The 57,671-nt window shown below is 38.0% G+C and carries 50 protein-coding genes, 2 pseudogenes, 1 riboswitch and 1 other annotated feature (2 of these 54 only partly in view); of the genes and pseudogenes, 19 read left to right on the top strand and 33 right to left on the bottom strand.

The genetic code is table 11. The features are described from left to right. Positions 1 to 13: the end of an IS4 family transposase gene (locus NST98_RS15320; protein ID WP_208650901.1), read on the top strand. Its footprint begins 1,259 nt before the window's first position; the window shows 13 of its 1,272 coding nt (coding positions 1,260-1,272); its start codon lies off the left edge, out of view; it ends in the stop codon at positions 11 to 13. A gap of 600 nt (positions 14 to 613) precedes the next feature. Here NST98_RS15320 and NST98_RS15315 read toward each other — a convergent pair. Then, positions 614 to 1,803: pseudogene (locus NST98_RS15315) on the bottom strand (IS110 family transposase). Positions 1,804 to 2,329: 526 nt separating this feature from the next. On the opposite strand from NST98_RS15315, the gene ilvA reads away from it, so the two are divergent. Continuing rightward, positions 2,330 to 3,589, top strand: coding sequence for a threonine ammonia-lyase IlvA (gene ilvA / locus NST98_RS15310; RefSeq protein ID WP_340715478.1), 1,260 nt, complete (start codon positions 2,330 to 2,332; stop codon positions 3,587 to 3,589). Positions 3,590 to 3,760: 171 nt separating this feature from the next. On the opposite strand, the gene NST98_RS15305 is transcribed toward ilvA, so the two are convergent. Genes NST98_RS15305 through NST98_RS15295 form a run of 3 tightly spaced genes read right to left on the bottom strand, consistent with a single transcriptional unit; the run spans position 3,761 to position 6,630 of the window. Then, positions 3,761 to 4,555: an ABC transporter ATP-binding protein gene (locus NST98_RS15305; RefSeq protein ID WP_340715477.1), complete on the bottom strand. Its 795-nt coding sequence runs from the start codon at positions 4,553 to 4,555 to the stop codon at positions 3,761 to 3,763. Further along, entirely contained in the window at positions 4,548 to 5,579 is a 1,032-nt protein-coding gene (locus NST98_RS15300; protein WP_340715476.1) for an ABC transporter permease, read from the bottom strand. The genes NST98_RS15305 and NST98_RS15300 overlap by 8 nt, the downstream gene beginning before the upstream one ends. A 34-nt stretch (positions 5,580 to 5,613) precedes the next feature. Next, positions 5,614 to 6,630 carry an ABC transporter substrate-binding protein gene (locus NST98_RS15295; protein ID WP_340715475.1) on the bottom strand — a complete coding sequence of 339 codons (1,017 nt, stop codon included), beginning with the start codon at positions 6,628 to 6,630 and terminating at the stop codon, positions 5,614 to 5,616. Positions 6,631 to 7,002: 372 nt separating this feature from the next. Next, positions 7,003 to 7,046: riboswitch (PreQ1 riboswitch) on the top strand. A gap of 8 nt (positions 7,047 to 7,054) precedes the next feature. Here NST98_RS15295 and NST98_RS15290 point away from each other — a divergent pair. Continuing rightward, positions 7,055 to 7,543, top strand: coding sequence for a QueT transporter family protein (locus NST98_RS15290; protein ID WP_340433940.1), 489 nt, complete (start codon positions 7,055 to 7,057; stop codon positions 7,541 to 7,543). Positions 7,544 to 7,619: 76 nt separating this feature from the next. Here NST98_RS15290 and NST98_RS15285 read toward each other — a convergent pair whose 3' ends face one another. Further along, positions 7,620 to 7,763: a hypothetical protein gene (locus tag NST98_RS15285; RefSeq protein ID WP_172597779.1), complete on the bottom strand. Its 144-nt coding sequence runs from the start codon at positions 7,761 to 7,763 to the stop codon at positions 7,620 to 7,622. Between the two features lie 738 nt (positions 7,764 to 8,501). Continuing rightward, positions 8,502 to 8,732: a binding site (T-box leader), on the top strand. A 95-nt stretch (positions 8,733 to 8,827) separates the two neighbouring features. Here NST98_RS15285 and trpD point away from each other — a divergent pair. From trpD to trpB (NST98_RS15255), 6 genes are read left to right on the top strand one after another with little or no spacing between them, the layout of a single operon-like run. Next, positions 8,828 to 9,862, top strand: coding sequence for an anthranilate phosphoribosyltransferase (gene trpD / locus NST98_RS15280; protein WP_340715474.1), 1,035 nt, complete (start codon positions 8,828 to 8,830; stop codon positions 9,860 to 9,862). Further along, on the top strand, positions 9,862 to 10,659 hold the full coding sequence (gene trpC / locus NST98_RS15275) for an indole-3-glycerol phosphate synthase TrpC (RefSeq protein WP_340715473.1): 798 nt from the start codon (positions 9,862 to 9,864) through the stop codon (positions 10,657 to 10,659). The genes trpD and trpC overlap by 1 nt, the downstream gene beginning before the upstream one ends. Further along, positions 10,656 to 11,267, top strand: a complete 612-nt coding sequence (locus NST98_RS15270; protein WP_340715472.1) for a phosphoribosylanthranilate isomerase — start codon at positions 10,656 to 10,658, stop codon at positions 11,265 to 11,267. Before trpC ends, NST98_RS15270 begins: the two co-directional genes overlap by 4 nt. Positions 11,268 to 11,289: 22 nt before the next feature. After that, positions 11,290 to 12,477, top strand: a complete 1,188-nt coding sequence (gene trpB, locus NST98_RS15265; RefSeq protein ID WP_339289274.1) for a tryptophan synthase subunit beta — start codon at positions 11,290 to 11,292, stop codon at positions 12,475 to 12,477. Then, a complete protein-coding gene (gene trpA / locus NST98_RS15260; RefSeq protein WP_340715471.1) occupies positions 12,474 to 13,253 on the top strand; it encodes a tryptophan synthase subunit alpha in 780 nt (259 codons plus the stop codon). The genes trpB (NST98_RS15265) and trpA overlap by 4 nt, the downstream gene beginning before the upstream one ends. Before the next feature lie 55 nt (positions 13,254 to 13,308). Further along, positions 13,309 to 14,472, top strand: coding sequence for a tryptophan synthase subunit beta (gene trpB, locus NST98_RS15255; protein ID WP_340715470.1), 1,164 nt, complete (start codon positions 13,309 to 13,311; stop codon positions 14,470 to 14,472). 128 nt (positions 14,473 to 14,600) lie between these two features. Here trpB (NST98_RS15255) and NST98_RS15250 read toward each other — a convergent pair whose 3' ends face one another. From NST98_RS15250 to NST98_RS15240, 3 genes are all read right to left on the bottom strand, one after another. Further along, the gene (locus tag NST98_RS15250) at positions 14,601 to 15,554 is read right to left on the bottom strand and encodes an NAD-dependent epimerase/dehydratase family protein (protein WP_339289279.1); all 954 of its coding nucleotides are present in this window, start codon (positions 15,552 to 15,554) and stop codon (positions 14,601 to 14,603) included. Positions 15,555 to 15,697: 143 nt separating this feature from the next. Next, a complete protein-coding gene (locus NST98_RS15245; protein WP_016837326.1) occupies positions 15,698 to 16,015 on the bottom strand; it encodes a YolD-like family protein in 318 nt (105 codons plus the stop codon). 197 nt (positions 16,016 to 16,212) lie between these two features. After that, the gene (locus tag NST98_RS15240) at positions 16,213 to 17,511 is read right to left on the bottom strand and encodes a Y-family DNA polymerase (RefSeq protein WP_339289281.1); all 1,299 of its coding nucleotides are present in this window, start codon (positions 17,509 to 17,511) and stop codon (positions 16,213 to 16,215) included. Positions 17,512 to 17,641: 130 nt separating this feature from the next. On the opposite strand from NST98_RS15240, the gene NST98_RS15235 reads away from it, so the two are divergent. After that, complete coding sequence (locus tag NST98_RS15235) at positions 17,642 to 18,325, top strand: hypothetical protein (RefSeq protein ID WP_340715469.1); 684 nt, start codon at positions 17,642 to 17,644, stop codon at positions 18,323 to 18,325. 560 nt (positions 18,326 to 18,885) lie between these two features. Here the strand turns inward: NST98_RS15235 and NST98_RS15230 are convergent. The 10 genes and pseudogenes from NST98_RS15230 to NST98_RS15190 all read right to left on the bottom strand — a co-directional run bounded on the left by NST98_RS15230 (position 18,886) and on the right by NST98_RS15190 (position 29,031). Continuing rightward, entirely contained in the window at positions 18,886 to 19,698 is an 813-nt protein-coding gene (locus NST98_RS15230) for a hypothetical protein (RefSeq protein WP_340715468.1), read from the bottom strand. Next, entirely contained in the window at positions 19,695 to 20,003 is a 309-nt protein-coding gene (gene cas2, locus NST98_RS15225) for a CRISPR-associated endonuclease Cas2 (RefSeq protein WP_040764400.1), read from the bottom strand. Before cas2 ends, NST98_RS15230 begins: the two co-directional genes overlap by 4 nt. A gap of 20 nt (positions 20,004 to 20,023) precedes the next feature. Beyond that, positions 20,024 to 20,446 (bottom strand): type II CRISPR-associated endonuclease Cas1, encoded by a 423-nt coding sequence (gene cas1, locus NST98_RS15220; protein WP_340715467.1) that lies wholly within the window; start codon positions 20,444 to 20,446, stop codon positions 20,024 to 20,026. Between the two features lie 119 nt (positions 20,447 to 20,565). Next, positions 20,566 to 20,880 carry a CRISPR-associated endonuclease Cas1 gene (locus tag NST98_RS15215; protein ID WP_340715466.1) on the bottom strand — a complete coding sequence of 105 codons (315 nt, stop codon included), beginning with the start codon at positions 20,878 to 20,880 and terminating at the stop codon, positions 20,566 to 20,568. Between the two features lie 174 nt (positions 20,881 to 21,054). Beyond that, a pseudogene (cas9, locus tag NST98_RS15210) lies at positions 21,055 to 24,179 on the bottom strand (type II CRISPR RNA-guided endonuclease Cas9). Between the two features lie 302 nt (positions 24,180 to 24,481). Beyond that, complete coding sequence (locus NST98_RS15205; RefSeq protein WP_340715465.1) at positions 24,482 to 25,852, bottom strand: RsmB/NOP family class I SAM-dependent RNA methyltransferase; 1,371 nt, start codon at positions 25,850 to 25,852, stop codon at positions 24,482 to 24,484. A 75-nt stretch (positions 25,853 to 25,927) separates the two neighbouring features. Then, positions 25,928 to 26,152: a helix-turn-helix domain-containing protein gene (locus tag NST98_RS17355; protein ID WP_445684061.1), complete on the bottom strand. Its 225-nt coding sequence runs from the start codon at positions 26,150 to 26,152 to the stop codon at positions 25,928 to 25,930. Between the two features lie 287 nt (positions 26,153 to 26,439). Continuing rightward, entirely contained in the window at positions 26,440 to 27,492 is a 1,053-nt protein-coding gene (locus tag NST98_RS15200) for a DUF4179 domain-containing protein (protein ID WP_340715464.1), read from the bottom strand. Further along, positions 27,476 to 28,027 (bottom strand): sigma-70 family RNA polymerase sigma factor, encoded by a 552-nt coding sequence (locus NST98_RS15195; protein WP_340715463.1) that lies wholly within the window; start codon positions 28,025 to 28,027, stop codon positions 27,476 to 27,478. The genes NST98_RS15200 and NST98_RS15195 overlap by 17 nt, the downstream gene beginning before the upstream one ends. 209 nt (positions 28,028 to 28,236) lie before the next feature. After that, complete coding sequence (locus NST98_RS15190; protein WP_340715462.1) at positions 28,237 to 29,031, bottom strand: carbon-nitrogen family hydrolase; 795 nt, start codon at positions 29,029 to 29,031, stop codon at positions 28,237 to 28,239. Between the two features lie 160 nt (positions 29,032 to 29,191). Here NST98_RS15190 and NST98_RS15185 point away from each other — a divergent pair, with 160 nt between their 5' ends. The 6 genes from NST98_RS15185 to NST98_RS15160 all read left to right on the top strand — a co-directional run bounded on the left by NST98_RS15185 (position 29,192) and on the right by NST98_RS15160 (position 38,352). Continuing rightward, complete coding sequence (locus tag NST98_RS15185; RefSeq protein WP_340715752.1) at positions 29,192 to 30,382, top strand: pyridoxal phosphate-dependent aminotransferase; 1,191 nt, start codon at positions 29,192 to 29,194, stop codon at positions 30,380 to 30,382. 191 nt (positions 30,383 to 30,573) lie between these two features. Beyond that, positions 30,574 to 33,171, top strand: coding sequence for an ATP-dependent Clp protease ATP-binding subunit (locus tag NST98_RS15180; protein ID WP_340715461.1), 2,598 nt, complete (start codon positions 30,574 to 30,576; stop codon positions 33,169 to 33,171). Positions 33,172 to 33,621: 450 nt separating this feature from the next. Next, on the top strand, positions 33,622 to 34,989 hold the full coding sequence (gene lpdA / locus NST98_RS15175) for a dihydrolipoyl dehydrogenase (protein WP_340715460.1): 1,368 nt from the start codon (positions 33,622 to 33,624) through the stop codon (positions 34,987 to 34,989). A 125-nt stretch (positions 34,990 to 35,114) separates the two neighbouring features. Beyond that, a complete protein-coding gene (locus NST98_RS15170; RefSeq protein WP_210730732.1) occupies positions 35,115 to 36,050 on the top strand; it encodes a thiamine pyrophosphate-dependent dehydrogenase E1 component subunit alpha in 936 nt (311 codons plus the stop codon). A 30-nt stretch (positions 36,051 to 36,080) separates the two neighbouring features. Beyond that, positions 36,081 to 37,115 carry an alpha-ketoacid dehydrogenase subunit beta gene (locus NST98_RS15165; protein WP_168411819.1) on the top strand — a complete coding sequence of 345 codons (1,035 nt, stop codon included), beginning with the start codon at positions 36,081 to 36,083 and terminating at the stop codon, positions 37,113 to 37,115. 16 nt (positions 37,116 to 37,131) lie between these two features. Then, entirely contained in the window at positions 37,132 to 38,352 is a 1,221-nt protein-coding gene (locus tag NST98_RS15160; protein ID WP_340715459.1) for a dihydrolipoamide acetyltransferase family protein, read from the top strand. 133 nt (positions 38,353 to 38,485) lie between these two features. Here NST98_RS15160 and NST98_RS15155 read toward each other — a convergent pair whose 3' ends face one another. Further along, on the bottom strand, positions 38,486 to 39,580 hold the full coding sequence (locus tag NST98_RS15155; RefSeq protein ID WP_340715458.1) for a nucleotide kinase: 1,095 nt from the start codon (positions 39,578 to 39,580) through the stop codon (positions 38,486 to 38,488). Positions 39,581 to 39,615: 35 nt separating this feature from the next. Next, positions 39,616 to 40,803, bottom strand: coding sequence for a glycine C-acetyltransferase (locus NST98_RS15150; RefSeq protein WP_340715457.1), 1,188 nt, complete (start codon positions 40,801 to 40,803; stop codon positions 39,616 to 39,618). 237 nt (positions 40,804 to 41,040) lie between these two features. Between NST98_RS15150 and NST98_RS15145 the strand changes: the two genes are divergently transcribed. Beyond that, positions 41,041 to 41,538: a GNAT family N-acetyltransferase gene (locus tag NST98_RS15145; RefSeq protein ID WP_340715456.1), complete on the top strand. Its 498-nt coding sequence runs from the start codon at positions 41,041 to 41,043 to the stop codon at positions 41,536 to 41,538. A gap of 106 nt (positions 41,539 to 41,644) precedes the next feature. Here NST98_RS15145 and NST98_RS15140 read toward each other — a convergent pair whose 3' ends face one another. From NST98_RS15140 to NST98_RS15080, 13 genes are all read right to left on the bottom strand, one after another. Next, positions 41,645 to 42,292 carry a YczE/YyaS/YitT family protein gene (locus NST98_RS15140; protein ID WP_340715455.1) on the bottom strand — a complete coding sequence of 216 codons (648 nt, stop codon included), beginning with the start codon at positions 42,290 to 42,292 and terminating at the stop codon, positions 41,645 to 41,647. Between the two features lie 57 nt (positions 42,293 to 42,349). Then, positions 42,350 to 42,835 carry a Cys-tRNA(Pro) deacylase gene (gene ybaK / locus NST98_RS15135; RefSeq protein ID WP_168411827.1) on the bottom strand — a complete coding sequence of 162 codons (486 nt, stop codon included), beginning with the start codon at positions 42,833 to 42,835 and terminating at the stop codon, positions 42,350 to 42,352. Between the two features lie 378 nt (positions 42,836 to 43,213). Then, positions 43,214 to 43,357 (bottom strand): hypothetical protein, encoded by a 144-nt coding sequence (locus NST98_RS15130; RefSeq protein ID WP_340714232.1) that lies wholly within the window; start codon positions 43,355 to 43,357, stop codon positions 43,214 to 43,216. Between the two features lie 462 nt (positions 43,358 to 43,819). Next, positions 43,820 to 46,003 carry a DNA topoisomerase III gene (locus NST98_RS15125; RefSeq protein ID WP_340715454.1) on the bottom strand — a complete coding sequence of 728 codons (2,184 nt, stop codon included), beginning with the start codon at positions 46,001 to 46,003 and terminating at the stop codon, positions 43,820 to 43,822. 128 nt (positions 46,004 to 46,131) lie between these two features. After that, the gene (locus NST98_RS15120) at positions 46,132 to 46,998 is read right to left on the bottom strand and encodes a glycosyltransferase family 8 protein (RefSeq protein WP_340715453.1); all 867 of its coding nucleotides are present in this window, start codon (positions 46,996 to 46,998) and stop codon (positions 46,132 to 46,134) included. Between the two features lie 174 nt (positions 46,999 to 47,172). Beyond that, positions 47,173 to 47,820, bottom strand: a complete 648-nt coding sequence (locus NST98_RS15115) for a DUF1541 domain-containing protein (protein ID WP_340715452.1) — start codon at positions 47,818 to 47,820, stop codon at positions 47,173 to 47,175. Between the two features lie 334 nt (positions 47,821 to 48,154). After that, positions 48,155 to 50,584, bottom strand: a complete 2,430-nt coding sequence (locus NST98_RS15110; protein WP_340715451.1) for a heavy metal translocating P-type ATPase — start codon at positions 50,582 to 50,584, stop codon at positions 48,155 to 48,157. A 95-nt stretch (positions 50,585 to 50,679) separates the two neighbouring features. Continuing rightward, positions 50,680 to 50,886, bottom strand: a complete 207-nt coding sequence (gene copZ / locus NST98_RS15105; RefSeq protein WP_340715450.1) for a copper chaperone CopZ — start codon at positions 50,884 to 50,886, stop codon at positions 50,680 to 50,682. 19 nt (positions 50,887 to 50,905) lie between these two features. Next, on the bottom strand, positions 50,906 to 51,223 hold the full coding sequence (locus NST98_RS15100; RefSeq protein ID WP_016837352.1) for a metal-sensitive transcriptional regulator: 318 nt from the start codon (positions 51,221 to 51,223) through the stop codon (positions 50,906 to 50,908). A 138-nt stretch (positions 51,224 to 51,361) separates the two neighbouring features. Next, positions 51,362 to 52,489 carry a Ger(x)C family spore germination protein gene (locus tag NST98_RS15095; RefSeq protein ID WP_340709507.1) on the bottom strand — a complete coding sequence of 376 codons (1,128 nt, stop codon included), beginning with the start codon at positions 52,487 to 52,489 and terminating at the stop codon, positions 51,362 to 51,364. Continuing rightward, complete coding sequence (locus NST98_RS15090; RefSeq protein WP_096550250.1) at positions 52,461 to 53,579, bottom strand: GerAB/ArcD/ProY family transporter; 1,119 nt, start codon at positions 53,577 to 53,579, stop codon at positions 52,461 to 52,463. The genes NST98_RS15095 and NST98_RS15090 overlap by 29 nt, the downstream gene beginning before the upstream one ends. After that, on the bottom strand, positions 53,576 to 54,919 hold the full coding sequence (locus NST98_RS15085; protein ID WP_340715449.1) for a spore germination protein: 1,344 nt from the start codon (positions 54,917 to 54,919) through the stop codon (positions 53,576 to 53,578). Before NST98_RS15085 ends, NST98_RS15090 begins: the two co-directional genes overlap by 4 nt. A gap of 249 nt (positions 54,920 to 55,168) precedes the next feature. Beyond that, complete coding sequence (locus tag NST98_RS15080; RefSeq protein ID WP_016837356.1) at positions 55,169 to 55,723, bottom strand: NADPH-dependent FMN reductase; 555 nt, start codon at positions 55,721 to 55,723, stop codon at positions 55,169 to 55,171. Between the two features lie 519 nt (positions 55,724 to 56,242). On the opposite strand from NST98_RS15080, the gene NST98_RS15075 reads away from it, so the two are divergent. Then, complete coding sequence (locus NST98_RS15075; protein ID WP_016837357.1) at positions 56,243 to 57,289, top strand: PseG/SpsG family protein; 1,047 nt, start codon at positions 56,243 to 56,245, stop codon at positions 57,287 to 57,289. A gap of 194 nt (positions 57,290 to 57,483) precedes the next feature. Beyond that, positions 57,484 to 57,671, top strand: the 5' portion of a protein-coding gene (locus tag NST98_RS15070; protein ID WP_016837358.1) for a response regulator. The gene runs 184 nt beyond the window's last position; the window shows 188 of its 372 coding nt (coding positions 1-188); it begins with the start codon at positions 57,484 to 57,486; its stop codon lies off the right edge, out of view.

Here is a 57,671-nt window from a genome sequence, read left to right as displayed (position 1 = left end):
AAGGTGTCTATAAACAATACATAGGATAAATATAACCTATTTGTTTATTAAATGTAAATAAATTAGGGGCTTAAAAAAATAAAAATTTAAGCCCCGGGCATCCTATTGCCTTTTTTAGCCGATTTTAGAAAATTATCAACACTTTGTAGGTTGAATAGTATTTTTAAAAGTAGACAACCAGATGGTTGCCTACTAACTGTAAATTATTGGTTGTATAAGTTTCTGACATTGGGCTCGAGCCTCCTCTGATTCAATCCTTCGCTCCTGCGGGGTCTCGAGAGGGCTCGTCGCAGGAAAGCTTTGAATTTACTTCCTTGAACTTGCTCCGCTTTGCGACTAAGCGTGCGCGACAGGAGCACTCGCCCCGTCACTCCAATCAATTTTTTACAAAAAATCTTTTTGCAGCTCGTTCACTTTATTAGTTATGTCCCAGCCTCGTTTCTTACGATCAGTCAAGGTATATTTTATTAATTTGTATATGTTTTTATTTTAGTTGTAGTTGTGAGGGGGTACCCCCTCACAACTACAACTAAATTTTGGCATGCCAAAAAGACCTAACGATTTTTAATTTTTTCGAAAGGTCATTTATGGTATAGTGTAGTTAATCGATTATTTAACTTAAGGCAGTTTCATAATCGTATAAAATGCCATGTGTCAGTAACTGGAACGTCACTTTTAAAAATTTATTGATACAGGCGATAATCGCAACCTTATGAGGCTTTCTCTGAGGTTGTGTTTTTAATTTATAATAGTAAGGTTTATCTTTTTTCTTCATAATCATGGCACACACCATAAAATATAAAAGCTTTCGCAAGTGTTTGTTACCTCTTTTATTAATACGATCATGATACTGTGTATTCCCCGATTGATAGCGCATAATATCAATTCCCGCATAAGCATTCAATTGTTTAGCATTTTGAAAGCGACGAATATCACCCATTTCCCCAATTAATCTACAAGCAGTAGAATCACCGATACCAGGGATGGAACGTAAAACAATATACTCTTTTCGATCTTTTGATAAAGTAATCATTTATTGGACAAGTGCTTCTTTTTTTATCCTTTAATTCTGCTATTCGATTTGCGTAATCACGGACTTGTTCACATCGCACATCGGTAGATTTAATCGCTGGATTACTATTTTGAGCAGCTTCTAATAAAGCAATTGCTTTTTTCTCTGCACGTTCTAAAGAAAGGTTCTTTCTTGTATTCGCTTTTAGGCGATTCTTAATGACAGTTTTAGAGTGAGCTAAAACAAGTGTTGGGTGAGGGTATAGTTATACTATATTTAAAAATAGTGCAGAATTTGGTGTCAGTATTTTTTCTAATTCTGGAAAACTCAATTGTAAAATGGAATGCATACGATTTTTTAATAAAATCATTTCTTCATCAATAACGTGTCAATGCACGCATCTGCTCATAATAATCATCTTGGATATAGGTTGGTTCTCTCTCCATTTTAAAATGTGTTTTGGCTAATTCATGAGCATCGCTTATATCGGTTTTATGTCGACGCATCTTCGCCATTTGTAAGTTCGCTTCAAGGGGATTCATCCGACAATATGCATAACCGTAATCTTTTAAAAATGCTTCAATCGGTTTTGAATAAACACCTGTTGCTTCAAATACAATGTCTGGTGCTTGGTCATCAAGTGATGTAATATCTACTATTCGCTTATGTAATTATTCAAAATCTCTTCGTGTATGATTGATTTCACCTTCATATTTGCACTGACGATAATTATCATAGATCGTTACTGTACTCTTTCCTTTACTAACATCTAAACCAATAACATGTTTCATTCCATTACTCCTTCTTTGCCAATTCATAGAAGCCTTCACATTACCTTATCGATTCCACTTTCTTATACACGCTCTCTATGGACCCAACATACTAAACTGATTCGCATAAGGGTGTGAAGTTAGCCAGTTTTTAATACGGATTCAAAGATTCCTGAGGCTGGTCGACTTTTCTTCACTTCTACTATAAAAAATAGTAGCACAAACCTTGGCCTTGGTTTGTACTACTAATCTTAGTATGTTTTTAAATACGGCTCCTACTTATGGAAGCATGTCGATTATTCAAATAACTTTAACACTTTAACGTTTTAAATAAACAAATTTTTTTCTTTTTTTATCGATTTATACCTTGATTTTTTTAAAAGCTGTCTTTAGACTATTCTGTATATTATTTATATTTCAAAAGTTTTATGTATGAAATCATATACATATAAAGGGACTTTACAGTATGGCATTTATAAATTTCATAAAATACTGAATCTTATGTTAAAATAAATAAATGCTGGAACTAACGGAGGTTAAATTTAAAATGGAAGTTGCGGATAAAAGCTTTACTGTTGAAAACATCTTAAAAGCACAGCACCAATTAAAAGATGTAGTACTTCATACGCCATTACAAAAAAATGAATATCTGTCAGAAAAGTATGGTGCGAATATTTATTTAAAACGTGAAGATTTACAATCAGTGCGCTCCTTTAAGTTACGGGGTGCTTATTATAAAATTAAAAAAGTTGAAGATGAAGCACGTGCAAGAGGTGTTGTTTGCGCCAGCGCCGGCAATCATGCCCAAGGGGTAGCTTATTCTTGTGCTCATTTAAAGATTAAAGGAACCATTTTCATGCCGTTGACAACTCCAAAACAAAAAGTCGACCAAGTGCGCATGTTCGGTCGCGATTATGTGGAGATTGTGTTAACTGGCGATACATTTGATGATTCAGCAAATGCAGCGATGGATTATTGTTTGGAACATGAAATGATCTTTATTCATCCTTTTGATGATTATGATATTATCGCTGGACAAGGCACATTGGGCGTAGAAATTTTAAATGACATTGAAGAACCTCTTGATTTTGTATTTGGAGGTATCGGTGGCGGAGGATTAATGAGCGGAGTTGCTGCCTATATTAAAAACATTTCACCACATACAAAAGTGATTGGGGTTGAACCAGAAGGCGCTCCAAGTATGAAAGCAGCCTTTGAAAATGGCGGACCTGTCACTTTAGAAAAAATTGATAAGTTTTGCGACGGTACAGCAGTTCAATCTGTTGGGCAAAAAACTTATGAAATTTGCCGCAAATATTTAGATGATATTATTACAATACCGGAAGGAAAAGTAAGTACAACTATTCTTGACTTATATAATAAACACGCTATCATTGCAGAACCATCCGGCGCATTACCAGTATCCGCCCTTGATTTTTATGCGGATCAGCTAAAAGGAAAAACGGCCGTTGCGATTATTACAGGTGGCAATAATGATATCAGCCGTATGCAAGAGATTAAAGAAAAATCATTATTATATGAAGGTTTGCTTTACTACTTTATCGTCAACTTCCCTCAACGCGCAGGAGCATTACGCCAATTCTTAACGGTTGTTCTCGGCCCTAATGATGATATTATCCGATTTGAATATACGAAGAAAAACAATAAAGAAGAAGGTCCTGCACTAGTCGGAATTGAAGTAAGCAAGCCGGAAGATTATGAAGGCTTAATCGATCGCATGCGAGTGAATGGTTTTGAGTTTAAAGAAGTGAATAAAGACAGCACTTTATTTGGATTGTTGATTTAACAAAAAAGAAACCCGAGCGTTTAGTGTGATCAACGCCCGGGTTTTAAATTTTATTAACAGATTTTGTATTATTTTTTTCAAGTTGGAAGGATAGTATTCATTTTTATTTTGGCATTTAAAAAAAAATAAAAACCAACCCTTATAATAAAGAGTTGGCTATATCAACATTAATTACCCCAACAACGCTCGGTCAGAATTCATTTTTTCACCGCGGATGCGTTCGAATTCAGCCATTAAGTCAGGAATTGTTAAGTTTGGTTTTTGATCTTCATCTACTTCTAAAATGATTTGCCCTTTATCCATCATAATTAAACGATTGCCTAAATCGATGGCTTGTTGCATGTTGTGCGTTACCATTAACGTTGTTAAATGATTTTCTTCTACCAATTGCTTTGTTAAGTTCGTAATCAATTCTGCTCGTGATGGGTCAAGAGCTGCCGTATGCTCATCTAGTAATAGAATCGCAGGTTGCGTAAATGTTGCCATTAATAATGACAATGCCTGTCTTTCCCCACCGGATAGCAATCCTACTTTTGCATTTAAGCGATTTTCTAAATTTAAATGCAATTTTTCAAGGGATGTACGGAAGAAGTCACGTCGTTGTCGATTCACGCCTAATCGCAATGAACGATTGGCGTTTCGAGCATAAGCAATTGCAAGATTTTCCTCAATCGTCATAGATGGTGCCGTACCCGCCATCGGATCTTGGAAAACGCGCCCGATATAGTGAGAACGCTTGTATTCAGGTAAATGGGTTACGTCTTTTCCATCTATCCATACTTTTCCAACATCTGGTTTTAATACCCCAGAAATCATATTCATCATCGTTGACTTTCCCGCACCATTACTTCCGATAACCGTTACGAAATCTCCAGGTTTTAAATGAAGATTGATGTTATTCAAAGCCACCTTTTCATCTGGTGTACCTTCATTAAAAATTTTGTTAATGCCTTCTAGCTTAAGCAAGGTGATCGCCTCCTTGCTTTTCTAGTTGAGCAGCGGCTAGCTTTTCTTGCAGTCGCTTCGCCTTCCGCTTCTTATCTTTTTGCTTATCAATCATTTGCGGAACGATTAACGCTAAGATTACAATAATGGCTGTAATCAATTTCATATCACTTGCATCGAGGAATGGCACTCGCAATGCAATCGCAAGTACAATCCGATAAACAATTGCTCCAACTATTACCGCAAAAGTAGTGCGCATGATTGATTTCGTTCCAAAAATCGCTTCACCGATAATGACAGATGCTAGACCGACTGTAATCATCCCGATCCCCATTGTCGCATCGGAATATTTATTATATTGGGCGATTAAAGCCCCCGCTAACGCTACTAACCCATTCGATAATCCAACACCTAAAATAATTAAAGTGTCCGTATTCGCAGAAAAACTGCGAATCATTCGTTTGTTATCCCCCGTAGCACGAATCGCTAGACCAATCTCTGTTTTGAGGAACCAATCCACTATGAACTTAATTGCTGTTGTAAGAATTATCATGACAAAAAGTATTTCCCAAGTTTGTGGAAGATTTTTTACTCCTAAACTCGTCAAAATGTTATTGAAAAATGCATCAATCCCTAAATGTTCCCAGAAGGAATAAATTTTAGTGAAGATTGTTTCACTATTTAGTAGAGGAACGTTCGGAAGGCTCGCTGCATTTTCACTTGAGAAGCCCATAATTCGCAGGTTTACGGAATAGAGGCCAATCATCATAATGATCCCGGCAAGGAGCGGATTAATGTTTCCTTTTGTATGGAGCAAACCAGTGATACATCCTGCAATAAATCCTACGACAATCGCTGCTAACGTAGCTAATATTGGGTGATAACCTAAAACAATCATTGTTGCAGCTGTAGCCGCACCCGAAACAAAGCTACCATCTACCGTCAAGTCTGGAAAATCTAACACTCGGAATGTTAGATACACTCCGAGTGCCATTATTGCGTAGATGATTCCTTGCTCAACTGCACCGAACATTGCTGTAAACATATTGAATCATCTCTCCTAACATGTTGAAAATATTTTATTGTTGTGTTTCGACAAGCTCAGCTTCCCACTCGTCTTTCACTTCAAGACCAAGTTTCTCAATTGCATCTTTATTCATTACTAATTTCAATGTATTTGGATATTCTGCTGGAATATCTGCAGGTGTCGCTTCACCTTTTAAGATTTTTGCAGCCATTTCACCAGCTTGATATCCGATATCGTAATACTCGAAACCAAATGCCAACAATCCGCCGCGTCTTACAGAGTCAAATTCACCAACAACAAGCGGTAGTTTATTGCTATCTGCTACTTGAATAATAGATTCTAGAGCGGATACGACTGTGTTATCTGTAATGATATAAAATGCATCAACTTTTCCGATTAAAGATTCTGCAGCTTGTTTGATCTCTGAACTTTGAGATACAGTAGCACCTTCTACTTTTAAACCTAATGAATCAGCAATCTCTTTCACTTGGTTTACTTGAGCTACTGAGTTTTGTTCACCTGCGTTGTAAACCATTCCGATTGATTTAACGTCTAAAGCGTCTTTCATGAATTCTACCGTTGTTTTAATTGCTTCTGGGTGCAAGTCAATCGTACCAGTAACGTTTGCACCAGGTGATTCAATCGAATCAATTAATTGAGCTGCAACCGGATCTGTTACAGATGTAAAAACAATTGGAATTTCAGTTGTTACATTTTTAGCAGCTTGTGCAGATGGAGTCGAGTTGGCGAAAATCAAATCTACTCCTGCACTTGCTAAGTTTTGTGCAATTTGCGTATTCAAACTATTATCGTTTTGTGCAATTTGATAATCATATTCAACATTTAAACCAGCATCTTTCAATGCATCTTGGAATCCTTGATATGCAGCGTTTAAAGATGGATGTTCAACAATTTGTGTTACACCAATCTTATAATTTTTTGTTTCTGTTTCGTTTTCTGTGTTGTTTTCGCTCGATTCAGATGTATCATTACCGCCGCCGCCACAAGCAGCTAGAAGCAACATTAAACCAAAGAGCAAAAATGATAGTTTTTTCATGCTACTTTTCATACAAATATCCCCCGCTATCCTTCAAAAAATTACTAACCATTTCGAATGAAAAATTTTTTCGCTTTATTCAAATAAAGCTAGAGTTTAAAGATATATTACATTCTCATAGTTCAAGAGTCAATAACATTAGGAATGTTCTGAATTTAAGAAAATTCTTTTTATTACTTTAGTAATATTAATTTATCGCTTTAAATCGCTAAATTACGAGAATTTTGTAGAATAAATTGTTTTTTTGAAATAATGAATATTTTGTGACAAAATTGTGAACTTTATTTTGTTGTACGAAATCTTCCCATTATCATCGTTCATTTTTTCCAAAGCTAAATTTGATTTTCTTTTTGTTTATGATAGAATTATAATTTGTGTGCTTATCACACCGTGGTTCGCGAAATCCCACGATAAAAAACTAAGGAGTGAAAATTTAATGAAAACAAAATTTATGGCAATGTCCGCAATCATAGCTGCACTTTATATTGCGGTAACGTATACGCTATCATTTTTAAGTTTTGGCGATATTCAATTTCGCATCGCTGAAATCTTTAACCACCTAATAGCCTTTAACCCTCGCTATATGCTAGGTGTTGTATTAGGCGTATTTATATCAAACTTATTTTCACCTCTAGGCTGGTTTGATTTAGTCTTCGGAGTAGCCCACTCCGTTATTTGCTTAACGATTCTTATCATCGTTAGCAAATATGTGAAAAACATCGCCTATCGTATGTTGATTAACTCATTTGTCTTCACATTCATGATGTGGATTATCGCTTTAGAATTAAAGTTAGCGTTAGAGCTTCCCTTCTGGCTTTCGTGGTTAACTACAGCCATTGGTGAAGCGGTTGTTTTACTTATCGGTATTCCAATTATGCAATTGCTAGATAAACGATTACATTTCAAAAATTTAATCGATCAATAATAATCGAGTAGGAGGGAGCGATTAACTCCCGTCCTCTCACACCACCGTACGTACGGTTCCGTATACGGCGGTTCAATTAAGATGATTGACGCAAGTCTTTATAACTTCCGTGAATAGCTGTTCTCTTTATGCCAGTGGTCACTCCACCCTCCAAGAGGTCTCCCACGGGATTCACCGCTTCCTTCCTCAAGTGAGGTACTACGTTTTCTGTGTTCATCATGACTCACTGAATGCCAAGGGCTATTCTCTCTTAATTGTTCGGTCCTTCTTAGTAGTTCTAAACCAACTAATACTATGACCTCTGCTGACTTCTGACGGTTCAGCTACTTATCACTAAGTAGGTTATGAAGCGTACTTCACATATCCGCCAGACCTCCCCGGGTAAGAATGTAATCTTTCCTTCCATCTATCTGCTTCATTTACTCTGTACCACCTTTGGCAGAAAGGACTTTGTTTTGTTTAGCAAACTCATCCAATGATACCTAGCCTTATATGAAGTTCGTGTTCCTCAGACCGGAAGTTTGCCGCTCGCTTCCTTCAGATTCCGCGTCACCACGGACACCCTTGCGTTAAGCTAACTGTTACTTCTGCCTTCACAGTTCGGGACTTACACCCTATAGATTACACCCATGCCAGGCGCACTAAAACTAGTAGCACAGACTAATGTACAGTCTGTGCTACTTTTTTATACTAGGATTAAAAACGAACGAACTCTTTTGGATTTGCTTGATTTTTACAATCAGCAATTATTTTTTGAATTTAGCAATTTATCGATTCGAAAATACTTATTTATTCGAATAACATTTTCCTTCCCAAATTTACCGAAAATTATTGACATTCATATAATTTCAGAATAAAATATAATGAAATCAAACGTGGCGGAGAAAGGTTGTGGAAGCACAATCACCGCACCGGTAGCTTAGTTGAGTAGAGTCTGAGTTTAGTTGAGAATAGCCGAGCAAAATTGATGAGTAAGGAAAAGTAGCGAAATGTGTAATGCGATAGAGAGCTAGTGGTTGGTGGAAACTAGTGCATTCCTTTTCGTGAATGGGCCTTACGAGAGCAACTGCGCAAGTGGTTGACGTCTTTCCCGCGTTATTGGGAAGTGTTCACGACAGTGAGCACACCGAGGTGGAAGTCATAACTGCTTCAATAGAGGTGGCAACGCGGCAGCAAGGTCGTCCTCTGCAAATGGGTTTTCATGCCCTTTTGCAGAGGTTTTTTTTATTTCTCCCACCGGCTATTCTATCTAAACTTCAAATTTTAAATTTGGAGGATGATAGAATGAACATTCAAGCTTATATCAAACGAGTTCAACAGAAGGAAAACTTATCTTATGACGATATGATGCAAGCGGTAGAAAACATCTTTAACGAGGAAACACCAAAAGAAGCAATTGCTGAATTTTTAGTAGCACTTCATGAAAAAGGTGAAACAGCAGAGGAAATTGCCGCCCTTTCCATCGTGATGAAATCCAATGCCATTCATTTCCCTGTTCCAAAAGATACTTATATCGATATTTGCGGTACTGGGGGCGACGGTCTGAAAACTTTCAACATCAGTACAACTTCTGCCTTTGTGTTAGCTAGTAGTGGTGTCAAAGTTGCAAAACACGGCAATCGGAAAATTTCTAGTTCTTCTGGAAGTTCCGATGTCCTACAAGCACTAGGTATTCATACAGATTTTACTGTCCATGAGTCCGTACAGTTATTGGAACAAGAAGGAATCACTTTTCTATATGCCCCGGCCGTTCATCCAAAACTGAAACGCATCGGTGAAGTTCGACGAGCAATTGGTAAGCCAACCATTTTCAACTTAGTTGGCCCCTTAACAAATCCTGTTGACTTAGAGGTTCAACTAGTCGGCATTAATCGTCCAGATTTCGTGGAGGAATATGCAAAAGTATTAAGTATTTTAGGGAGAAAGCGAGCTATCGTTATTTCAGGATCACAAGGCATGGATGAAGCTTCTCTCGACCACCGAAACCGTTCTGCCCTGTTGGAAAATGGCGAAATTAAACCTTTCACCATCAACATTGAAGAACTGGGTATACAACCTGCATCGATATCACACCTCCGTGGTGGTACACCGGAAGAAAATGCTGAAATATTAAAAGAATTATTGAAAGGAAAACGCTCGCCATACTATGATGCAGTCGTTTTAAATTCAGCTCTCGCTTTCTTCGCATACGGCATTGCCGAAACATTGAAAGAAGGTGTTTCCATGGCTCGTGATGCCATCGAATCCGGTCGTGCTTATAAGAAACTAGAAGCAGTGATTGAATTTAGCCAAAACACAATAAAGGAGCAAGCACTTTAATGACGATTTTAGATATGATAATTGAACATAAAAAAGCGATTCTTCCAAAATTGAAAGAATCAAAGCCCCAATGGGACATTCCTTTAAAAAAACGGCCATCATTGTACGATGCATTACGAAAATCTAACACTCTTCAAATTATTGCAGAAATGAAGCGAGCCTCCCCTTCTAAAGGCATCATTAATGAGGACGCTGACCCAGTACAACAAGCAAAACGATATGCACAAGCTGGTGCAGCATGCATCTCTGTTTTAACGGAAGAAAAGTTTTTCAAAGGATCTTTTGAAGACTTGGCCAGCATTGCAAATCATGTGGATACTCCAATTTTAAATAAAGATTTCATCATCGATAAAGTGCAAATCGATTATGCACTCCATGCAGGTGCATCCGTTATTTTGCTGATTGTCGCTGCTTTAGATGACGAAACTTTATCGGAATTATATGAGTACGCAACAGGTTTAGGATTAGAGGTACTTGTTGAAGTACACAACGAAGAAGAATTGGAGCGCGCCCTTCGCCTTCAACCAAAATTGATTGGTGTCAATAACAGAGATTTGAAAACATTCCACGTCAACTTAGCTCAAACTGAAAAGTTGGCAGAAACAATCAATCGCGTTGAAGGTATAGCCTTCATCAGTGAAAGCGGCATTTTTGAAACAGTGGATGCCGAACGTGTTGCTAAAGCGGGAGCCCGTGGAATTCTTGTCGGCGAATCGTTGATGAGAAGCGGCAATGTGGAAGAGACATTAAAATCTTTCCAAATAAATCTTCCTCCCTTTAAGGATGTAGAGCGATGACAAAAGTGAAAATTTGCGGATTAAAAGAAAAAGTTCACGTGCATTGTGCAGTTGCTGCAGGAGCGAATTTTTTAGGCTTTGTGTTTGCGCCAAGCAAAAGACAAATTTCCATCAAAAAGGCCTGTGAACTTGCACAAATAGTACCGAAACATGTGAAAAAAGTTGGTGTATTTGTCAATCCGACAGAAGATGAAGTGAAAGAAGCTTTTGAAAAAGTACCACTCGATTTCATTCAATATCACGGCAATGAAGACCCAACTTTTATCGAAAAACTAGGACTCCCTTCTATCAAAGCTTTTTCCATCCGCGAGCTTAGCGATGTTGAAAAAGCTAGCAAGTACAACGTAGATTACTATTTATTCGATGCTCCCGGAACAGATTTCGCTGGCGGGAGTGGTAAATCATTTGATTGGTCTTTACTTGATCAACTTTCCATCCCTAAAGAGAAAGTAATACTTGCAGGAGGACTGAATGCTTTGAACGTGCAGCAGGCGATTGCAGCGGTACAACCTTTCGCTGTAGATGTTTCAAGCGGCGTTGAGCAAGATGGAAAGAAAAATTGTGAGCTGATTCAATCATTCATCCAAGCAGCAACAACTTTACAATAAACGGTTAAAGGAGCTAAATGACATGACGAAAGTAAAAGGCAAGTTCGGTCGTTTTGGCGGTCAATTTGTTCCGGAAACATTAATGACAGCCTTACTGGAACTTGAAGAAGCTTATGAACAATATAAACATGATGAGTCTTTCCAACAGGAACTTCACTACTATTTAAAAGACTACGTTGGCAGAGAAACGCCCCTTTACTTTGCAGAACGACTTACTGAGCATTGTGGCGGCGCAAAAATTTATTTAAAACGAGAAGATTTAAACCATACAGGAGCCCACAAAATTAACAACGCTCTCGGCCAGGCATTGCTTGCAAAACGGATGGGCAAAACAAAAATTGTTGCCGAAACTGGAGCTGGTCAACATGGTGTCGCAACTGCAACTGCCTGCGCCCTACTCAACATGGAATGCATCGTCTTCATGGGAGCAGAAGATGTAAAGCGTCAAGCATTGAACGTATTCCGCATGGAACTATTAGGTACAAAAGTGGTGGCTGTCGATAAAGGATCCAGAACATTAAAAGATGCGGTCAACGAAGCGTTGCGTTACTGGGTGACAAATGTCGAAACAACCCACTACATTTTAGGCTCTGCCATGGGGCCACACCCCTTCCCTACAATTGTCCGTGACTTCCAGCGGATCATTGGCGATGAAACGAAAAAACAAATTATCGAAAAGGAAAACCGACTGCCTGATGCTGTTGTTGCTTGCATCGGAGGTGGCAGCAACTCCATTGGTATGTTCTATCCTTTCGTTGAAAATCAAGAGGTTGCTCTATACGGTGTGGAAGCTGCCGGAAAAGGCTTTGAAACTGGAAAACATGCAGCTGCTATTAACGGTGGAAAAACGGGTGTATTGCATGGCGCTTATATGTACTTATTGCAAGATGATGACGGATTTGTACAAGAAGCTCACTCCATTTCCGCAGGGCTTGACTATCCGGGAGTCGGCCCAGAACATTGCTATTTGTATGAAACTGGCCGCGCCCAATATGTCATGGCAACTGATGAAGAAGCGCTTGCGGCGGTTAAACTTCTTTGCCAAACAGAAGGGATTCTCCCTGCTTTAGAGAGCGCCCATGCCGTTTATTATGCTACTGAACTTGCAAAAACAATGAACCAAGATCAGATTATCGTCGTTTGTTTATCCGGCCGTGGAGATAAAGACGTTCATACAATTTTTGATGCCCTTGGAGGTGACTTATCATGAGCCAATTAACTGAAGCAATTGTAGGAGCAACTCGCCTAGGCCATAAAGCTTTTATTCCTTACATAATGGCTGGCGATGGCGGGCTTGATACGTTGAAACCGACGATTTTGAAATTGCAACAACTAGGCGTCACTGCGATTGAAGTGGGCATCCCCTTCACCGACCCTGTAGCGGATGGACCGACGATTGAAGAGGCTGCTGTAAGAGCATTAGCAAAGGGCACAACATTACGAAAAGTACTTGAAACTCTTGCCTCTTTCGCAGATGAAATTACCGTTCCATTAGTGGCAATGACCTATTTAAACCCGATTTTAGCCTACGGAATCGATGCATTTGCAAAAGATGCTTATGAGGCAGGGATTCGCGGCGTCATTATTCCAGATATGCCACTAGAAGAAAGTACTATCGTTCACCCTTCACTTAAGGCATATGGCGTTGACTTAGTTCAGCTTGTTTCATTGACAAGTACACCAGAGCGAATTGAAAAGCTTACAAAAGCAAGCGAAGGATTTATTTATGCGGTGACAGTTAATGGAATCACTGGTGCTCGCTCCACTTTTGAAGGCGACTTAGAGAGCCATTTTAAAAAAATTCAAAGCTATACAGATACACCTGTTTTAGCAGGGTTCGGCATTTCCACCCCAGAACAGGTTATACAATTCGGCACCTTTACAAGCGGTGTTATTGTCGGCAGTAAAATCGTTGACAGTTTAACAAAAGATGATTGGGATACAATTGAAAGTCTTGTGAAAGCTTCGAAGATACAGATTTTGTGAACATATTGACTGTTTTTGTGACAAAATCAACACTTTGAAAAAGGAGTTGTAAATCTTGAGCAAAACTTTAATTAAAAATGGTTACTATGGAGATTTTGGTGGCAGCTTTGTTCCAGATGAGGTACAAAAAGTGCTCGACCGAATTGCAGAAGAATTTGGGAAAGTTAAAGACGACCCAGCTTTCAATGAAGAACTAAACTATTACTTAAAAGAATATGCTGGCCGCGAAACTCCCCTTTACTTTGCTAAAAATTTAACGGAAAAATTGGGCGGAGCAAAAATTTATTTAAAACGGGAAGATTTAAACCATACGGGCTCCCATAAATTAAACAATGTGCTTGGCCAAATTTTGCTTGCCAAACGTATGGGAGCTAAAAGAATCATCGCTGAAACGGGAGCTGGACAACACGGAGTTGCCACTGCGACAGCTGCTGCGATGTTCGGAATGGAATGCACGATTTACATGGGCGCAAAGGACACGAAGCGCCAAGCTTTAAATGTGTTCCGCATGGAGCTTCTCGGTGCTCAAGTAGTTGCGGTGGATAAAGGAAACGGCTTATTAAAAGAAGCGGTAGATGAAGCCTTCCTTGATTTAGTTAATAACTATGAAAATACTTTCTATTTGCTAGGTTCAGCAGTAGGCCCTACTCCATATCCTGAAATTGTAGAACATTTCCAATCCGTGATTAGCCGTGAAAGCCGCGCTCAACATTTAGAAAGAGAAGGCAAACTTCCAACAGCTATTATCGCTGCTGTCGGTGGGGGCAGCAATGCAGCTGGTGCTTTCTCCCATTATATTAATGATGAAAATGTGCGCTTAATCGGTGTGGAACCTGCAGGCGCTGCAACCCTTACGAAAGGTTCTCCTGGCATCCTTCACGGCTTCAAAAGCTATGTCCTTCAAGATGAAGAAGGCAACTTGCTCGATACAAATTCCATCGCTGCCGGTTTAGATTATCAAGGGGTTGGACCACTACACGCCTACTTGCATGAAACAGGCCGCGGCGAGTATGTTGCGGTCACAAACGAAGAAGTATTAGAAGCATTCCAAACGTTATCCAAAACGGAAGGTATTATTCCAGCTCTTGAAAGCTCTCACGCCGTTGCCTATGCTCTGAAATTGGCACCTACTTTATCAGCTGAAGATAGCATTATCGTTAATATTTCTGGCCGTGGTGATAAAGATGTACAACAAGTATTTGAATTGCTGAAAAAATAAGGGGCTGTTCGAATTCGAACTCCCCTTTTCTTATGCAATTTTTTCGTTAAGAGAAGTCGCAAAGTTTCGGAACTTCCAACTCTCCTTTTTCTTTACGTATCATATATAAATAAAATCCCTTTTACATGTTATAGTGTCGTTTTGCTTTTAATGCCTCCACCGATTTTATCAAGCATATCGATTGTCATTGTCGTTAAATCATAAGTTGCCTTGAATCCCCAGTCAGCAATCGCTCGGGAAGAATCGATGGAATTTGGCCAACTTTCCGCAATACTTTGCCGCACCGGATCGACGTCATATTTAATTTCAAAATGAGGAATATGTTTTTTGATTTCCGCTGCAATCTCTGATGGATCAAAGCTCATTGCGGAGATATTATAGGCATTGCGAACAGTTAGTTTGGCAGGATCTGCTTCCATTAAATCCACAATCGCATTCAATGCATCAGGCATATACATCATATCCATATATGTTCCTTCTGCAATATAAGAAGTATAACTTCCCTCATTTACCGCTTTATGATAAATTTCCACCGCATAATCCGTCGTTCCTCCTCCAGGTGGTGTTCCTGGTGAAATTAAACCTGGGAATCGAAGACCTCTTACATCAACACCGTAGCGTAAGTGATAATAATCGCATAGCAATTCTCCTGCTACTTTATTCACGCCATACATGGTCGTCGGCCGTTGCAATGTTTCTTGTGGTGTATCGATTTTCGGAGTAGTTGGTCCAAAGACTGCAATAGAACTCGGATTAAACAATTGCATGTTTAATTCTTTTGAAACCTCTAACGCATTTAATAAACCGCCCATATTTAATTCCCATGCAAGGATTGGTTTAATTTCTGCCGTTGCGGAAAGCAATGCTGCCAAATGAATCATCGTATCTGCATTAAATCTTTTCGCCACTTCGTACATTTTTAATGCATCGAGCACATCCAACACTTCAAAGGGACCGTCATGATTTTTGTCTTCTCGAATATCCGTTGCTAGTACATTATCTTTTCCGTATTCAAATCTGAGTTTTCTCACCAATTCCGAACCAATCTGTCCAAGCGCACCTGTTACAAGAATTCTTTTCATCTTGCCCCTCCTCTGGTGAATTACAGGCTTAAAAGCGACATTCTCACGATTCGCGAACAATATAAATTATGTTGTAAACTATTTATATGCCAGTGCTTTTTGTTGGGCTATTCTTTTGACTAGAGGAAGGGATTTTTCTATTTTTATTCCATAATCGTAATGCCATAGATCGATTCAAAGGAGAAGGTGCGGCCATCTTCGAATGTACAGCCATGTTCAGCATGGAGCTTGGCAATCTTCCCTGTCGCTTTGAAGATGCGCCCCTTGTGCCAAATTTTTAATTCGACTTCATAGCGATTGGTGAAGGCAATGAGCAGCTGTTCGTTTAAATCTTGCAATGCCCCTTCATCAAGAGTTGGTTTTTCTTCATATTTATCTTTTTCTCTCCATTCCCGGAGTACTTTCACATGTTCCGGAAGCATCATGGCATTCCATTTAATATTTCCACGATCTCGAATCACTTTCTCACCCCTTTTACACTCCATTTGTTGCAGGTCGTTGGAGGTGTGTTTGGGCATAGCAAGTTTCTTCCTTTTGTCTTCGTTCGAAGAGATAATCCGCCTCTTGCTAGGGAACATACCTCTACAATTTGTTATATTCGCCGAGGAGTTAATCCGCCGTCTTCTCAGACATACACACAACAAGCCGCGTCCTCCTTCTATTTCTTATGTCCACCAAGAAGTTGAGCTCTCTCAAGGGCCGTTCCTGCTTCTGTATAAGAAACCGCACGAAGCACAGCAGTGGGCCCTATTTTAGAGCGCAAAGTATCCATTACCGCGCCAAGTTTTCGCCTTTTCCATTTTTGCTGGTCAAAAAAACTTAATTGCATGGAGCGTTCCGTTTCAAGTTTAGAGAGACTGATAGCAAGTTGTCTTACAGGGCGTTCGGCATAAAACTCATCAAGCAATTCTTTGCATACTTCATAAATTTTCATCGTATCATTCGTTGGTTCATCGATTGTTCGGGAGCGATAAAATCCTCCTCCAAAGGCATCTTTGCTGTAATTCACACCAAGAGAAACCGTTCTTCCTACTTGATACGCTTCCCTTGCTCGCCGCGCCACATCTTCACACATTTCTAAAATGACGGTAAGAATTTCGCTGCGTGTGCGATAATCCCGCATAAGCACTTGCCCTTTGCCGAAGCTAATTTGCCCTTCTGCAAGTGGCGCACCAAGAGGGGATAAGTCAATTCCCCAAGCGTGATAGTACAATTGATTTCCTAAAATACCGAAGCGCTTTTCCAGCAGTTGTAAATCGGTTTGCGCTAAATCTCCTACTTTGAAAATGCCCATATTATTTAACGTTCGTTCCGTGCGGCGGCCAATTCCCCACATTTCAGAAAGGGGTGCCACAGGCCATAATTTTTTCGGAACATCTTCATACGTCCATTGAGCAAATTCTGTTTTCTTCGCCTCTAAATCAAGAGCTAGTTTTGCCATGAGCATATTCGGCCCCATCCCTACCGCACTCGGAATTTGAAACTGGCTATATATTCTTTCTTGAATGTATTTGGCAGTTTTTTCAGGTGGCCCCCAAAGTTTTTCCGTGCCTGTTAAATCAACAAAACTTTCATCAATGCTATATACATGAATCGCTTCTTTCGGTACGAATTGGTTAATTAAATTCGTAATCTCCATCGACATTTGCACGAAAAATTCCATTTTCGGTTCGAACAATTTAATGTCTGGATGTTTGGGTATTTCATAAAGCCGAGAGCCGGTTTTGATGCCAAAACGCTTCTTCATCGGTGGTGATGCAGCAAGCACGATACTGCCCTTTTGCTCAAAATTGCCCACCACCGCTATCGGCACTTCCATTGGATTTAAATTGTGAAGCATCGCCATGCAACTAGCATAAAAGCAACGCATATCAATGCAAATGATCGAACGGTTTGGGAGATGTTGATATAATTCTTCTGGGCTAAAGTTCGTGTAGTTGAATGTATTTATGCGCATACTTAGCCACCTCCCTATTTTATTATAAGAAGGGAACGTTTGTTCTATAACTCATTTTAAAACGAGACCATTGAGACGACAAGTGGGATTATGTGGAAATAGAAGGATAAGGTTGGGGATTGGATTGAGGATGTTACCTTCACAAGCGGACATGCTATTTAGACAAGTTGAGGGGTTATCTGCACAAGGGAACATTTTATCTGAACAAGTTGCCACGCTATCTGAACAAGCGGACGTGTTATCCGAACAAGTTGCCGCGCTATTCGAACAAGAGGACACCCTATTCGCACAAGTTGCCACGCTATCTGAACAAGAGGACGTGTTATCCGAACAAGTTGCCACGCTATCTGAACAAGCGGACACCCTATTCGCACAAGTTGCCACGCTATCTGAACAAGTGGACGTGTTATCCGAACAAGTTGCCGCGCTATCTGAACAAGCGGACACCCTATTCGCACAAGTTGCCACGCTATCTGAACAAGCGGACGTGTTATCCGAACAAGTTGCCGCGCTATCTGAACAAGAGGACGTGTTATCCGAACAAGTTGCCGCGCTATCTGAACAAGCGGACACCCTATTCGCACAAGTTGCCGCGCTATTCGAACAAGTGACACGCTATCCGAACAAGAGGACGTGTTATCCGCACAAGTTGCCACGCTATTCGAACAAGTGGACACCCTATTCGCACAAGTTGCCACGCTATCTGAACAAGCGGACACCCTATTCGCACAAGTTGCCGCGCTATCTGAACAAGCGGACGTGTTATCCGAACAAGTTGCCACGCTATCTGAACAAGAGGACACCCTATTCCTAAAGGCAGACAATCATACTAAGTGAAATCATGACTGAAGAGTACCGAAACGGTTGTACCTTCTTTTGTTTTGGAAGCAATATTCAACTATACCGAAAAACTGGTGAGTACCGAAACCCATCATTAAGAAAATTAACTGAGTTAATTATTCAACTATACCGAAAAACTGGAGAGTACCGAAACGGTTCGAGACTGGCGAATATCAAGAAAGTTGTTCAACTATACCGAAAAACTGGTGAGTACCGAAACATTGCTGTTTTGAACTCCAACATCATAAAAGTTCAACTATACCGAAAAACTGGAGAGTACCGAAACCCAATGCTTGACGCGCTTTTTCGCCATCATGTTCAACTATACCGAAAAACTGGAGAGTACCGAAACCTCAATTTTCATTATAGCAGAATCATAAAAAAACGTTCAGTACTCTGCAAAAAATTTTTTAAGATTAGGCGGAAACTTAGTGAAATCAATATCCCATTCAATCTCCAATAATTTTAAAATTACATACAGTACTACAATGTGTGTTCTGTGGATATCATTGAAATCTAATAAAAACTCCCCCTTTATGCCCACCTTATCCACAGACTTAACAATAACTCTTTCGTTTTCAAAAAATCCTCATTTTCGATTGGAATAGGAATAGTATTAAATACTTTTGATCTTAGCATTTCCACCCTTGCTTCATTAATCACTTGACCTTTTAAAATAAAATTGCTTCTTCCTTCCACATCATCAAGAATTGTGATGATAATCGCATAACAACCTCTATTCATTAATTGTTTTAGTATCAATAATAATTCCTCAATTTCTTGTTCATCCGCATACAATTCAGGTAGCTCAATAATAATTAGAAGTCGCTTTGTAATTTCCTTTTCTAATAGTAACTTTAAAGTAAGAAGTTTGGAATCAATAGGAGTTAGTATACCTTTATAACTTGATAAAATGAAGAAATCCTTTAAATTCGATTCATCAAACTCCTTTAATCTAAACTGTAAATCAAACTTTTCCAATATTGTTCTATTTATTATTTCCTCTTCCTCTTTAAGTACTTCCCATTCTTCTAATATAGATTCGTATTGAGGAATTGCAGCTAGAAATTCAACAATCTTTTCATGAATTATTTGTAGCGGGGATTTCGTATTTACCTTATCTAACTGCAACGATTCATTAAATGGTATCATTAAACATTCCCAATCTTTTTTGTTTATTAATTCTCCATCTTCATAAATCTTCACTTCAGAAACTCGGTTAGTAAAAAAGTCGTTGATTTCACGAGCAATTTTAAACCATGTTTTATGAGATCCTTTCATAATTGTGATAGGCCCCATATCCAACGTTACACAATTATCCCACGTATCAATTTGCCATAACCTCATAAAATCACCATCGATTCATTACTTATGGTTGATTCTTGTAAACTTTTCCCTCCAACTAGGACCTGCATATTTCCATATTGTTTTTCCGTTACAGCCATAATTCGAATGGAACCTTTTGAAGGCAAATTTCTTTTTAACCGTTCTGTATATTGCATTAAGGAATCACGATTTGGAAAAATTTTTACATACACTGAAAATTGCAACATAATAAATCCGTCTGAAATTAGCGTTTTTCTGAATTTTGAGTAAATTCTTCTTTCAGCTTTTGTATTCATTGGGAGATCAAAAAACAAAAGCAATCTCATAAAGTTATATGGCGATCCCATCAGCAGGATATTGTAATTAAATCGACATCTCTGTTATTCATCGCTTTTATAAACGATTGAATAAACAGATCGATTGCATTTAATACTGTTTGTGTTTGACCCCCAATGTTTATTTTTGCACTTAGTCGTGCAATAAGCTGTTGCTTCATTTCTCTAGTTAAGTAATCCTCTTCTTTTACACTTAATACTACCCATAAATCGATAACCGGCCTGAATACTTCCATACAATCATCTACCAAATTGAATGCATTGTATTGATTGCGGTGACCAATTCCTAACGCTGGGTGTAATCCATGAGCAGTTACTGCCCTGGCAACACAAGAGCGCAATACAATGTAACCATAATTTAATGCTGAATTAAATGCATCGACAGCTCCTCTTTCTCTTCTAAACGAATCTCCTAACAATTCTTTAAAATACAATGAATGCTGCTATTCCTTCTCTATTAGTTGCATCCCCAGGCTCCACAGAATTTGCAAATTGAATCATTCGTTGAATAACTTCTGGGTTTTTCTTTAAAAGCTTTAAAATCGAAGTTTGATTATAAATTTTTATTTGTACGATTTTTTTCCACATATTGTTTGTATAGCATTCCATAGATTCTATAGTGACTGTATAAACTAAGACAAAACATATTTGGGTTATGGGTTTCATCACAAAAAATTAATAAAATATGGTATTCCGATAATTTATTTATTAATCTACCAGTCACAGTCGTATGTTGATTATCTACTACAATTGAGTGAATATCAGAAAGTGGTATTAAAATTTCTTGATCGTCTTTTATTACTTTCAAATTGTCTAAATATAACCTCATCTCTTCGGCTTCTGAAATATAGACAATTCGCCAGCTCAAAAATTTTCCTCCTTCTTACAAAAATTAAAATTTTTAACAGTAAATTGTAAAATAAAAGAGCCTTCAAAAATGAAGGCTCTGAGTTCGGGATAAACCCTTGTTTCGGTAGGTTCTCCCAGTTTTTCGGTATAGTTACGATAAATATTTATCGTAACTATACTATAACATCAAAGCTCATTTTTGTAAAGTAGTCTTAAAATCCTCTTTTTCAATTTTATACCGATTTCCAAGAACATCGACGTTATATTTTGTCAATTTTTGAAGAGTAGGACCAATTTTTATAAAAATCCTTTTATCACCTTTTTGTTTAGCTTTATAAACATGGTCTGCTTCTAAAATATTTTGCCGAGAGTTTGCATCTCCAAGAAGAATGTATTCAAAAGTTTTTTCTTTTTTCTCTATTGAAAATAAATCATTTCGATATAGACTAAATTGGAATTCATATGAACCATCAATATTTTTATAAGGTTTCTTTTTTTCTTCTTCATATTTTTCCATATCTAGTATCAATTTGTTTCCTTTGTCTTTAAACCAATAATAAGGTACGCCCAAATATTTATATTTCCCTTCTCTATTTTTATAAACATCAATTCTAACACTTTTTATACTTCTTAAAATAACTCTATGTTGTGTACCGGGATAATATTTAGAAATATCTATATATACTCCCAACTTTTCTTCATAATATCTTAAAAATTTTACTGGAATTTTCCCATCCTTCATTATATATCCATGTTGTTCATAATACTCTTTAAACGGATTATCAGCATATTCATATTCCTTAGCAATTTTCAATAGTAAATCAAATAGTTCAGGGTTATACTTAGCAATGAAAAAACTATCTCGTTTTGTTCTCATTTTCTCAATTAGTTTTGCTGCATCCTTTTTATTGAGAGTATAAATATTGTCAGATTTTCCTACAACATATTCTTCTCCGTTTACTACTCTCGTACTATATATTGTTTGGTTTGATACTTTTCGATTCCCTTTTCTATCAACTTTGTGAGAATACTTGATTTTAGATTCATAATTCATGAGGCTTCTTATAAACTTATAGATATCCTCGCTAAAGAACTCTTTTTCAGTTAGAACCTCACCAGTCCTACGATCATAAAATACGCCAGTTTCATTTACACCAAAGTTTTGGAAAAATTTAAAGACTGGTAGTTTCCCTATCGCTGCTACAATTAATGCATCAATCGCGTGGTGTGCATAACTGCTATTTCTATCTTTATTCATTCTTGCTCGGCGTCGAATTGCGTTAGTGAATCCCCCCTAATCGATAAAACTGTTGTTGGTATGTTATGATGTTTAAAGTATGAACGTAGATTCATGGAAAAGCTACGTACTGCGTATCTTGTATCTACTAAATTTCGATTAATAAATTGTTTTTGAAGTTCTTCGTTATTCATTATGTCCCGCTGTTCCAGTAAATATTCTCTCTTCTTATTAGAAATTTTTCCGCTATTATAAAGTTTCATCACATCTGCTCTGAATTCTTCGAAAGTTCTTTTTGCCTTTGGAGAACTTGTAAGGTAATGGAATGGCGTTCGCTGCCCTTTTTCCTGGTTTTCCTCGCGATAACAGAGCACTTTATTTTCTTGACTATCGTCAAAGGAAATAGAAATCGGTATGATGTGATCAATTTCAAACTTATAAAAGTCTTGTACAATATCATAAGGATTGATTCTTTCTCCAGAATATAAGCATTGTCCATCTTGGGCATCCCATAATTTTAAGGCCAAACGTTGCTTAGGTTTCAAATTTAATTCTTCCAACGTTGAAACACTTAAAATTTCAGCCACTCTCTTTTCAAATTTCTTTTGTTTTCTTTGATTTTCATCATTTTTTCTCTTCGCTTCTTCGCTGTTATTTTCTCGTGCTGTTTCGATGACTATCGAATCCATCTCACCATATACTTCTCGTACTTTATTTACAATTTTAATTGCTTCTCGTTGCGCTCTTTTTGCAACTGTACTTAATATCGCAGTATCATCAAATTTAATCTTCTTTCCATTGGATATATTTTGATATCGTTTGCTTTCAAGTCCTAGTTCGCTAAATAGTTCCATTTGGTTTTTATTTGTTTTCCATAAATCTGGTAAAATTAATTGGATAGCCTTTTTTGAAAGCGCATGGTAGCCTTTAAAATCAGTATTTTCCTTCAAAGCAGCTATAATTTTTTCGTTTGTATCCTCATCAAAGCCAGCCAAATTTGTCAAAGCTTTCTTTAAATCATTTTCTCTTCTTTCATAAGATTTTTCTGCTGTGAGAATTTCACTAATTTCATCTAGTAATTCAACGTTATCTAAAATTTCTTTTGGTAAATCATGTTCTTTTACTAATTTTAATATATTCTTGTATCCTTTAAATTCCGTGAAAATGGGTTTTTCATTCTTCAAATCTACTCTATATCCTCTCACATCCTTATCTTTTGGCAGCCCTTTATATTTTAAAATTCAATCTATTGTAACCTTCTGGCCCTTCTTAACAATTTCTTCAACTATATATTTTTTATCTTCCTCAGTTAAATACTCCCCATTTACTTGCAATTTATTTAAGTCACCGTTTAATAAATCATACAATTCCGCTGTAAATGACATTTTTGCAATGCGAGGTTGATCCGAGAAATAAGTACATTTCCCTCTCATTTTCTCAATCATCGACATCTCATGGAATTTCCCATTTTTTATAAAATATCTACCGTAAATGGTAGGAGATTTTTTAGATCCAGGGCCATCATAATAAGCTCTTCTTTTTTGAACTAACTCAATATACTTTTCAATAAATTCATCATTGATTTCTTGATGGAATTGGGCTTGTCTATTTAAAATAGCTCTTGCTTCCTTTATATAATCTTCCGTTCGGAAACGGTTCTCATGGGAACGAACTAATCCTTTTTTCAATCTTTCAAACTGTATTTCACAAACATATTTTGTTTCTAGTTCCTTACTATTTCTTTTTAATCGTTCTTTTGTTGATAATTCTCCACCCGTTTTTTCTTCTTCTAAAGGAGCATCTAGTACGGTACCCCTTCTTTTTACAATGTGATAAAGACCAATTGCTAATTCTTCCAACGATACTTTTTCTTTTAACGCTTTGTATCTAATTTCATATGGATTTCCTGTGCCGATGCAATTTGTCGGTATACCAAACTCTTCAAATAATTTTTTAGCTCGCTCTAATCGATGGTTTCTTCTTCTTTTTAATCTTCTTGCCCCCCGAAATCCACGTCGCTCTTCATTGGCATTTCTCGTTGCTTCCTCAAATAGTCTGACACCCGCATCAATTATCTCCATTTTTTCAGTGTCTATAATCCCCCAACCAACTGATGATACCCCGATATCCAGACCTAGTACTTTACTCATAACTTCCCTTCCTCCACTAATTATTTATACTTATATATTATCCTATAATTTACATCTATTGGAAGGAAATTTACAATTTTATAAATAAAAACACCTCCCAAAGCCAGAGCAGCCTCGAGAGGTTAATTCTAATGTATGTAGAATTTTGAATTTGTTGCTACATGTAACAGGAATTTCATGATTCGCGGTGAAAGTTTAGCGTTATTCCCCCAACTCTTTTCGTAAGATAAAAACTAATTCCCCATCCACCGCAGTCCTTTTGGGTAATGGTTTTTCATCATATTCCCCGCGAGTTTTCCCCAACCAATCGAATAACCATCAACGGTGATTAAGTGCCATCCTTTTGGACCGCTAGCTTGTAAAACTTCTCCTTTCAAATAGGAAATGATTTCATCCGAATCCGCGGAAAGATTCGATACGCTTTTTGCTTCATCCTTTCGTAAAGCCAAGGCAAGGGCATGGGAAGGCTCGAAGCGGTTCTTTTTGAACGTTCCTAAATGCAATCCTGGACGGAGCACCTTTAATTTTTCTAATGTTGGTACTTCTTCAGGCAATCCATACAATTGGTCGTTGAAGGCAAGGAAATATCCAAAAGGCATGATATTTAATGTTTCGCCGGCAAAATCCTGGTACGCCTTCATCATTTTCGGGTCCAGTTTTTGTTTCGGATACTTCATGCGAAGCGCCTCGTCCCCGTCCTTCTTTTTTAGCACCGCAATATAATGCCCTTCCCCTTTCACAAGATGAGGCCATATGCGAATCGTTTGTTCAATATTTGAGGCTGCATTTTCCACCCAATCCGCTCTTCCTTGGCTAAAGCCTTCATACACTTCCACTTGTTCAATCTCGAAGTGTGGATACTTTTCAAGAAAGCGGCTGATCGTTCCTTCATTTTCTTCTGGAGAAAAGGTGCACGTAGAATACACAAGACGACCACCTGGTTTTAACATGCTTTGCGCATACTCAAGAATATCGTCTTGTCTATTGGCACAAAGAGTTACATTGTCGGGACTCCAATGCAAGCGAGCCTCTTCATCTTTTCGAAACATTCCTTCTCCAGAACAAGGGGCATCCACTAAGATTCGATCAAAAAAACTTGGGAAACGCGTTGCTAAACGTTCCGGTGTTTCATTGGTCACGATGGCATTTTTGATGCCCATTCGCTCGACGTTTTGCGATAAAATTTTTGCCCGTTGCGGATGGATCTCGTTCGAAACAAGCAGCCCTTCTCCATTCATTTTCGATGCAAGATGTGTAGTTTTCCCGCCCGGTGCTGCACATAAATCGAGAATGTATTCCCCTGGTTTGGGATCTACCAATTCCCCTACCGCCATCGCACTTGGTTCTTGGATATAATATAATCCCGCTTCATGGTATGGGTGTTTTCCTGGACGTTCATTGTTAGGATAAAAATATCCTTCCTTCACCCAAGGGATTTTCTCAGTCGTAAAAGGGTTAATTTGTAAAAATTCATCTATTGAAATCTTTAGTGTGTTAATGCGCAAGCCTTGATTTTTTTCTTCTTCGTAACTTCGAATAAACGCATCATATTCATCTTGTAATAATGTTTGCATTTTGTCTTTAAAGGTTTGTGGTAGATTCAATTTGTTCACCTCAAAAGTTTAGTGCCATTGAATATATTATCATTCATTTTAAATTTTGGGGTGGAGAACATGTTTTTATTTACAGTATTTATGGCTATGTTTACTGATATTGTGACAATATTGCCACGTTTTATAAATATATTGACAGTCCATGTTTTTAACGGATTTGTGGTTAGAGTGAAAGACCGTTTCACCAAAAGCTTCATACTTTCGAACCCATTGTTTTAAAGTGCTTTGGTGCATTTTATATTGACGAGCAAACTTTTCAAATGAATAATCTCCCGTTAAATATAAATAAATCAGTTTTTACATGAACTTTTTAGGATACTTGTAAAAGGTCATAATGAAAGCCCCCTATTAGGTCAGATGAATTTTTATTTTTTCATCTGTCTACCTAATAGGGAGCATATCAAGTCGATAATTTTTTGAACAGCCTTAATTCTTAAAGTAATATTTTCTTTAAACCCTTTGCTTCTGTGGTGGTCACATCAAACGCGCCTCCTCGTCGCAATTTATCTGCGGCTAAGCTCTTGCGACAGCCGCAAAGGGGGCGTCTCAAAATGACTTTTCAGACACCCTTTCAATTATTAAGGTATTTTCACTGTAAATGATTCAAATTTAACATCTTTTACTGCACTATAATCCTTTTCGATATATTTTCCGTTTTCATCTACCCCTCCACCACTAGATGGAATCACTAAATATGGGGTAATGGTTAATTCCGTTACCTTTGAGTCAATTGGATCAAATTGCTTTGTACTTTTATACACGATGGTATCTTTCATTCTTTCCCCTGTCACTCCGCCTGAAAGGTTTGTCAGTTTGTTACCATCTTGGTCTACTACTCGGAAATCGATATAATGCCCTCTCGTTTTATCAAAATCGCTCTCTTTTTCAGAACTCACAAAAGATACACTGACACCTGTTTTACTTATGGACACTTCTGTTACCGTAAGTTGTATGCCATCTACTGTTTGTTTATGTTGAACAGGAATTGTTTTTATGTCTTTTATTTTTTGGATTGGTGTTGAGAAATGCCATTTTTCACCCTTTTCTCCTTGAAGCGTTAGCCCCAGTTCAAATTGGTCAGGCATGTCTTCTGTAATGTTGATCGTTTGAATGGCTGTACGAGTTGTTGCTGATACTATTTCTTCTCCATAAGAACCTGTAACTGCTTTAGGCAATTTTCCATTAATCGTAATATCCATGCCAGCACCGAAATAATGTTCACCTAATTCCCTTTCAGACTCAATAATGAGGCCGATTGTAATATTGCTCTGATCATACAGAACTTCATTTAAAGTAACGGATATTCCATTAACCGTTTGTGTTTCGCCAATTTCGTCGATTAACCCTTCTTGGTAGGCATGTTGTAAACCAATAAAGTCGGAATCACCAAAAACAGAACCAATTAACGGTATTTTCGATAAACTCGTTGCAATCGCAGGAGAATATTGAGCTGAAATGAATAATCCAAATGCTGCAGCGACACTGCTTAAAAGATAAGTTATTTTTCTTTTATATAAAGGAGTTTTCACCTTTCCATCTATTTGCTCTTGTGCTTGAGCAATTCCAGTTCGAATCGCCAATCGAACTTCGTCTTGCGGAAACACTTCGAAACGATCATATTGTTCTTTCATTGAACTTATAACTCCTTTCTAATTCATTTTTTAAATGTTTTTTTGCTCTTCGCAAATAGGTTTTGATTGTTCCAACCGGTTTTTCCATTACTTCGGCAATATCCCGAATGGACAGGTCGTGATAGTAAAATAAAATAATCGAAGTTTGATACGATTCATTTAACTTTGATAATGCTTCGCCTAAATGTAAAGTATCAGATGGCAGCTCCTGTTTGTGTTCCATTTTCCTTAATAGTTCCATTTCATCGTACGGAATCATTCGATCGCGTTTCTTTAATAATTGGTAGCATTCACGAATGAGTATTCTGAAGAGCCATGTTGAGAAATATTCGGGATTTCGCAAATCTTTAATCGCGAGAAATGCTTTGCAAGCTGTTTCTTGTATGACGTCCAGTACGTCTTCTTTCCTTCCTACATAGGAAAGCGCTTTGTAATAAAGCATTTGTTCTTCCTTAATTAGCAATTGTTCAAAGGCTGTCGCATCTCCTTTGATTGCTTTTTCTACTAGTTCGATATCATGTTTCACTCTCTTCATCCTCCTTTCATTAATTAGAGCTTCAGGGATAATGGAAAAGTTTCAAAGGATTAAAGTTTTTTATCAACAGTTAAAAAGTCCCTATTTCATAGATCTAATAATTGCCAACTCCTGAAAAATCATCGCCATTCGAAAAAATTACGTCCACTCAAGATTCGATAACCAATAAAAAACCGAGCAATTTCCTACAATGCTCGGCTCACTTTCCTTTACTTTTGCTCTACTACTTTCCCATATAATTCTGGACGGCGGTCGTCATATACCGGAATTCGTGTGCGAACTTCATCCGCTTTTGAGAAATCTACGTCAATGACCGCCAACTCCTCATCTTCTGCACCAGTCCATAACACTTCACCCCAAGGTTCAATCACCATTGACTGTCCATTAAAGTTTTCCGGTTTGCGAGAAATTCGATTTACTGCCACAACAAAACATTGATTTTCAATGGCACGGGCTTGCAAAAGTGTTTTCCAATGATCAATTCTTGGTGTCGGCCATTGAGCAGCAACGAACAACACTTTTGCTCCCGCTAGTGCATGAGCGCGAAGCCATTCAGGGAAACGGATATCATAGCAAATCACAGCCGCTGCCGGAAGATCCCCCAAATCAAAGCGGTTCATGGAATTCCCCGCTTCCAAATACTTTTCCTCATCCATTAATCTGAATAAATGAACTTTGCTATATTCACTCACCAATTCCCCATCGCGGTTTACCACATACATTGTGTTATAAAATTTGCCATTTTCTTTTATCGCTACAGAACCACCGATAATATGTATTCCTAGCTCACTGGCAAGGTGTTGAAGAAAAGCTTTTGTGCGGTTGCCATTTTCATCCGCCAACTCCTCCAATTTTTCAAGAGCATATCCTGTATTCCACATTTCAGGTAATACCACAATGTCAGCGCCCTTACTTGCCGCTTCCCGAATCAACTGTTCCGCCCGCTCGTAGTTTTCCTCCACTTTCCCAAACCCGACATTCATTTGAATGCAACCAATTTTCATCTTGAATCCCCCCTAGACAATTATTCAAGAAAATAATAATATTCCTACATATCTACTTATAATTATAAACTGGAATTTTCTTAAAATACAGGATGACAGATTTTGAGAATTCAATAAGTTGTACATTCACCAACTAAATCAATAAGAAAAGAGGATGCAAATGGAATTATCCGATAAACTACAAAAACTTCCTACTCAATTTTTTGCTTCCCTTGTGCAAAAAGTGAATAAAGCGATTGCTGAAGGACGGGATGTGATCAATCTCGGACAGGGAAATCCAGATCGACCAACACCTACTCACATCGTCAAGGCGCTTCAAGAAGCAGCAGCCGACCCTGCTACTCATAAATATTCCCTTTTCCGTGGCATGCTAGAATTAAAACAAGCCGTAAGCAACTTTTACAAAAGGGAATACAACGTAGACATCGATCCAAATGAAGAAGTGGCCATTTTAGGCGGTGCAAAAGTCGGATTGGTCGAGCTTCCGTTGTGTGTGTTAAACCCTGGCGACTATATGCTGCTACCGGATCCAGGCTATCCGGACTATTTATCCGGTCCGGTGTTGGCGGATGTTCATTTTGATACAATGCCATTGCTTGAGGAAAATGATTTTCTCCCGGATTATAACACTTTACCTGATGAAATGAAGAAACGGGCAAAATTGATGTATTTGAACTATCCAAACAATCCAACGGGTGCCACTGCCACTTTAGAGTTCTTCAATAAAACGGTGCAATTTGCAAAAGAACATGATATTACCGTTGTTCACGATTTCGCATACGGAGCACTTGGATTCGACGGGGAGAAACCAGTGAGCTTCCTGCAAGCGGAAGGGGCAAAAGAAGTTGGAGTAGAGTTCTATACATTATCCAAAACTTATAATATGGCCGGCTGGCGTGTCGCTTTTGCGGTGGGTAACCGCGACATCATTGAAGCCATCAACTTGTTGCAAGACCATCTGTTTTGCAGCCTCTTCCCTGCCGTACAGCAGGCAGCCGCTTATGCATTGAACAGCGATCAATCTTGTGTGGAAGAACTGAGAAGCATTTACGAATCCCGCCGCAATGTGCTGGTGGAAGAAGCCCGTCGGATCGGATGGAACGTAAGAGCGCCAAAAGGCTCCTTCTTTGCATGGTTGCCGGTTCCGGAAGGGTTTACGAGCCAAGAATTTTCCGATTACCTATTGGATAAAGCGGATGTGGCAGTCGCAAGCGGCAACGGATTTGGCGAACATGGCGAAGGCTATATCCGGGTGGGGCTGCTTGTGGAAGAAGAGAGGCTCCGAGAAGCCATCCGCCGCATTGAAGCATTAGGGATTTTCCAAAAAGAAATAGCAAAAGTTCAAAAATGATATCACTCCCCTTCCCTTTTTTAAGAGAAGGGGATAAATTTTTACCCTCTCTGCCAGCCCTGCATCTCCAAAGATTCCCCCGACTGAATCTTCAATTGACAAAAAATTCAGAAATAAGATTGATTTTCATATGATTTTTCGCTTACGATATATTTACAAAGATTGCCTATTCCACAGCAAAGGGTGATAACATGACTGCCAAATATACAATCGCAGTTAAAGAAGGAATCCTCCATGCAAAGAAACTTGCTCGAAGCAAACAAAACTATCAACTGGATATTCCTCATCTATGGACCGCTTTATTACAGCCCAACAACTTTGCCTATAACTTTTATCAAGAATTTAATATTAATATGAACGAGCTTATTCAACTAGTAAATAAAGAAGTAGATAAAATCCCCTCTTTAGCAGGTACGAATATCGCTTATGGAGAAAAAGAAAGCCAACGACTAAAAAGGCTGTTTAAACAAGCGGAGATTGAAGCGGAACGGCTACGAGATCGCTTTATTTCTGTTGAGCATTTAATGATTGCTTTGTTCGAACAAGATTTTAATCCAATTACAAAATATTTAGCCGAACATCATGTAACGAAAGAATCCATATATGAAAAATTACATCAAACTCGAAACGGACAAATGGTCACATCCGACAATCAGGAGACGCTATACGACGCATTGAACAAATATGCAGTCAATTTGAATCAAAGATATGTAGATGGAAAAGTTGACCGAATCGTTGGAAGGGAAAAGGAAATCAATGATATTATCCGCATTTTAACAAGAAAAAATAAAAATAATGCGATTTTAATAGGCAGCCCTGGGGTTGGAAAAACCGCCATCGTTGAAGGGTTGGTTCAAAAAATTGTGAACAAAGATGTTCCAAATAATTTGCTCGATAAAGTCGTCTATAGTCTAGATATGGGCTCCCTTCTTGCTGGGGCTAAATATCGCGGGGAATTTGAAGAAAAATTAAAAGCCGTATTAAATGAAGTGAAACAATCAAATAATCAAGTCATCCTCTTCATTGATGAAATTCATACGATCGTCGGTGCGGGACGAACAGAAGGCTCCATGGATGCAGGAAATATATTAAAACCGATGCTTGCCCGAGGTGAACTTCGCTGTATTGGAGCAACCACACAAGATGAATATCGGGAATATATCGAAAAAGATAAAGCGTTGGAGCGCCGTTTCCAACGTGTGATCGTCAATGAACCGTCGATTGAAGCAACCATTGAAATTTTGCAAGGCATTAAAGAAGACTATGAATTATATCACGAAACCTTTATCACTGATGAAGCCATCGAAGCTGCCGTTAAACTTTCAAAACGATACATCACCGACCGCTTTTTGCCAGATAAAGCCATTGATTTAATGGATGAAGCAAGTGCAGTAAAGCGGATTTCCCTAAATGAAATCCCCCACTCCATCAAGAAAATCAACGAACAAATTTTGCAATCAAAAATCGCCCTTTATAAGCAAGAATTGGAACCCAACCCGGCATTTGAGAAGTATGCCATTGAACAGAAGCTAAAAATTATTGAAAACGAAAAAGAAAAAATGGAAAGACAATGGGCAAAAGAGCTGGAAATACTCCATTTTACGCAGCGGGAAAAAAGAAATTTGGCAAGATTGCATAAGTTATATGAAAAAGCGGTAAAGAATAATAATGAAGTCGGCCAAATCGTTCAATTGGAAACCTACGATATTCCTGCATCTGAAAAGAGACTAAAAGAGCTCGAACAACAATGGGGTCTATTAAAGGAAAGCAAAACCTTCATCGATAATGTAGTGACCGCTGAAGATATCGAGCGCGTCGTGGAGAGACTAACTGGAATTAAAATTACAGGTGTCATGAAAAATGAACGGGAACGACTATTGAATTTGGAGAACGAAATACACAAATACATCGTGGGACAAGATGAAGCGGTGAAAAAAGTAGCTCATGCCGTCTTGCGTTCAAGGGCTGGAATTAAAAACCCAAATAAACCAACCGGCTCCTTCCTGTTCCTTGGACCTACAGGTGTCGGCAAGACGAAACTGGCGAAAGTACTGGCAAAAGTGTTGTTCGGTACAGAGCTGGATATGGTACGGCTGGACATGTCAGAGTATATGGAAAAACATGCAGTCGCAAAACTCATTGGTCCTCCGCCGGGATACGCTGGCTATGACGAAGGGGGCCACTTGACGGAAGCGGTCCGGCATCGTCTCCATTCCATCATCGTCCTCGATGCAATCGAAAAAGCACATCCGGATGTTTTCAACATTCTATTACAAGTGCTCGATGAAGGAAGACTTACGGACTCCCAAGGTAGGACGGTGGACTTTAAAAATACAATTTTAATTATGACAAGCAATATCGGATCGAAACTACTATTGGATTCGATAGAAAAATATAATGTTATTACATCTGAAGCAAGACAAGTGGTCATTAACGAATTGCGCTCCCATTTCAAGCCGGAATTTTTAAACCGGATTGATGAAACCATCATTTTCAACCCATTGGTGAAAGAACAAATGGTGGCAATTGCCGAAATCATGATGAAAGAACTCAATGAACGATTAAAAGAAAACAAATTAATTTTGCACACAACTTCGGAAGTTATACAATGGATTGCGGAGAATGGCTACGACCAAATTAATGGCGCACGGCCAATTCAGCGGTTTATCGTCCAACATATTGAAACACCACTGGCTCGGGATATTATCGCCAATCAAATTGAAGAAAATGTCCGTATTACTATTTCCATCAAAAATAATGAACCGGTTTTTCTTTACGAACCGATTTAATTTCTACTTTCAAGTAGGAGGTTGTCCAGAAAGTCGAACACTTTCTGAACAGCCTTACTTCTTATAGTAATATTCTCTTAAAAACTTTGCTCCTGCGGTGGTCACATCAAACGCGCTTCCTCGTCGCAATTTATCTGCGGCGTAAGCTCTTGCGACAGCCGCAATTTATCTGCGGCGAAAGCTCTTGCGACAGCCGCAATTTATCTGCGGCGTAAGCTCTTGCGACAGCCGCAAAGGGGGCGTCTCAAAATGACTTTTCAGACACCCCCTTTCCTAAACTACCATCCCATCAAATATCGAAAATAGTTATTTTCAGCAATGGGGTTCCAATAATTCTCAAAAAATCTATAGACGGATATTTTAAAATTCGCTAAAATTAATTTACAATCATTTCATTATTCCGAAAATTCTAACTTTTGCAATTCATACGAAAGAAAAGAAGGTGATTCCTTGAAAACTTATGATGTACTCATTATCGGAGCCGGACCCGGTGGATATGTTGCCGCAGAAGAAGCTGCACAGCTCGGTAATTCAGTCTGCGTGATTGAAAAAAATGCCATTGGTGGCTGCTGTCTCAACGTCGGTTGCATTCCTTCCAAAACTTATTTGCAATACAGCCATTGGTTGTCCGCTGTTCATGCTCTTAATGCAAACGGTTTATCAGTTACAGTGAATCAAATTGATTTCCCCTCCGTTGTGAAAAGAAAAAACAAGATTATCTCCACCTTGCAATCCGGTATTCACTTGACGTTTAAAAAGAATGGTATCCAATATATTACAGGTGAAGCAAAATACGTAGAAGGAAAAATTTTCGAAGTGAACGGAGAGCGATACTACGGAAAAAATGTGTTACTTGCCATGGGCGGTGCCCCCTTCGTCCCAAACATCCCAGGATTAAGCGATGTAGATTATTTAACGACGAACACCTTTTTTGACATGGAAACATTGCCTAATCAATTGACCATCATCGGCGGCGGGGTAATCGGTGTTGAATTGGCCTATGCCATGAAAAGATTCGGCGCCGATGTCACGATTATCGAAGCCGCACCGGACATATTGTTGACGGTTGATTCGGAAGCCCGTTCCATTGTGAAAGAAAAGCTTCAGAGGATGGGTATAAAAATCATTACGAAGGCTTCCGTCCAAAAAGTGAAAAAAGGATGCGTCCTTCTTTCCATCGAAGAAATTCCTTTTGATCAACTGCTGGTGGCAACAGGCAGAAAACAAAACTTGGAAATCCCGTTAGCAATGGGACTTGAATTGGACGAAAGAAAACATTTTGTCAAAGTAAATGAATATTATGAAACAAGCATGAAAAATGTTTATGCCATTGGCGATTTAATTGGCGGTTATACATTGGCACATGCAGCCAGTGCGGAAGGCATAAAAGCTGTTCGTGCCATAAATGGAAAAAAAGAAAGGCCTGTATCTCCATACAGTATTCCTCGCCCGCTTTTCATCGAACCGGAAGTTGCTGAGTTTGGGATGAGCGAAGAAGAAGCAAGACAAAAAGGCTATGACGTAATCGTTGAAAAAATGCCTTTTTCATTTAATGGACGAGCCATTGCTGCCAATGAAACAGAAGGCTTTGTCAAAATCATATCCGAATCCAAATATCGGGAAATATTAGGTGCCGTTATTGTCGGCCCCAACGCAGCAGACTTAATTCACCAAATTCTAGCAGTTTATGAATCCGAAGGTACTGTTGATGAATTGGCAAACACAGTCTTCGCTCACCCTACTGTATCCGAGTTAATCCAAGAAACAGCAAAAAGAATTTATAAAACATCAATAAATTTAAGGAGGAATCAAGAATGACGCAAGAAGCAAAAGGCATGCCTAAATTGTTTGCGAGTGTTGATACGTCGGTGAAAGAATTGGTAGATTTAGAGATTCGTACAGCTACGGATACAGCAGAATTAACGAAAGATAAGGCAAAATCCATGTATAAATCAATGGAGGATATCCGCAATTTTGAAGAAAATGTAAAACGTTTCTTTACTGCCGGAGAAATTCCAGGGTTTGTACACTTATATGCTGGTGAGGAAGCAATTGCTGTAGGTGTTTGTGCTCACCTATCCGATGAAGATTACATTACAAGTACCCACCGGGGACATGGCCACTGTATCGCGAAAGGCGGCGATTTAAAAGGAATGATGGCTGAAATCTTTGGCAAAGCCACAGGACTTTGCAAAGGTAAAGGCGGTTCCATGCACATTGCCGACATGGATAAAGGAATTTTAGGCGCCAACGGAATGGTTGGAGGCGGTTTCGGACTGGCAACAGGTGCGGCCATGCGCAACAAATATAAGAAAACGGACCGGGTTGCCGTTTGCTTCTTCGGTGATGGTGCAGCTAATGAAGGTGTATTCCATGAATGTTTGAACATGGCATCCATTTGGAAGTTGCCGGTGATTTTTGTATGTGAGAATAACCTTTTCGCAGAATCCACTCCACAATGGTATTCTTCCGCTTCCCGCACAATCGCGGAAAGAGCTGCCGCCTACAATATGCCTGGTGTTCGGGTGAACGGAAAAGATGTTGTCGCCGTATATGAAGTAGCTGGCGAAGCCATTGAACGCGCACGCAGAGGTGAAGGACCAACGTTAATTGAATGCGTCACTTACCGGAACCACGGACACTTTGAAGGTGACGAACAAAGTTACAAAGCGCCTAGCGGAGAAGAAAAAGAATGGGCGGAAGTGGATCCGCTTGAAGTATTCCGTCAATACGCCATCGAAAACGGCTTGTTGACTGAAGAAGAATTGGATCAATTGAGGGAAGAATCCGTTCGCGATATTGAAGAGGCGATTGAATTCACGAAAGAAAGTCCAGAACCATCACCTGAATCACTCTATCAAGATGTTTTTGCGGACTAATCTAAAAAACTTGGAAAGGAGTTATAGAGAATGGCTAGAGAAATTTTGTTCATGAAAGCAATCAATGAAGCGCTTGATCAAGCAATGGCAAAAGATGAAAACATCATTTTATTAGGTGAAGATATTGCAGGAGGAGCGGAAGTCCAACATTTGGAAGAGGCCAACGAAGATGCTTGGGGCGGTGTAATGGGCGTAACCCGCGGCCTTGCGCCAAAATACGGCCGTGAACGAGTCATCGATACGCCACTTTCCGAAATGGGTTATATGGCTGCGGCTGTAGGTATGGCTGTTACTGGTTTGCGTCCTGTAGCTGAGCTGATGTTTAGCGACTTTATCGGCTTTTGCTTTGACTCCATCATCGGACAAGGTTCAAAAATGCGCTACATGTTCGGGGGAAAAGCGAAAGTCCCAATGACAGTGCGCACAATGCACGGTGCAGGGGTGAACGCAGCAGCTCAACACTCCGGCTCCTACTACGGTTTATTCGGTTCAATTCCTGGCGTCAAAGTCGTTGTCCCTGCAACACCATATGATGCAAAAGGTCTTCTCCTCTCCGCTATTGAAGATGATAACCTTGTCATCTTTTCGGAAGATAAAACATTGTACGGAATGAAAGGCGAAGTACCGGAAGAATATTACACAATCCCAATTGGCAAAGCTGCCATCAAACGTGAAGGTAAAGACTTGACAATTGTTACCATTGGAAAAATGTTGTACGTCGGCTTAGAAGTTGCAGACATTTTAGAAAAGGACAATATCTCAGTCGAAGTCATTGACTTGCGCACTGTTGCACCATGGGATGAAGAAACAGTACTGGAGTCTGTGAAGAAAACAGGCCGCTTAATTATCATCGATGAATCCAATCCGCACAACAACACGGCAACTGATATAGCTTCAGTTGTAGCAGACAAAGCCTTTGATTATTTAGATGGACCGATCAAATGCGTATGCGCGCCAAACACACCTGTTCCGTTTGCTGCTAATCTTGAAAAATTATATATCCCAGATGCTAATAAAGTATTGACAGTAGCGACAGAAATTATCGATGACTTGAGAGTTAAATAGAGAGGGGTGATTCATCATGGCTACGGAAATATTGATGCCTAAGCTAGGCTTGACGATGACAGAGGGTACAGTGGAACATTGGTTTGTAAATGAAGGGGATGAAGTTCATGCAGGTGATGCAGTGGCGGAAATCAGTTCAGAGAAATTGACCGGTGAAGTCGTTGCACCAGAGTCCGGTACAATCATTAAAATTGTCGCTCAAGTAGGAGATGTCGTACCAAGCAAAAAGCCAATTGCCTTTATTGGAAAACCAGATGAACAAATCAACTTCCCTTCTCCATCATTAAGTGTAAAAGAACCGAAAAAAGTAGAAACAGCAAAAGCAGTTTCAACCGCAAAAACGGAGATGATAGAAAAAGAAGCTGGAGAACGAATCTTTATTACGCCGGTTGCCCGTAAAATGGCAAATGAACTTGGCATTGATATTCGTAACGTAATAGGTACTGGCGGTAATGGACGCATTACTCGATTAGATATATTAAGATATCAAGCTTCCATGGAACAAGCAGCTCCTTCAATAGAAAATGCACCATCCACACAATCAGTTTCCTATGGTGCTGGACTATCCGGAATGCGCAAAACCATTGCTCAACGGATGATGCGCAGTGTTCAGACAACCGTTCAAGTAACAAACCATAGAAAAGTGGATATTACGGAATTAATGAAATTCCGTGAAGAAATAAAAACAAAAGTAAAAGAACCGCTCACAAATGGCGAGTTAAGCATCAATACCCTATTAACAAAAGCGGTAGTTTTAGCCTTAAAAGATACGCCGGATATGAATGCTTGGTATCATAACGGCGAATATATCCGCGTAGATGAAGTGCATATTGGAATGGCAACGGCAATCGAAGAAGGTTTAGTCGTTCCTGTTATTAAAAATGCGCATCTCATGTCCTTATCCCAACTCGGTGCAGCTATTCAAAAAGTAACAACAGAAGCACGACAAGGTTCGCTTGATGGAAGCCTCTATAGCGGTTCAACCTTTACGATTACCAACTTAGGCGGCTATGAAATCGAATACTTCACACCAATCTTGAATACACCGGAAGTAGGTATCTTAGGTGTGGGGGCCATCCAAAAAGAACTGGCACTAGAAGATGGCCAAGTTGTAGAAAAATTAAAATTGCCTCTCAGTTTAACATACGATCATCAAATTATAGATGGTGCACCTGCTTCTGAGTTTTTAAGTAAAATTGCTGATTATTTGCAAGACCCTTATCGTTTGCTTTTATAAAAAATAAAAGGAGTGATTCATTCACTCCCCTGCCTCCTTATATATAAGGGTTCCTAAAGAGATTTTCACTCTTCACCCAATTCTTTAACCCTTGGTTTCTCACAAGAGAAATCCAAGGGTTTTAAGTTGATCGTTAAAACAAATGCGCAGATTGCGTTTTCCATTTTGATAGATTCGTTGATAAGTCAATAATTTCACGCATTTCTTTTTCGGCCTCTGCATACAGTTTTGCGTAGTTTGTTGCATGTTGAATTGCATTCCGATATTCTTTTGAAATCTCTTGAATCTTCTCTTCTGCTTCTTCTGTTAGTTTACAATGTTTTACAATATCAACAATCTGATCACCGGCTCTTCCATCTTCAGGGAAGTATTCATGGGGAGCGGTACTATCAAAAATACAAAGCTTTAATTCTGGTAAAATAACCATGTCAATTGATTTTGAATCTAGTCCACACCATACTTTTTGTACATCAAATCCCCGTTTTAGCGCATCTTGAGTTAGTTTTTTTAACATGCTGGATTTGCCTGTTCCCGGTAGCCCTTTAATAAAGTATCTTCTTTCTAAATTTCGCGTAATATTTTGCAAATAATCTCTTGCCCCATTTGGCGTAAGCGTTCCGAATAATCGATGAGTTAACACCCCTTTTTTATTAAGAAGCATGCCATCAAAAATTTGATCAAACAGTTCATCCCGATGTTGTTCAAGCCCCTTCCAATCCATATGAGACTGCGTCTGTTCTTCCCACTCATCATGTATTTCAATGGCGGATTGGAGCGAAGCAAAACATTTATTATGCCATTTATTTATTTCTTCAGAAAGCTCCTTTATTCGTTGACCATGCTTTTTAAGTGATGCCTCATCTAAACATTCATAAAAGGAAATAATTTGATCGCGAGTACCAAGGTGAGTCGGTTCAATAGAAGGAGTGGAACTTTTGAGGAATAACGTATGGATGTCTTTTATGAATACTGCTTGAATTGTATTTTCAAAAAGAGGATCATAGAAAAATTCAATATCATGTCCTTTGTTTACATAATGATAGCCAATTTCTTTCAATAAATTGGATACATTAAATCCAAAAATTCCTTTTAAAAAGTAGACTTTATCGGCTTCCTTGATAATCTCTTGATACAGATTTTTCATTCCTTGCCCGGTCATCGCCTGCCCGAAAAACTTCGTAATGGAACCTTTCAAATGATCATCCTTTCTTATTGGAATGCCAGGCACCTCTAATTAGATTTTGCAAATTCAATCCTTTACACCTAGATTACGCCTAGTTCACGCCCCACTTTTTCGTAGATTGAAAGTGCTTTATCTAGCATTGCTTTTGAATGTCCTGCTGTAGGCATATTGCGAATACGCCCTGTTCCCCTAGGCACTGTAGGATACACAATCGCTTTCGCATAAACACCTTCTTCCAGTAGACGCTTGGAAAACCGTTGCGTCAGTTTTTCTTCTCCAATGATGCACGGAGTAATCGGCGTTTCCGAATTTCCAATATCAAATCCAAGCTGTTTTAATCCTTCTTTGAAATAATTTCCATTCTCCCATAATTTCTCTGTTAGTTCATTTGAATCCATTAACATATTTATCGCCGCAATGATAGCCGCTACATCACCTGGAGGCACTGCCGTTGAAAATAGAAACGGACGGGAGCGCACTTTCAGCCAATCGATTAACTTCCTTTTTCCTGCCACATATCCTCCGACAACGCCAATCGCTTTTGATAATGTACCAATTTGGAAATCAATGTCTTTCTCTAACCCAAAATGTTTTACCGTACCTCTTCCTTTTCCAGTGACCCCTGAACCGTGAGCATCATCGACATAAGTGATGAGATTAAATTCCTTTGCGATTTCCACAATATCCGGAAGCTTCGCCAAGTCCCCATCCATTGAAAACACGCCATCTGTGATGACCATGATTTTTTGATAACGTCCGCACTCTACAGCTTCCTTTGCTTTTTTCCGCAAATCATCCATATCAGAATGAGTATATGCAACAATATGTGCTTTTGATAATCGGCACCCATCTATGATGGAAGCGTGATTCAATTGATCCGATAAAATGCAATCATCTTTTCCCATGACAGCTGAAATGGCGGCCATATTGCAATTGAACCCAGATTGATAGCTAATTGCCGCTTCTGTTCCTTTAAATTCTGCTATCTTTGCTTCCAATTGATCATGTAAATCTAGCGTTCCATTAATTGTGCGAACCGCTCCTGCTCCAACTCCATATTGATCGATAGCGCGTTTCGCCACTTCCTTTAATTCTTGATTCGTCGCTAATCCTAAATAATTATTGGAAGATAAATTAATTAACCGTTTACCATTGATTTGGATTTCAGGACCATTTGCCCCTTCCACCACATCAATTTCGTTGTATAACCCTTGGCTTTTCAATTGCTGTAAGTTTTCTTCAAGAAAAGAATCTAAAGCTTTCGCCAATTTTGCACCTCCAGACCAGGTTTCTAGAAACAATATATGATTCAAACTATAGATTCTTTTCTAGTCTTGATTAACTTTTCCGTTTGAAACGTACTTCGTAATAATATGAAGAATTTTATGACTACATCTAACTCGAGAAAATCATATTGTAGTTCCTTTCTCAAACAATAAAAAGCGCATATGGAAGTTATTTCTTTTATACTAGAAATAAAGAATAAAGATAAAAGGATGACGATAATGACAATGATATTTCGAATTGCTACCCTTAATGATTTGCCAATTATTGTGGATATCTATAATTCTACAATTCCAAGTAGAATGGTTACTGCCGATATCGCCCCGGTATCAGTTGAAGATCGATTAAATTGGTTTCATGAACATCACCCTGAAAAAAGACCTTTATGGGTTGTAGAATATGAAGGTGATATTTGTGGTTGGGTAAGTCTTCAATCGTTCTACGGAAGACCCGCTTATGATGCCACTGCTGAAATTAGTATCTACATTCACGAAAACTATAGAGGGATAGGACTCGGAAAAAAGATTCTAAGCAAAGCGATTGAGGAAAGTCTTAAGTTAGAAATCGATACACTAATCGCTTTTATCTTCGGACATAATGAACCTAGCATTCGCTTATTTTCAAGTTTGGGTTTTGAAAAATGGGGGCATTTACCAGAAGTTGCTAATTTAGATGGTGTGAAAAGAGATTTAGTCATTCTTGGGAAAAAGGTAAACTAAATTTACGACATGAAAAAAAGCACAAAAACCCAAGAAATACTGATAAAATATTTCTTGGGTCTTCAATTGAAATATTCAACTATTCAATTCTCGCAAACTCTCATGATTACTGATGAATAAGCGGCTTTTCCTCTTCTATCACTTCTTCCCCGATGCATTTTGTCAATAGTTTTTGGCAGTAAGGTAATGAAAATTGCACGATATAGCCAGAAACAATGGCAATAATGATTGTACCAACGCCAAGTGGACCACCTAACATCCATCCAATCACGGCAACGACTAATTCAATAGAGATGCGAGCTACTTTAATGCTTCCGCCTAATTTTTCTACAATCCACATCATTAAACCATCTCTAGGACCAGAACCTAAATTCGGTGATATGTACATACCCGTACCAAAACTTAGAACAAAAATTCCGACAACAAAATAGATCAGTTGGAAGGCAAATGACTCCGCATCGGGCAATAGCCAATAAAAGAAATCAATAAATGCACCAATCAACAGCATGTTTAACCATGTTCCGATCTTCGGAAAACTTCTATACATCAACGAAGTAAATACCAAAATGACAAGTCCCGTAATGATTACCCAAGAACCAATCGATAAGCCGATTGTTTTATACAAGGCAATATGCAACACGTCCCATGCATTAACCCCTATATCCTCTCCTTTAATTACCATCGCAATTCCTAATCCCATGATAATTAAACCGACAATGTAAAATCCCCATCGCCATGAATATTCTCTTCTCATTGAAAATGCGCCTTCTTTCTATCTATTAAATCTTTTTCATTATTTTATTGCAAAAGATCATGGTTTCGTAACCGGAACAAAAGTAGCATTTACTACATTCGCCAAATCGTTAGGCGCCAATTGTATTTGCAGTCCAATTTTCCCGCCGCTCACGATGATATAATCGAGTTCTTTTGCCGAATGTTCTATGAAAGTTGGAAACAGTTTTTTCATTCCAATTGGTGAACAACCACCTCGTATATAACCAGTTGTAGCAAGTAAATCTTTTAGTGGTAGCATCTCTACTTTCTTTTCCCCCGCCACCCGAGCTGCTGCTTTTAAATCTAACTCTGCCTCAACAGGAATGACAAACACATAAAATTTCTGAGTACCTGCTGTTGTCACAAGCGTTTTGTAAACGTGATTTGCAGGATGACCGATTTTCTGTGCAACGGATACTCCATCAATAGCTCCTGCTGTCTCATAAGTAATCGTCTGATAAGGCACCTTTTGTAAATCTAATAACCGAATTGCGTTCGTTTTTGCGATTTTCTTTTTAGCCAACCCTTCATCACCTTCACTTCCAATGAATGTAATTTATATCATAACAAAAAATTTCAAATTTCTGAAAGTATGATTCTGAAATTCTTAATATAAAAAAGTTGTTCCATCATCGAAACGATCTGCTACGGCTCAAGTCGCTATGATAATCACCAAAATAAAAAATTGGGTTATCATATACTATTTAGTACAGCGACGACAACAGCAGAGGAGCTTCTTGGACTAATCATTTGCCCAAGTACGATGTTTATTAATGGAGCAAGTTTCAGTCTCTTTTTGAGTTTCTTCATATTTAAAGATGCTATAAATCGAGTAGGAGGGAGTGATTAGCTCCCGTCCTCTCACACCACCGTACGTACGGTTCCGTATACGGCGGTTCAATTAAGATAATTGACGCAAGTTTTCATAACTTCCGTGAATAGCTGTTCTCTTTATGCCAGTGGTCACTCCACCCTCCAAGAGGACTCCCACGGGATTCACCGCTTCCTTCCTCAAGTGAGGTACTATGTTTTCTGTGTTCATCATGACTCACTGAATGCCAAGGGCTATTCTCTCTTAATTGTTCGGTCCTTCTTAGTAGTTCTAAACCAACTAATACTATGACCTCTGCTGACTTCTGACGGTTCAGCTACTTATCACTAAGTAGGTTATGAAGCGTACTTCACCTATCCGCCAGACCTCCCCGGGTAAGTACATGCACTTTCACACCATCTATCCGCCTCATTTACTCGATATGACCTTCGACAGAAAGAGCTTTGTTTTGTTTCGCAAACTCACTCAATCATACCTAGCCTTATATGAGGTTCGTGTTCCTCGGACCGGTGTTTTGCCTCCAGCTTCCTTCAGATTCCGCGTCACCACGGACACCCTTGCTCTTGGCTAACCTCTACTTCTGTCTTCGGGGTTCGGGACTTACACCCTATAGTTCATGTACATGCCGGGCGCACAAAGAAACTAGGCAGCATCTTATCTGCCTAGTTCTTCTATTTAATCTAATTTTAATTTCTTTAATGCTTCCGCAAGAGCGTTATTAATCGGTTCTTTTTCGTCTTCTTTCTTCAAATATTTTTGCAGAGTGCGCTTATCCACTTTACCATTCGTTTGTTGTTTTCGTTTTTCTTGGAACGTGGACCATTTTTCTCGGAATCCGCATTGACATACAAGAATTTGGCCCTCTCCTTCTCCTCGCAATTCCAGCTTCTTATGGCAATTCGGACAACGAACATTCGTGAAGCGAGAAATGCTTTTTCGATAACCGCATTGTCGATCTTGGCAAACGAGCATTTTCCCTTTTTTTCCGTTCACTTCTAACATTGGCTTTCCACATTCAGGACAGTTTTTTGTTGAAAGATTGTCATGTTTGTATTTTTTATCGCTCGATTTGATTTCTCCAACAATTTCTTTTGTATACTGCTTCATTTCGTTGATGAACGTTTCTTTTTTCATTTTGCCTTTCGCAATTTGTTCCAACTTCATCTCCCACTCAGCAGTTAGAGCTGGAGATTTTAAATCTTCTGGCACTAAATCTAAGAGTTGACGCCCTTTTGAAGTTATATAAATTTCTTTTCCGCCCCGTTTTTCAATTAAGAAACTATTGAATAATTTTTCGATAATATCCGCGCGGGTCGCTACCGTACCAAGTCCGCCGGTAGATTTTAAAGTATCCGCAAGCTTTCGATTGCTCGACTCTAAATACTTTGTCGGATTTTCCATCGCAGAAAGCAATGTGGCTTCGGTAAATCTTGCAGGTGGTTTTGTTTGTCCTTGGGTCATTTGAATACTCGTAATCGTTAGTGTATCCCCTTTTTCCATTTGCGGTAAAATTTGCTCATGTACATCCTCTTCATCTTCTTCAACAAAATCATTTGCATATACTTTTTTCCATCCAGGTGTTAGTATATTTTTTCCTTTTGCAATAAATGTTTCGTCCCCAATTTTTGCGTTAATTGTAAGCTGTACGTATTCGGTTGGAGGAAGGAGTACTGCCAAAAATCGTTTTACAACTAAATCGTAAATTTTTCGCTCTTTATCGGAAAAAGAAGAAAGATTGACGTTCTGTTCTGTCGGGATAATGGCATGATGATCGCTCACTTTACTGTTATCCACAAAAGATTTATTAACTTTGATTGGCTTTTTTAATATTTCATGGGCAAGTTGTCGATATTCCCCTACACCACATGCTTTAAGTCTTTCAGGAATGGTAGCTACGATATCGGATGAAAGATATCGCGAATCCGTTCTTGGATACGTTAATACTTTATGATGCTCATATAGCTTTTGCATAATATTCAACGTTTCTTTTGCGGAAAAACCGAAAATTTTATTAGCATCCCGCTGCAATTCTGTTAAATCATAGAGGCTAGGAGCGTAAGATTTTTTCGTCTTTTTCTCGATGTTTGTAACGACAGCATGTTTGTTGCTTAATTTTTGGATGATTGATTCGATTTTTTCTTTGTGGAAACTTTGAGTGTTTCCTTTTGCATCTTTCCATGTTAGCTTCACTTTGTCGCTAGTCGCTTGTATTCCATAATAATTTTTCGGTACGAAGTTTTTGATTTCTTCTTCACGAGCAGCAATAATGGCAAGCGTCGGTGTCTGCACCCGTCCGCAGTTTAGTTGGGCGTTGTATTTTGTCGTAAGAGCACGGGTAGCGTTTAATCCGATATACCAGTCTGCTTCTGAACGGGCAACCGCTGAGGCATATAAGTTCTCATATTGCTTACCAGGCTTTAAATTTTTAAAGCCTTCCTTAATGGCTTTATCTGTCACCGATGAAATCCAAAGACGCTTGATGGGTTTACGAACTTTCGCTTTTTCAATAATCCAGCGAGCAACTAACTCCCCTTCTCGTCCGGCATCGGTTGCAATAATGATTTCCTTTACATCTTTTCGAAGCAGTTGATTTTTCACCACTTGAAATTGTTTTGCGGTTTGCTTAATGACCGAAAGTTTCATTTGTTCTGGCAACATTGGTAAATCTTCCAGTTTCCATGTTTTATATTTCACATCGTAACTCTCAGGGTCTGCAAGGGTTACTAAATGACCAAGAGCCCAAGTAACGATATATTGATTCCCCTCTAAAAATCCATTTCCGCTTTTTTTGCAATTGAGCACTCGAGCAATATCACGAGCTACTGATGGTTTTTCGGCTAATACTACACTTTTTGCCATAGGTTACATCCTTTCGTCAGTCATAGGATAACTATAGCATATCTCGTCTCTCCATTCATTTTCGAGCCAACTATTGTATTTCCATTTTCACTATGCTTCATGGATAACTGTTACAATACGATTGCCACTTAATATACTTTTCCACTAGTAGATTCAGCTTTCCAATCTTCCAATGCTAAAATTGTGTCTTTCGTTATTTTCTCGTAATGTTTATATAATGAATAAAATTTCCCGCTGTAATTTTTCCTCCATGGTTTCTTTTTCCCACAGAAATGTAGGATAACTGTATGATTCATGACATAATCCATATCTACTTTACCATTACTTTTTAGCTTATAAATGTTATAAAATCTAGCATCATAATTGTACTTTACTTCGTCAATCCCTTTAATTTTCTTGGAATAAAGGGCGTTCATAATATCTTGGTCAGGCATAATAAGCTTAGAATGATATTTTTTTACAAAATTAAATATATCCTTTTCATCAATAACTTCCCGTTGCAATGCTAAGTTCATTAATAAAACGCCAGAGTTATAATACGCTTCCAAATCAAATGGATTGAATCGTATTTTATTAATTTCTACTATTGGCATTGTTCGATGATCTGCTGCTGCATAAAGATATCCTTCCAAATCAAGCTCATACAGTTCTCTGATTGGATTAATCACTAATATATCTGGATCTAAATAAAGTATACGGTCAATTGTTTGCGGCAAAAATTTATGGGCAAGTAATCGATAATACATCGTTTTCGTATAGTGCAAAAGAGTTGGGGCTTCGCTAAACAACTCTTCATCAATTTGAATAGGATGAAATTCATGACCTTCGCTCGCAATAAAAACTTCTAATGATTCTAGTTGTTGAGCAGATATTGAAGAATGGACAAGATAAATGGAGAAAGGCTCTTTTGGATTGTTCATAAACAGTGATTTTAACATTATTTTTAAAGGATAAAGATAATTGGAATCAACCGTGACAAGAATATTCTTCTTCATGGCTTTCATTCCTTTATATAAGTGTTAATAAGAATATCTTAATAAAAAAATCTGCTTATTAACAAATAATAGAAACAAAGCAACGTTCATAAACAATAAAAAACACACCTTTTGAGCTCTAATGCAAAATGGTGTGTTTTGATTGTTTCATTTTCGGATTCATATTATCAATATTTATTTTGCTGGAGATAATTCGCTTTCTTTGAGCCATTGATAATTTTTTACAGGCTCTCCTTCTTTATCGATATAATCTACCATATAAACTACCGTTTCTTCAACGGTATCAATGACTCCTTCCGCTCCTTTCATCCCCTCTTCTCTGTCAGCTTCAATAATGACTTTAGATCCAACATCTAATTTTTTTTCACCAAGTGGCTGGATTTCTTCTCGAACAAACCATTTTTCGTTTTCTTCCAGTTCTTCCTCGTGTGTCGATACATAAGAAATGGAATATACTGTTGTTTCATAGGCTCCGACAATGGTTCCTTCTGATCCTTGCATATCATCATCATGAGCTGCATTGATGATGACTTTATCTCCTATTTTATATTTCGGGTTTTTAGCTTCTTTTAATCCTTCCGGTATTTTTCCCCAAGTAGCATGCGATACATCGGCATGACTCTCTACACCATCCATGTTTGGCCCAACTACTTTATCTCCGTCTGCTTGATTGTTTGTTACGATATTGTCAGCTGAATCGTTATCCGTGTATTGAGCTGGATTTTCTGAATTTTCCATAGAGATGTTTTCATCTTTTTTTCCACATGCAGTTAAAGAAAAAACGCAAAGTGCTGCTGTGAGTATTAGAAGCTGCTTTTTCATTGGAATTCCTCCTATTAGTGATGAAGTTTCTCTGGCAGACTCCACATTTGTTATATTTACAGCATTTGCATTTCATAGGGATTTATGCGTTGAAGTTAAATCGGAAGTTGCAAGTATTTTATTCAAAGTCGTCAAATTTTTCCCGAAACTTGCGAGGTAACGATAATTTTTGAAAAAGGGGACGCCGGAAAAGTCATTTGAGACGAACACTTGAAACGAGGATAATGGAAACTAGTTTCGACAACCACAGGAGCAAAGATTTTTAAAAAATCAAGATTATCAAGACATAAGGGTGTCTAGGAAATTGTCGACTTTCTAGACACCCCTCATAACGCTATGAATTTAGTTTTACTCGCTGCAATCGTAATGCATTCAATACCACCGAAACCGAGCTGAAGGCCATCGCTGCACCGGCAACCCATGGTGCAAGGAATCCTGCCGCTGCAATCGGAATACCTAGCGTATTATAGGCAAAGGCCCAGAATAAATTTTGCTTAATGTTTCGCATTGTTTTATGACTCATCAAAATTGCATCCGCAATGCTATTTAAATCGCCGCGCATTAACGTAATATCCGCTGCCGCTATTGCTATGTCTGTTCCGGTACCAATCGCCATTCCGATATCTGCAACAGCTAAAGCAGGAGCATCGTTAATGCCATCTCCGACCATTGCGACCTTTTTTCCTTCATTCTGCAATTTTTTAATTTCTTCTGCTTTCTGTTCTGGAAGCACTTCAGCGATTACTTGATCGATGCCAACTTCCTCTCCAATTGCTTTCGCCGTTCGTTCATTATCTCCTGTCAACATAATCACTTCAATGTCCATTTCTTTTAGTCGTTGAATTGCTCGTTTTGACGTATCTTTCACCGTATCGCTGACAGCAACCAACCCTGTATACTTGCCGTCAATGCTCACTAACATAGCGGTTTTTCCTTTTTGCTCAAACTGTTCCATAAGAGGTAAAACGTCCGCTATCTCCACATGATTGTTTTGCATTAACCTTCTAGTTCCGATGAGCACTTCTTTTCCATCGACGCTTCCTTTAACACCCATGCCAGGAATTGCTTCAAATGCTTGAACTTCTCGAAAGGCAATTCCCTTCTTTTCAATCCCCTTCACAATAGCTTGGGCTAAAGGATGTTCTGATTGCTTTTCAATAGAACCAATTAAGGAAAGAAAAGTTTCTTCATCTTCACCTTCTGCCAAGGAAAAATCCGTTAATTCTGGTTCACCTTTTGTAACAGTCCCTGTTTTATCCACTACGACCGTATCAATATGGTGAGCCTGTTCAAGATACTCTCCACCTTTAAATAAAATCCCGAACTCTGCAGCTCTTCCCGTACCAGCCATAATAGATGTCGGTGTTGCAAGACCTAGTGCACAAGGACAAGCAATGACTAAAACGGAAATCATTGCTTCTAATGCCGGTGTCACTTCCCCCGGTGTAATAATGAAAATCCAAGCTATAAAAGTTATAATCGCAATACCTACTACAATCGGGACAAAAATGCCAGATATTCGATCGGCAAGTCGTTGAATTGGAGCTTTTGATCCTTGAGCAGCTTCTACAATTTTTATAATTTGAGCAAGTGCTGTGTCGCGCCCAACTTTTGTGGCTTTTATTTTCATGAAACCATTTTTATTAATAGTTGAACCGTATACAATGGAACCAACTGTTTTATCTACTGGAATGCTTTCGCCTGTTAACATCGATTCGTCTACAGCCGTTATTCCTTCAATCACTTCGCCGTCTACAGGAATTTTCTCTCCTGGTTTTACGAAAATAATATCACCAACAACCACTTCTTCTAGAGGAATTTCCTTTTCCACACCATCCCTTAAAACAAGGGCAGTTTTTGCTTGTAACCCCATCAGTTTCTTAATCGCTTCTGATGAACGTCCTTTCGCTTTCGCTTCAAATAATTTCCCTAAAAGAATTAATGTAATTAATACTGCGCTTGTTTCAAAATAAAGTTCAGGGTGCATATGAGTACCAAATGTTTTCAGTGTTTGATATAAACTGTAAAAATATGCGGCGGACGTACCGAGCACAACAAGAACGTCCATATTGGCACTGCCGTTCTTTAATGCTTTATATGCACCAACATAAAACTGCCATCCAATGATAAATTGCACTGGGGTAGCAAACGCCAATTGTACCCACGGATTCATTAAAAACTTAGGCATATAGATGAAAGAAGTAAACGGAAAATGCCCTACCATTGTCCATAATAATGGTAAAGAAAAGATAGCAGCAATGATGAATTTACTCTTTTGCTTGTATATTTCTTGAGCGCGATAATCCAGCTCTTCTTGATCATTTTCTTTTACGTGGGCGCCATAACCTAATTTTTCAATCCGCTGAATAATATCTGAAAGGCTGACTTCAGAAGGATGAAATTCGACCGTCGCATTTTCTAAAGCAAGATTGACCGTAGCATTTGAAATGCCAGACATTTTATTAAGCCCTTTTTCAATGCGATTGGCACATGCCGCACAAGTCATTCCTGTAATGACGAGTTCCTTTTTCTCTTTTACAACGCCATAACCTAAATCTTCAATTTTCTTTTCCAATTCTTTTACACTAATCTTGTTTGGATCAAAATGAATCGTTGATTTTTCTAATGCCAAGTTGACATGGGCATTCTCAACCCCGGGCATTTTCTTTAATCCTCTTTCAATGCGATTAGCACAAGCTGCACAAGTCATTCCTGTTATTTGCAGCGATGTTTCTTTTACATTAGGGTTTTGTTCTTGATTCATTACGAGGTTCACCTCTTGTGTATACCTTTATAGGGTATATTAAATGGAAGAAGAAAAGTGCTTTATTTGAAAAGCACTTAACCTTATTTCGTTTATTATTCCACATCGTAACCTTGTTCATCGATTGTTTCTTTAATTTGCTCGATTGTTACTTTTGACTGATCAAAAGTTACATTTACTTCGCCAGCTGCTAAATTCACTTTTACCTCTTGTACACCATCTAAAGCACCAACGCTTCCTTCAACGGCTTTTACACAGTGATTGCAAGACATTCCTTTTACCTGTAATGTAACGTTTTCCATCACGTTTCCTCCCTCAAATTTATTTGCGCATCAACTTTTGAATCGTTATCACCAATTCATCGATGATTTCCGAATCTCCTTCTGCTAATCGATCGACAACACATCCTTTAATGTGTCCTTCTAATAAGATTTTGGCGACGCTATTTAAAGCCGATTGAGTAGCAGCAATTTGCGTAATCACATCATCACAATATACATCCCGTTCAATCATACCTTTAATGCCACGAATTTGTCCTTCAATTCGATTCAAACGGGTGATTAAATCCTTTTTTACATGTTCTGGATGGTGGCTCTTTCGGTGAGAACAATGCTCTTCATTTAGATTTTCCAGTTTCATCTACCTCCAATCCTTAAACTCATTATACTATACGGTGGTATGGTATGCAATTAATTAGAAGAAAGAAAAAAGATCTAATATGGAATTGTTTTTTCCAACTCGATCTTTTTCCACGACTTTCCACTATACTGGTTCAATTTATTGAATGCTACCTGTACTTTTCAAATTTGACTTCACAACGACTTCTACATCTGCGTTTTTATATGCTTCTAGCCATTCCTCGTGAGTCATTCGATTTTTAGGCAAAGTATGAGCATAATATTTTAAACCGAAACCGAACGGGTCATATCCTTCCCTTTTCATCTCATGAATAAATTCTGATACTTTTTCCTTCATTTCCTCATCTAACATTTTGCTATATCTTGATAATTCTTTACTGCTTAATGTATTCTTTGATTCTGTGATCATCCCTGCTAATTTCATTTCGATCTTTATGGAAGCTTTATTATTTTCTACATTTACATTGTATTTTGACTTGATGGAGTCAATTCTAGAAACAAAATATTCACCTTCTCTTTTTACAGCAAAGAATATCGTCTTTGCATTCATAGAAAGTGTTTTAAAAAGTAAAGTTTTGTCGGTATCTAATTCGTATGGAGGCCGATTATCTGCCAGTACTATTGATTTATTAATAATAAAATGTGTTTTCGGTTCGTTCATTTCAACAATCGGTAAAATTGGATCAATTCCTTCTTCTTTTAACCTTCTTCGAAAATCAAATAAAAAAGTGGAGATAATGTATGAACTTTCTGCTCCGTTATTGTCAAAATAATTGAAGATGGTTGGTTGTAATGCTGTTTCCCCTGCAGGTAAAAATTTAATAATCTCTTCAGCATTAGGTCTACCCACTGCAAAATAAGAAATCATTTGAATATCAGGTCTTCGTATGAGAAAATCCAATATTTCCTTATAATTATCATTTTGAAGTATTTTCTCCCCAACCACAATTAGCTTCGAGTGGCCAAAATCCAATTCTTTATCTAAATGAGATTCCAATATCGAAATCGTTTCTGCCAACGTCTTACCGTTTTTTGAAAGATATGTGTACTCAGGCGTTGGATTTTGTCTAAACGAACTCGTTGGAACATAAAGCTTTAAGATGATTTTGTATGGTTTTTCAGGATCATCGGTCTCATCAATCCCAATCATCGAAACAAACACCATTTTATCTATATCTTTGAATTCTCCGCAACCTGTGAGGACGACTAGGAATGGAATCGTTATTAGGATGAATAATTTAACTTTCATTCGCTTTTTTATTAGCACCTTTCATCCTCCTAATGATATAGATAAATAAAAAAATCATAGCAAAGAAATTGACAACAGCTATGTTGAAGAAGTATTTGGAGTATTGAAACAACTGATACTCTGTTAATGATACGATTATATAGAGAGAACTAACGGTGAAAAAGACAATCAAAATGATATAACCGATATTTATTCCTTTAAATTTCATTTTTTCTAATTTGAAAATATACTTGAATAACTCGACCGCTACATGCCAGTGAATCAAGATACTTAAAAAAGCCATTGATAAATAAAGAAGTAAAAAAACATATACTAGACGTTCTATTACAAAATATCTCATTCTCATGGAGTCGCTCGTAGCAATCCATGGATAAATAAGCTCACCAACTGTCTCCGAACCATGAAAACCGATTGGTATAAAATAAGTCGTAAAAGTGGTTGCAATGGCGATAAAAACAAGTACAATGATTTGTTTTAAACCAAAGTTTTGTTTTTGGGTAAAGAAACGGTTAAAAATCACGAGATTCACTACGCCAAGAAATAAAAATATACTTGAAGAAACTGCATGTATATTGGGTGCTTGCACAACATGTAACATTGCTTCCCTAATAAAATCCCAATTTAAATTTTTGCTTGTATATGCTTTGATAATAATAAAAATAATGATAGGAAAATTAATTACAAAAACGATTTCGATGGTGTATAACACTCGATCGGTTTTCATAAAACATCCAAATATAATAGATAAAATTAAGGTTAACCCAATAAGCATAATTGGTATATCAGGAGTTAAATACCGTATAAGCAAAAAAGAGTAAGTAATTAATGTGCTTATCCCTGCAATAAACCACATAACTGCCATAAAAAATAATAATGGATAGTAAAACCATTTAGATGTCGTTTGTACCAACAGTTCCGGAAATGTCTTCCCTGGGAAGGCATTAAAAAATTTCGTATAAACAATCACAATTACTAGCCCTAATATGATACCGACAATTAAAGACAATACAGCTCCATCGTTTCGATACCGCAAAAGAATGGTAGGAACAGCTGAAATAATATTTGCAATCATATTAATCATGACTAAATAATAATAAAATCGACTCAAGCCTGTCCCTCCGAATCCTGATTACCTTTTCGGTAGTTATAAAACCTTAAATACGGTTCCCCAAAGCTTGTCAAATTTACTAGATACATAATGAAACATAAAAAACCTAATGTGAGGCCAGCTAATCCAAAAATACTCGCAATCACAATTAAAATTAATCGTACGATGCGTATTGCAAACGCCATTTCATTAACAGGAATGACGAAGGTCGAGATTGCAACTGCCGATACGATAATGACCATGATATTAGAAGCAAGGGCCGCTTCCGTTACAGCTGTTCCTAAAATAAGACCTCCAACCGTTGCTGCCGTTGCACTAATCGCCTTCGGAAGTCGAATACTCGCCTCGAGTAACAGTTCCATAAAAAAAAGCATAAATAATACTTCTACAAAGGAAGTAAATGGAACTCCCATTCTGCTTCCTGCGATGGTCAACATTAATTCTGTTCGAAATACCTCTGGTGAAAAGGACACAGCGCCTATATAAATTCCTGGAAGTAAAATACATACGAATATACCAATATAACGCAGCAATTTTAAATAATATGAAATCGCTAATGTGTGGTAATTATCTTCCATGGTTGTCATAAAATCGAAAAATACGACAGGCGCAATCATTGATTGAGGGCTACCGTCTACCAACAATATCACTTTCCCACCAGCAAGGTTGTAAACAATTCGGTCTGGTCGTTCTGTTAGTAACATTTTAGGAAATAAGGAATACCGTTGATCATTTAATAAAGTATTGAATTGAGGTGCCTCTGTAATGACTTGCATATCAATTTTCTCTAATTTTTCCCTGATACTTTCCAATGCCTTTCGTTTTACTTTTTTATCATCATAAATTAGCGCCATTTTTGGCTTATTTACTTCACCTTTTTCGAAATATTCAATCATTAAAGACGGTTGATGATACGAAGAACGTATCACATTAATATTGGTCATCAAGTTATCACTTAATGCCAATTCAGATCCATGGATGGTTGTTTCAACAGAAGTAGAATTGACATCACTATTTTTTGATAACTTGAAATCAAGGGAATATAAATTGTCTTGAATTTCAATAAGTACATTCCCTTCCATCACAAAATAAAGTGCTTTTTCTTTTGAAGGGACTTCTTGAAATTGAGGTAATGCAAATAAGTAAAGGTTAAATTGTTCTTGTGTCGGCAATTCAAAAAATGGATTAATAATGTATTTTTGATATAATTCTTGGTCAATTAGCGATTTAATAAATAATACTGTAATTTGTTTATGTTCTAACTCTAACTTCTTTTGTATCAAATCATTTTTATCTTCAAATTGACTGGCAATCCATGAAAGATTTACTTTTGAAGACATTGGTATAATCTCCAATCTTCTATAGTATGAAGCAGTATATATTTTAGAATATCCAGTTCACATACTTGCTAACCGTAAATTTATGAAAACGATTTATGCTCTTTACACACAAAAAGGATAAAAATTAGTGATGAATTGAAAAAATAAAAACACCTGTAAATCTTATTCACAAAGAATTACAGGTGTTTTCAATTAAAGTCTTTCTATTTTCAAATTTAGAAAAATTAATTAGTCGCGATTTATTCAAAATTAGTGTTTATCAATCGGTTCTTTTGTTAGCGATTCGCTCATTTTGCAATATTGAACGAAGACGCGAGCTAATTCACGTAAACGCTCATGAATATCCTGATCGATTATTTGATCATTTTCACCAAAATGGGATGTATGAGTATATACATAGTTTGGAGTGACTAAACAGCGGAAATAATCTAAAATCGGTCTGAATTGATTTTCCACAACTAAATGGTGTTGGAATGTGCCACCGTTAGCCACAATTGCTGCTGGTTTATAGCGCAACGCTTTTGGTGGCAACATATCTAAAGCATTTTTTAATACGCCAGGAATGGACGCTTGGTAAATAGGCGTTGCAAATATATAGCCATCCGCTTCTTCGAATTTTTGAATCATCATTTTCATATCGTCATTTAGCGGACTTCCATCTAAAATTTGATGTTTTAATTTAGAAAAATATAATATTTCCAATTCCAAACTGGAATCAAATTCTTTTATATATTGCTCCACCTGTCTTAAGAGCGCACCCGTCTTTGTACCAAAAACTGTACCATCTACGAGTAGAATTTTCATGTTGTAAATCCTCCATCTATTGTTATCATCCATCTGTTAATTGTAGCAAATGCACAAATCTTTCGATAGGGAACCGTATTAAAAAAGAAAAAGTTCAGTCTTTAGGCTGAAAATATTATTCCATTGTTAGTTTACTGACGGGTATTTTAACGCGCATTCTCATTTTATTATGGAGCATTCATTTAATTTATACTAAACGAAAATTTATTTTTGTTTTTTAATTCATCAACAAAATCAAATTATTTACAAACACTTGCCAGTTTTCGGACTTGCGGTTTCTCTCAAACTATTCGCCAGGTCTGATATGATAACAGAAAGCATTCCCACTGTTCCGCCAAAAACCATAGCTGAACGTCTGTTCATAGTAAACAACCTTTCATTTTCTTCCTTTCCCCATCATAAAATAATCAATATTTCAAAGCTAGAAAGTTGAAAATCTTTTACTTATTTATAATTTCACACATACTTTCAAATATTTAACCATATTTTAAATAATGATTGGGAAAGGATGGGATTGGTATGCAGAATGATTTGAGTAGAAAACCAAAAAAGAAAATTGCTTTTATCGTTGAGTATAGTGCTATTAAAGGCTACTACCCATTTGAAAGAACGAGCATCCTTGCAAAACTATTAAAAACTGAAGAGGACGTTACGGTTTTTCTTAAAAATGTATCAGATGAAGCATTAGAAATATTTACAGATGCACAACTTTCACCGATACTCTATGACCATATCGACGAACTAGTAAAACACCTGAAAGAATTGCAGCCAGATTTAATTGTACAAGATGGAAAAGATACGTATGTTGAATATGTAGAAACGATTAGACCGCTGTGCAAAACGTTAGTGCATTTCGATGATTTTGGTGAGGGAGCAGAGCTTGCTGATTGTAATATTATGTCTATATTAGAAGAAACGAGAGAAACGACTGCTCAAAATATTCTAGCAGGAAGCTTCGCCTTCGCGGTTACGGATACACTAAAATCAATTGCTGAATCTAGAGTTTCTAACGAATTATCAAACCCGCCACATATCATCGTTGCTTATGAAGATGGAGACGACAACAACTTAACATACCGCACTTTGCGCCACTTAACCCACCTACAAATCCCACTAAAAGTGACAATAGCAATCGATCGAGAATATAAGCATTCAATCAGCGATTTACAAATGATGGCGTTGAGCCGAAGAAATACAAAAATTTTCAAAGATGATAAACCACTCGATAAATTATTGCCAGTTGCAGATATCGTCATTTGTAACGCCAACTATACGCCATATAAAGTGGCTGCCGTCGGTATCCCTTGCATCGTATCAGCACAAAATGAACGGGAATTAAATAATATCTTCCCAAGAGAAAATAACGGTTTTATAAACTTAGGATTGGGCCGCAAAATGAAGCAGTCTAACATTCAAAATGCTGTTATGGAATTATTACTCCATGAAGCAAGACGTGAACGAGCAGTTCGAAAACAAATTCAATTAGAAATCCAAGATAATAATGAAGTATTAAAATCGCTTCTACTAGATTTCGCCTATGAACGGCATAATATTGTATCATTATAACCTAGCTTTTCAATACTATTTTCCTATATATCTAAACTTTTTAGCCGGTTCGATTTTAGAATCGGCTGTCTTTTTATATTAAATATCCATAAATTTTGTTAATTGTTAAAATTTTTGGATAGTCATCTAGAAAATCTTCATAGGTATGTAGTACTATATAAATAAGCAGGTATTAATAAAAGGAGCTGATGGCATTGGAAAAATTTACAGTTCTAATTTGTGACGATTCTCTCCTCATTAGAAAGAAATTAAAAGAAGCCCTCGAAGAATTAAATTTTCAAGCAATCTATGAAGCACAAAATGGCATTTCAGCAGTAGAACAAGTAGAAAAATATAAGCCAAATCTAGTATTTTTAGATATCGTTATGCCTGAAAAAGATGG

This window comes from Ureibacillus sp. FSL W8-0352 (genome assembly GCF_038004345.1).
GTDB lineage: Bacteria > Bacillota > Bacilli > Bacillales_A > Planococcaceae > Ureibacillus > Ureibacillus thermosphaericus.
Note: the sequence above shows the minus strand (reverse complement) of the source record. Positions and strands in the feature narration are given on the sequence as shown.

Excerpts from the sequence above, each read along its gene's own strand:
- NST98_RS15140 (WP_340715455.1), bottom strand. The coding sequence starts at position 42,292 with ATGAGAAGAGAATATTCATGGCGATGGGGATTTTACATTGTCGGTTTA.
- NST98_RS15240 (WP_339289281.1), bottom strand. The coding sequence starts at position 17,511 with ATGCGCATAAATACATTCAACTACACGAACTTTAGCCCAGAAGAATTA.
- NST98_RS15285 (WP_172597779.1), bottom strand. The coding sequence starts at position 7,763 with ATGATGAACACAGAAAACGTAGTACCTCACTTGAGGAAGGAAGCGGTG.
- NST98_RS15230 (WP_340715468.1), bottom strand. The coding sequence starts at position 19,698 with ATGAGGTTATGGCAAATTGATACGTGGGATAATTGTGTAACGTTGGAT.
- NST98_RS15165 (WP_168411819.1), top strand. The coding sequence starts at position 36,081 with ATGGCTAGAGAAATTTTGTTCATGAAAGCAATCAATGAAGCGCTTGAT.
- NST98_RS15080 (WP_016837356.1), bottom strand. The coding sequence starts at position 55,723 with ATGAAAATTCTACTCGTAGATGGTACAGTTTTTGGTACAAAGACGGGT.
- NST98_RS15200 (WP_340715464.1), bottom strand. The coding sequence starts at position 27,492 with ATGAAAGAACAATATGATCGTTTCGAAGTGTTTCCGCAAGACGAAGTT.
- trpB (WP_339289274.1), top strand. The coding sequence starts at position 11,290 with ATGACGAAAGTAAAAGGCAAGTTCGGTCGTTTTGGCGGTCAATTTGTT.
- NST98_RS15120 (WP_340715453.1), bottom strand. The coding sequence starts at position 46,998 with ATGAAGAAGAATATTCTTGTCACGGTTGATTCCAATTATCTTTATCCT.
- NST98_RS15170 (WP_210730732.1), top strand. The coding sequence starts at position 35,115 with ATGTATAAATCAATGGAGGATATCCGCAATTTTGAAGAAAATGTAAAA.
- NST98_RS15125 (WP_340715454.1), bottom strand. The coding sequence starts at position 46,003 with ATGGCAAAAAGTGTAGTATTAGCCGAAAAACCATCAGTAGCTCGTGAT.
- NST98_RS15110 (WP_340715451.1), bottom strand. The coding sequence starts at position 50,584 with ATGAATCAAGAACAAAACCCTAATGTAAAAGAAACATCGCTGCAAATA.
- trpC (WP_340715473.1), top strand. The coding sequence starts at position 9,862 with ATGACGATTTTAGATATGATAATTGAACATAAAAAAGCGATTCTTCCA.
- NST98_RS15085 (WP_340715449.1), bottom strand. The coding sequence starts at position 54,919 with ATGTCTTCAAAAGTAAATCTTTCATGGATTGCCAGTCAATTTGAAGAT.
- cas2 (WP_040764400.1), bottom strand. The coding sequence starts at position 20,003 with ATGAGATTGCTTTTGTTTTTTGATCTCCCAATGAATACAAAAGCTGAA.
- NST98_RS15180 (WP_340715461.1), top strand. The coding sequence starts at position 30,574 with ATGACTGCCAAATATACAATCGCAGTTAAAGAAGGAATCCTCCATGCA.
- NST98_RS15290 (WP_340433940.1), top strand. The coding sequence starts at position 7,055 with ATGAAAACAAAATTTATGGCAATGTCCGCAATCATAGCTGCACTTTAT.
- trpD (WP_340715474.1), top strand. The coding sequence starts at position 8,828 with ATGAACATTCAAGCTTATATCAAACGAGTTCAACAGAAGGAAAACTTA.
- ilvA (WP_340715478.1), top strand. The coding sequence starts at position 2,330 with ATGGAAGTTGCGGATAAAAGCTTTACTGTTGAAAACATCTTAAAAGCA.
- NST98_RS15300 (WP_340715476.1), bottom strand. The coding sequence starts at position 5,579 with ATGTTTACAGCAATGTTCGGTGCAGTTGAGCAAGGAATCATCTACGCA.
- NST98_RS15185 (WP_340715752.1), top strand. The coding sequence starts at position 29,192 with ATGGAATTATCCGATAAACTACAAAAACTTCCTACTCAATTTTTTGCT.
- NST98_RS15145 (WP_340715456.1), top strand. The coding sequence starts at position 41,041 with ATGACAATGATATTTCGAATTGCTACCCTTAATGATTTGCCAATTATT.
- NST98_RS15270 (WP_340715472.1), top strand. The coding sequence starts at position 10,656 with ATGACAAAAGTGAAAATTTGCGGATTAAAAGAAAAAGTTCACGTGCAT.
- NST98_RS15100 (WP_016837352.1), bottom strand. The coding sequence starts at position 51,223 with ATGAAACTGGAAAATCTAAATGAAGAGCATTGTTCTCACCGAAAGAGC.
- NST98_RS15075 (WP_016837357.1), top strand. The coding sequence starts at position 56,243 with ATGCAGAATGATTTGAGTAGAAAACCAAAAAAGAAAATTGCTTTTATC.
- NST98_RS15160 (WP_340715459.1), top strand. The coding sequence starts at position 37,132 with ATGGCTACGGAAATATTGATGCCTAAGCTAGGCTTGACGATGACAGAG.
- NST98_RS15235 (WP_340715469.1), top strand. The coding sequence starts at position 17,642 with ATGTTACCTTCACAAGCGGACATGCTATTTAGACAAGTTGAGGGGTTA.
- trpA (WP_340715471.1), top strand. The coding sequence starts at position 12,474 with ATGAGCCAATTAACTGAAGCAATTGTAGGAGCAACTCGCCTAGGCCAT.
- NST98_RS15250 (WP_339289279.1), bottom strand. The coding sequence starts at position 15,554 with ATGAAAAGAATTCTTGTAACAGGTGCGCTTGGACAGATTGGTTCGGAA.
- NST98_RS15195 (WP_340715463.1), bottom strand. The coding sequence starts at position 28,027 with ATGAAGAGAGTGAAACATGATATCGAACTAGTAGAAAAAGCAATCAAA.
- NST98_RS15295 (WP_340715475.1), bottom strand. The coding sequence starts at position 6,630 with ATGAAAAGTAGCATGAAAAAACTATCATTTTTGCTCTTTGGTTTAATG.
- copZ (WP_340715450.1), bottom strand. The coding sequence starts at position 50,886 with ATGGAAAACGTTACATTACAGGTAAAAGGAATGTCTTGCAATCACTGT.
- NST98_RS15115 (WP_340715452.1), bottom strand. The coding sequence starts at position 47,820 with ATGAAAAAGCAGCTTCTAATACTCACAGCAGCACTTTGCGTTTTTTCT.
- NST98_RS15130 (WP_340714232.1), bottom strand. The coding sequence starts at position 43,357 with ATGATGAACACAGAAAACATAGTACCTCACTTGAGGAAGGAAGCGGTG.
- NST98_RS15190 (WP_340715462.1), bottom strand. The coding sequence starts at position 29,031 with ATGAAAATTGGTTGCATTCAAATGAATGTCGGGTTTGGGAAAGTGGAG.